Here is a 57,453-nt window from a genome sequence, read left to right on the forward strand (position 1 = left end):
CCTGGCCAAGCGGAGGTCAGGACCTGGCAACACCCTTGAGGTCGCCGACGAAGACCCGGCTGCCGTCGTGATGGAAAGCGACATCACTGACGCCGCACGCCTGGTGGAAGCCCTTGACTTCCTGCCGCGGCCGGGCTGGACATCCGGACATGGGAGAACACTGAGCCCTTCAGCCCTGCAACGATTGACGAGGTTGTCTGAGGAATTGCGCTCCCTTCGAACGTACATCGGTGATGACCTGACTACACTGCTCGGCGAAGTTGAGCGTGCCATGTTGCTGGATATCGAGGTGGCGGCAAAGCCGGGAGTGAGCATTCATCAAGCACGGCGAAACCTGGATGCCTTCCAGGACGCAGCCGCTGGATTCCTGCAGACGTCGCAGCGGATCGACCTCCTGGCGTTCCTCTCCTGGCTGGAAGCTGCGGCCTCCGAAGAGGGTGGCCTGGATATTGCCCCTCTTGAAACCAACCGGGAAGCAGTCCAACTCCTGACCGTCCATGCCTCCAAGGGGCTGGAATGGGACGTCGTCTTTGTCCCCGGGCTCAACGCGGGTTCCTTCCCCAGCAACAGGGACTCAAGGTGGAGCAGCGGTGCAGCTGCCTTGCCATGGCCGTTGCGGGGTGACCGAGCCGATCTGCCGCAGTGGGATCTTGACCAGCAGGACCAAAAGGGTTGGCTGGACGCAGAGAAGGACTTCAAATCGGAAGTTCAACATCATGGCGAAGCCGAGGAACGCAGGCTTGCATACGTCGCCTACACCCGGGCCAAGTTCGTTTTGATGGTATCCAGCTCCGCGTGGAATGGGTCCAGGTCCGGTATGGCAGGGATGTCGTCGTTCCTATCCGAGCTGGCGCCACTCGCGGCAGTGCCCTCCTCGTCCGGGAATGCCCTCGCTGTCGTGGCCGGGCGGAGCGTTGTGGTCCACCCTGAATCAGTAGCCGAAGAATCACTGCCCGATAGCAGTCCGCTCACAGCAACGTTGGAAGTGGCTCAATTTCCTTATGATCCACTCGAAGGCCCGTCCGATCCGCGTACCGGAGCCCGTATCAGGCTCGTTCCCGGCCGCCGGGCCGCCATGGACCGGGCTGCAGCCCAGGTACTTGAATTCATGGAGGGAGCCGCTTCCGAAGCATCACCGGAAGAGTTGACAGGCAACCCGGGGCGCTGGTCACACGAAGCCCAGCTGCTATTGGATCGCCGGCTCCAGGGAAAACTTCATCAGGACGTGCACTTGCCCAGCCATATCTCGGCGTCCCTGTTTGTTGACCTTGGCTCAGATCCTGCAGCTGTGCTGGCCCAACTCCGTCGGCCCGTGCCCCGCGAACCAGGCATTTCGGCCCGAAAGGGCACAGCCTTCCACGCCTGGGTGGAGGAGTACTTCGGAACAACCGGCATGTTGGACATCGACGAAGCACCTGGCTCGGATGCCCATATCGACGAAGCGTACGGCTTGGATCACATGGTTGAAGCGTTCAAGCAATCCGAGTGGGCGCATCGGGCTCCAGCCTTTGTGGAAGTGCCTGTGGAAACGAGGATCGGTGAGGTGGTGGTCCGCGGACGTATCGACGCCGTTTTCCGTGACGCGGACGGGCGCTGGCAACTCATTGACTGGAAGACGGGTCGCCGGCCGGCGGGCAAACAGCTCGCAGCGAGAGCCGTGCAACTGGCTGTCTACCGGCTTGCATGGGCGAGGTTGAAGGGCGTTCCCCTGGAGGAAGTCAGCGCGGCGTTCTATTACGTTGCAGAGGATGCTGTCGTGCGTCCGCATGACTTGGGCAGTGCCGGGGAACTTGAGCAGATCATCAGCAAGGCCCTCAAGAACGAATTATCGGGTGGGGACTCCAGTTAGAAGGAGCGCTGGATAGCTCGCCCGGAACCCCGGTGTGGAAACGCTGGTCTATGAACGTTCGCCAGCATGCAGTGGTGTCACATTGACAACGTTCAAAGCTGCAGTCGACGCGTCATCCTGAGGCCGGGAGGTGGGTTCTTCCGCCAACTTATCGGACCTGGTTTCGGCATCCGAGTCTGATGCTGCTTCCTTGCCAGGCGCGTCCTTGCCAGGCGCTTCCTTGCCAGGCGCTTGGGCGTCAGGCAATCCGGCGTGGGGGACGTCCTTCGAAGACGTGGGAGCTAGGGGCGTCGCTGAAACTGAGGTGCCGGCGTCGGGAATCGCCACAACTGTAACAGCAGGCTGCTGGGTGTGGATGGAGTGATTCGAGGCATCCTGTAGTGCTGCCTTTTCGGCCTCCGCCTCAGCTGCTGCTGCCTGCTCTGCGGCAAGTACGGCCTGGTCATGCCGGGCTTGCTCTTGGATGTCGTCTGCGAGGGACTGCAGCATTGATACTGCCTCCGACGTCATATCCTCGTGCCCAACGGCCATTGCCTTCACCAGGTACTGAGCCAACGCGAATTCAGCCAGCAAAGCGGCCCGTCGAAGCAGATGGGCGTCCGGCGTGTCCCGGCGCGCTTCGGTATACCGGCTTAGCACGGCCTCAACGAACGAGGCTTCGTTGGACGCTACCAGCCAAGCAAAATCATCGGCGGGATCCCCGATGCGAAGGTCGGTCCATCCTGTTAAGGCCGTCACAGTGTCGTCCTGGACCATCAGGTTGTCTTCATGGAGGTCGCCATGAACCACCGAGGGGTTAAATCGCCAGAGGGCGACGTCCTCCAGGGCATGTTCCCAGCGCCGCAGCAAAATGGCAGGAATCTTGCCGGTAGTGGCCGCCTGGTCCAATTCGTTGAGCTTGCGCTGCCGAAACTCGTTGGCCGAGTAACTGGGCAGATCAGCGTTGTTGACCAGTGCCAGGGGGAGGTCGTGGATGGCGGCAAGGGCGTTGCCAATATCACGGGCCAAAGCCGAGCTGCCAGCGGATAGTTCGTCAATGGACAGCGTGAAACCTTGCAGATGGGCGTACACGAACGTTGTGAGGGCGCCCTGCCGGACTGTGCCGGCGACGGTTGGCACATGGAAAGGAAGCTCGGCACGGATGCCGGGCGCGAAGGCCCGCAGGACCATGAATTCCGTTTCGAGGCGGGTACTTGCCTCGGGATGGCGCGGCGAACGGACGCGCCAGCGCTTGCCTTCCGCGTCGAGCAACAACGCCGAATCGAAGTCGGCGTCGTCGTCGGGGGAATAGGCTGTAGCCGTCGGTGCCAGTCCGGGCACCGCCGCGGTTGCTACAGCGGCCAGTTCGAGCGGTGTTCTTCTCACGTCTTCCACGGTAGATTGACTGGCGCCTGTGGCCATGATGCAGTGCGGCGAGTCTTCAGATCCGCATGAAAACAAGGCCGAAGTGGATCATCGGTTCAGTTCAGCGGCCGGCAATGCCAGGATATGCACAAGCGGCCCATCCAAATGTTCTTTGTCGGTGCGAATCAGTACGGTAGATACATGAGTTATGCGGAGTCTCCGGCGCTGGCCAACCACTTGATGGAAACTGTTCTTCCAGTGCGCCCGGCGTTGGTGGACCGAGGCTCCAGTGAGCGCATGAAGCCTGGCATGGTTGAAGACCTCATCGTCTCTGGCAAGGCCAAGGCCATGGTTATTTCCCAACGCAAGGCGCTGGTGAACACGGACGGCCTCTGGTTCGGGGACGCTGGCCCGCTGTGGGCGGCCCTCGGCGAGGCAAAAACTGGCGCCCTGACGGCTATCTACTTGGGTACAACCTTGCGGCCTTCTTCCGTGGCCGAGGGTACTCCTGTTTTGCTGTTTACAGTTGCTGAACCGCCCGTTCCGGGGACAGCCCTGATCCCTTCCGATGCGCAGTGGGCAGGGTTCCGGGAAGTTGCCGGACGTCTCGATGCTACTGACACCGCCCTGTTCATCGAAGCCAGCGCCATCTCCAACTGGCACGCAACACATACCCATTGCCCGCAGTGCGGTACCCCGACCGATATCGAAACCGGGGGCTGGGTGCGCCGGTGTCCCAAGGACAACTCTGAGCACTATCCGCGCACAGACCCGGCGATCATCGTTACTGTAGTTGGCCCTGATGGCCGGCTTCTGCTGGGTGGCGGCGGGCCTGCCGACGCCAGGAACTACTCCACCCTCGCTGGATTTGTTGAACCCGGGGAATCGCTTGAGCAGGCTGTTGTCCGCGAAATTGGCGAGGAAGTAGGTGTCCGCGTTACTGCATGCCAGTATCTCGGTTCGCAGTCGTGGCCCTTCCCTGCCTCGCTCATGTTGGGCTTTACGGCAATAACGAACGACGCCGTTGCCCGCCCCGACGGCGTCGAGGTCACCCGAGCGCGGTGGTTCAGCCGGGAAGAGTTGCAGGAGGCCGTGTTGAGTGGCGAGATCACCATCTCCACGCGCTTGTCGATCGCGCGCTCGTTGATTGAGCATTGGTACGGCGGCGTCATCGAAGACCTCCAGCCGTGACAGGAGGAATTTTCGACGTCGGTGGCTCACTCGAGGAGCGAATCCTCAGCGGCCTGGATGATGAGCAACGTGAAGTAGCCAGCACTCTCACAGGCCCTCTGTGCGTACTTGCAGGTGCGGGCACAGGCAAGACCCGCGCCATCACGCATCGCATCGCCTATGGAGTGCACTCCGGGGTGTATTCGCCTCAGAGGCTGCTGGCCGTGACCTTTACAGCCAGGGCGGCGGCCGAAATGCGCAGCAGGCTTCGGGATCTTGGCGTGGCCAATGTCCAGGCGCGGACTTTCCACGCCGCGGCCCTGAGGCAATTACAGTTCTTCTGGCCTCAGGCGGTCGGCGGCACCCTGCCCAGCCTGCTGGACCACAAGGCGAACATGATCGCGGAGGCCTCACGCAGGCTTCGCCTCAGCACCGATCGCGCGTCCATCAGGGACTTGGCTGCAGAGATTGAGTGGGCAAAAGTCTCTATGCTCACACCTGCCAACTACCTGGAGAATGCACAAGGACGCGGGACTCCGGGTGGTTTCGACCTCACGGCTGTGTCCAGGGTGTTCCAGGCGTACGAGGATATTAAGACTGACCGCAACGTCATTGACTTCGAAGACGTCCTGCTGATTACCGTTGGGATCCTCCAGGAGGATCCCAAAGTGGCAGCCACGGTCAGGGAGCAATACCGCCACTTCGTCGTCGACGAGTACCAGGACGTCTCCCCGCTTCAGCAGCGGCTCCTGGATCTCTGGCTGGGTGGCCGTGACGAATTATGCGTGGTGGGCGATGCCAGCCAGACCATCTACTCCTTTACGGGGGCCTCGCCCAAGCATCTCTTGAATTTCAAGGCACACTATCCAGGTGCCACCGTGGTCAAGCTCATCAGTGACTACAGGTCCACGCCACAGGTCGTTAAGCTGGCCAATGATCTCCTCGGGTCCCGGCGAAGTGGCGGACCGGTTGCCGATGCGGCGTGGGCGCCTCCGCTCAAGCTTGTCGCCCAAAGGCCGGCCGGCCCGGAGCCTCGGTTCATGGAATGTCCGGACGACGAAGCGGAGGCGGCGGTCGTTGCCGGCAGAATCCAGGAGCTACTCAACACGGGAGTCAAGGCGAGCGAGATCGCCATACTGTTCCGCACCAACGGGCAATCCGAAGCTTACGAGCAAGCGTTGGCGTCGGCTGGGATCGGTTACCAGCTTCGCGGCGGAGAGAGGTTCTTCGCGCGCAAGGAGGTCCGGGATGCGATCCTGCAGTTGAGGGCTGCAACCAGGGCCGTGGCGGAAGGCGCTCCGGAGCCCTTGGGCCAGATTGTCCGTGACATCGTTGCTTCGCTTGGCTACAGCGAAGCCGCGCCGCACAGCGGGGGAGCCCTTCGCGAGCGTTGGGAATCGCTGGCTGCCTTGGTGGCCTTGGCTGATGAGTTGTCAGTCACCCGCGGAGAGTCTTTCACATTGGCTGAGTTCGTCAACGAGCTCCAGGAACGTTCGGTTGCCCAGCATGCTCCCACGGTTCAAGGTGTGACCCTTGCCTCCCTTCACTCGGCAAAGGGCCTTGAATGGGATGCCGTGTTCCTGGTGGGCCTCAGCGAAGGACTCATGCCTATCTCCTTCGCGGACACTCCGGAGGACGTCGACGAAGAACGCCGGCTGCTCTACGTCGGGATCACCCGTGCGCGTGAACATCTGAACCTGTCGTGGTCCTCTGCGCGTACTCCCGGTGGCCGTGCCAACCGCAAGCCCTCCCGCTTCCTCGATGGACTCCGGCCGGATTCGGTGGCGTCCGCGAACGCCAGGAGCCGGGCAGGTTCCACGCGCCGCAAAGCTGCGGCACCGGCGTCGTGCAGGGTGTGTGGAAGCATGCTTGCCTCTGGGGCAGAGAGGAAGGTGGGTCGCTGCAACCAATGCCCGCCCACGTACGAGGAACAGACCTTCGACGCCCTGAGGCAATGGCGGCGCGATGAAGCGCAATCTGCCGACGTTCCCGCTTACGTTGTCTTCACTGATGCCACATTAACGGCAATAGCCGAAGCCCGGCCGGCGTCGCTGGAGGAATTGGCTGGACTGGCGGGGGTAGGGCCGTCCAAACTGGAGCGCTACGGAGAAGCCGTCCTCGCCGTCCTCGCAGAAAGCACCAACCTCTGATGCCGCGTTCAACAGCCGGTCAGCCCGACGTTCAGATGCTCACCGACGACGGCGCTCCGGTAGTCGTCAGGCGCTCAGCCCGGAGGCGGCGGACGGTAGCAGCGTTTTGGGAAGACGGTAATGCCGTTGTCGCGATTCCGGCAAGCTTTACCAAATCGCAGGAGCGCGAGTGGGTGCGGCGCATGCTTGCGAAGCTGCAGAGGCAAGGTGAGCGCCGGGCGGGTAAACCAGATCGGCGCAGGCCTGCTACGGACGAGGCACTTGCCCAGCAAGCAGCGCACCTTTCGCGGACCTACCTCGGAGGACGGGCGGTTCCGACGTCGGTCCGCTGGGTGACCAACCAGAACTCACGGTGGGGTTCGGCTACTCCAGCGGATGGAACCATCCGGCTTTCCAACAAGCTTCAGGCAATGCCCCAATGGGTGATCGACTACGTGCTCCTGCACGAGTTGGCGCATTTGCTGGTAGCTGGACACAACGCGCAGTTTTGGCGCTTGCTTGAGGCCTACCCGGAGACACAGCGCGCCAAAGCATTCTTGGAGGGGGTCGCGTTCGCGACGTCCCGTGGGATGAGCGGTGACGCCAACCAAGCCGCCGGAACGGAACCGGAACCGACGGGCTAGAGAGGGCAATGGTCGCCATAATCCATGGCGACCATTGCTGACTTTAGGTGGACGATGAGTATTAAGTGGACGGTGACTTCGGGTCTTCGCTGCCCGAGTCAGGCCCGGTGTCGTCCTGGGAGCCTTCATCCTGGGAGTCTTCGTCCTCCGATGTGGCTTCAGCGGGCTCATCGTAGCCACCGCTCAAGAGCTTCTGCAGAGCATCGTCAACTTCGGTGTCGCTGGCCTCGGCGAGCCTGCGGCGTTCGGAGAAGCCCTTCGGATCGTCGAGGTCTTCCCCGGTGGGCAGCAGGTCAGGGTGGTGCCAGATGGCATCCCTGCCAGCAATACCGCGTTCTTCTTTCAGGGTCGCCCACAGAGTAGCGGCCTCGCGAAGCCTGCGTGGGCGCAGTTCCAGCCCCACAAGCGAAGAGAAAGCATGTTCAGCGGGACCGCCGGTGGCACGGCGACGACGGACAGTTTCGCGCAGGGCGGTAGCCGAGGGCAGTACCTTGTCCGTGGCTTCAGCACTGAGTTCATCTACCCACCCCTCCACCAGGGCAAGCGCCGTTTCGAGCTTCTCAAGAGCGGCGGTCTGCACTGGCGTCCGCTCCGGAGTGAAGACACCCTGGGACAAGGCCTCCTGGATTCCTTCAGGATTGCCGGGATCCAGATCCCGGGCGAGATCCTCGATTCGGGACATGTCAATGTGGATGCCTCGCGCATAGGCTTCAATGGCGCCGAGCAAGTGGCCGCGAAGCCACGGCACCTGCACGAACAACCGGGCGTGGGCTGCCTCGCGGACGGCGAGGAAGAGCCGGACATCATTTTCGGGGAGGCTGAGTCCTTCGCCGAACTTGGCGACGTTGGCCGGGAGCAGAGCCATCTCCAGGTCAGCCAAGGGAACACCAATGTCCGTGGAGCTGACTACCTCGGCCGAGAGTGCGCCAATCGCCTGTCCCAGTTGCATCCCAAAAATGGCGCCGCCCATATTCTGCAGCATGGACGAGGCGCCACCCATCATGGACTTCATTTCCTCGGGCATCTGCTGGGTCAGCGCGTTGGACAAGGCATTGGCGATGCTGTTGGCAACTGGCTCAGTCAGCCGCTTCCACGTTCCAAGGGTTGCTTCAACCCATTCCGCGCGGGACCATGCACGGCCGATAAGTCCAGTAGCGGAAAGATCTGTTACCGGATCCAGCCACAGTTCCGCGAGCCGGAGCGCTTCATCGATGTCCCGGGCCTGCTGGGCGTTCACCGAGGGATCGCTCCCGGAAGCCGCAACGCGTCGAGCGTTCTCATGGGCCAGTTGCCAGTTCACGGGACCCTCGGACGTTGAGCTCATCATGGCCTGGACCTGCGCGAACATTTGTTGCAGGAGCTGGGGATCGTTGGGCAGCCCTGCGGCCTTGGCGAGTTCGGCGGGATCGATGTTGCCCATGCCCTGGCCGCCCATCAGGTTCTGCAGCATTTCCGCCAGCGGGTCCTTGGGCGTCTCATCGTCATCTGACGGGTTGTTGGGATTGGAAGTCATGGTGCCGCCGATCGTCGAACTGGCTGGTGATCACTTTCACCGTACCGCGCGGTGGGAAGGCTGTCTGCCTGTGCGCGGCGTCGTTCGCTGTAGGCAAAGCATCCCCACAACGTCCAACCGCGTAATGTGGATGTTTGGTATGTGCCCGTCGCCGCGGCCAGCGGCAGGAGCCAAAATACCGGTCGCATAGTGCCGGTAAAGAGAGGCCTCAATGCTTACTTCGCCCAGCCCGGAGGGCTCGCTCGACCCGCGTCAAACGCACGACGCCGATTCCTCCCCCGAATCTCCGGAACCTCCCGGCAGCGGCCGGTACATGATCATGGTGGTTTCGGGCCTCTTGGCCCTGGGACTTGGGATCGGGGCGGCTGCTTTGCCGGTTCCCTATGTTGTTGAGTCTGCCGGACCGACCTTTAATACGCTGGGGCAGGATGGCGACAAACCGGTCATCAGCATTTCGGGACATGAGTCCTACCCAGCCAAGGGGAACCTGGACCTGACGACGGTGGTGATGACGGGCGGGCCGAAGACTCCCGCAACTATTTTCGAGGTCTTTCGCGCCTGGTTGGACAAATCGAAAGCCGTTTATCCCGAGGAATTGATCTATCCCAAAGGCACCACAGCGGAGGAGACGGTCCAGCAAGGCGAGATTGCCATGGAGACTTCGCAGGAAAACGCTGTTGCCGCAGCACTGCGGCAATTGGACATCCCTTTTGAACAGAGGCTTAAGGTTGCCGGCCTGTCGGACCCGTCTCCGTCAGCAGGGAAACTTCAGGAAGGAGACCGGCTGACCTCCATTAACGGAAAACCGATCTCCTCCCTCAGCCTGGTCCAGGCTGAACTGGCAGCCGGAAACGGCGCCCCGGTGGCCGTCGTGGTGGACAGGAACGGTTCTGCCGTCACGGAAACGATAACGCCCACCAAGAATCCCGCTGGCCGCTACGTTCTGGGCATTCTCCTGGGCAGCGACTTCACCTTCCCCTTTGACGTGAAAATTTCCTTGGACAATGTGGGGGGTCCGAGCGCCGGAATGATGTTTGCCCTCGGCGTCGTGGACAATCTCACGCCGGGGGACCTCACAGGAGGAAAGCACGTGGCAGGGACCGGAACCATCACGGCTGATGGGGCAGTGGGAGCCATCGGCGGCATTGCACAGAAGATGATCGGAGCGCGTCAGCATGGAGCCACCATGTTCCTGGCTCCGGCGGCGAATTGTGCCGACGTCGTAGGGCATATTCCCGATGGCCTGCAGGTAGTGAAGGTGGAAACGCTGGCCGATGCCACCGCGGCAGTGGAACGACTCGGTTCAGGACAAGACACGGCGGGCCTTCCCACCTGCGCCAACAACTAGACTGGCGGTGGAACTTAGCTCCACCGCCACTCGTGGCATATATGACGGACTCCGCCATCGCCCAGGGGCAGAGATCGTCGAACACACGCACACCGACTTTTAACTGACGACCACCAATGAGGTACAGAGTTTGTCCCGTCCCGCCAGCTCCAACCCGCCCGGAAGATCGCCGCTGAGACGAGGTGCCCTGACTCCGACACTCATCGTCGTTGCAGTGGCCGTCGTTGGATTCATTTTCTTCGCCAATGTGTGGACTGACGTCCTCTGGTACCAACAGCTCGGCTTCTTCGAAGTTTATGTCCGCGAGAACCTCGCCCGGATCGTCACCTTCCTGGTCGGTTTCGCCATGATGTTCGCTGCCGTTTACTTTGCCATCAGGATCGCGTACCACGCCCGGCCGGTCTACGCTCCGGATGCTGAGTCACGTGACAACCTCAACCGCTACCAGGCCCAGCTTGAGCCTGTCCGCAGGGTCGTCATGATCGGCCTGCCTATCCTGTTCGGACTCTTTGCCGGAAGCGCCGCCGCCAGCCAGTGGCAGAAGGTCCTCCTCTTCTTCAACCAGGAACCCTTTGGCCAAACGGATCCATTGTTCAATCTGGACATCAGCTTCTACCTGATGTCGCTTCCGTTCCTTGGCTTTGTTACCGGATTCCTCATCAGCATCGCCGTAGTGGCTGGCATTGCGGGCATCCTCACTCATTACCTGTACGGAAGCATCCGGCTCATGGAGCGTGGTGTCTTCACAAGCCGTGCCGCGCAGATCCACATTGCCGTGACGGGTGCATTCTTCCTGTTGCTGCTTGGCGTGAATTTCTGGCTGGACAGGTACTCAACGGTGCAAAGCTCATCCGGACGGTGGGCGGGTGCACTGTATACGGACGTCAATGCCGTTGTACCCACGAAGGCCATCCTGGCGGTTGCTGCCGGCTTGGTTGCGATCCTCTTTATCATCGCTGCGGTTATCGGCCGCTGGCGCTTGCCAGTAATCGGTACAGCCATGCTGATCATCACCGCCATCCTGGCTGGTGGCGTGTACCCATGGGTTATCCAGCAATTCCAGGTGCGTCCCTCGGAGAACACCCTGGAAAGGGAGTACATCGACCGCAACATTAAGATGACCCGGGCAGCCTACGGCCTGGACAAGATTGATGTCTCGGCCTATAACGCCACAACAACTGCTACAAGCGGAGCTTTGGCAAAGGACGCCCAGACCGCGGCCAACATCCGCCTGCTGGACCCGAATCTCATCTCCTCGGCGTTCGCCCAGCTTGAGCAGTACCGTCCGTACTACCAATTCCCCCAGACGCTGAACGTGGACCGCTACACGGTGGACGGAAAAGTACAGGACACCGTCATCGCTGTTCGCGAGCTGAATCCGGATGGCCTGAGCGCAAACCAGCAGACCTGGGTCAACCGGCACATCGTGTACACACACGGCTACGGTGTGGTCGCAGCGAAGGGCAATAAGTTCACGGTTGATGGCAAGCCGGAATTCCTGCAATCGGGCATTCCGTCCAACGGCGTTCTCGGCAATGACACAACATACGAACCACGCATCTACTTCGGCGAGAATTCTCCCGAATATTCGATCGTTGGCGCTCCGGAAGGTGCCCAGCATCGCGAACAAGACCGCCCAGCGGGACGCGAAGGCGGGGGAGAGACGCAATACACCTTCACCGGCAACGGCGGGCCCGTTGTGGGCAACTGGCTCAACCGGATTCTGTACTCCATCAAATTCCAGTCCTCGGACTTGTTGCTTTCGGATGGCGTGAACGAGAAATCCCAGATTCTCTATGACCGCAATCCCCGCGAACGGGTTGAGAAGCTCGCTCCGTACCTGACCGTGGATGGCAACGCGTATCCGGCCGTCGTCGATGGTCGCGTGAAGTGGATCGTTGACGGTTACACCACCAGCCAGTACTTCCCGTACTCCCAACCGCAGCAGTTGCAGAATGCGACCGTTGATTCGCAGACAAGTGCAGGCCGGACGGTGACGCTGCCTAACAGCTCCGTCAATTACATCCGGAACTCGGTCAAGGCGACTGTTGACGCTTATGACGGTTCGGTCACGCTCTACGCCTGGGATGACCAGGATCCTCTCCTGAAGGCTTGGCAGAAGGTGTTCCCTGCCACTATCAAGCCCTACACAGAGATGTCTGGCGAACTCATGAGTCACGTCCGCTACCCGGAGGACCTTTTCAAGGTCCAACGTGAACTTCTCGGACGCTACCACGTCACCAACCCTGACAACTTCTACCAGAACAACGATGCCTGGAGTGTTCCGAACGACCCCACAGTTTCGGAAGCCGTCAAGCAGCCGCCGTTCTACATGTCTCTGCAGATGCCTGACCAGGACAAGCCTGCGTTCCAACTGACGTCGTCCTTCATTCCGCAAACAGTCAACGGGAACGCAAGGAATATCCTCTATGGCTTCCTGGCGGCGGATTCAGATGCCGGAAATGTCAAGGGGGTTAAAGCGGACAGCTACGGCAAGCTAAGGCTGTTGCAACTTCCAACGGACACCCAGGTCCCTGGCCCAGGCCAGGCGCAGAACAAGTTCAACTCTGATCCCACAGTCTCCCAGGCGCTTAACTTGCTGCGTCAGGGTGCTTCGGATGTTTTGAACGGCAACCTGCTGACCCTGCCCGTGGGTGGCGGACTACTTTATGTTCAGCCCGTCTACCTGAAGTCAACAGGAGAGACGTCTTACCCCACCTTGCAGCGGGTGCTCGTGGCCTTCGGCGACAAGATCGGCTTTGCGGCGACACTGGACGAGGCCCTGGACCAGTTGTTCGGTGGCAACTCCGGTGCCAAGGCAGGCGACTTCCAGAACAATGGCCAGACGCCCGCGACCCCGCCTGGGACCACAACGCCCCCGGCCGGCCCGACTGATGCCAAGGCTGATCTCAAGGCAGCTCTGGACGACGCCAACAAGGCAATCGTGGATGGCCAGGCAGCTCTGGCCAAGGGAGACTTCGCCACCTATGGCCAGCAGCAGACCAGGCTCTCCGAGGCTCTCAAGAGGGCGATCGACGCCGAAACCCGTCTCGGCATAACGCCGGAACCGACAGCGACGCCAAGTGCTACGCCAAGCGCCACACCGTCGCCTTCGCCGAGCAGCTAATGCCCGGTAAATAGTTGACACAGCCTGATTAAGAAGGGCCGTTGACCTCTCCTCCTGGAGGGGCAACGGCCCTTTCGGCTTAAAGGAAACACTTGGGCAGCGGCTTGCTGGAGTCGCGTTGAGCGATATTGGTTGGGGGAGATGCACATCACGTAGTCAGGATTTGGTCTGCCATTCACCTGACGGTAATGTTGTTCTTGCGACGCGGGGTGGAGCAGTTCGGTAGCTCGCTGGGCTCATAACCCAGAGGTCACAGGTTCAAATCCTGTCCCCGCAACTGGAGAAAAGATCCGGATCAGTATTCACTGGTCCGGGTCTTTTGTTTTCCCGTGATGTTTGGGGGCGGCGGCAGATCTTGCGGACTCGACCCAAGGATGCTCCTCCGCAGCTCAAGAGTCGGCACGCATATGCGCCCCTGACAGGCTGGCGGGGTGGCGACAACACTCAAATCCGGGCAGCCGTAGTCCCATTCCGCGGCGCCGTGGAATCTGCGTGTCCCCTGCGGCTCCGGACTGTGCCCGGTTGTCGGGGTCAAGGGGAGGCTCGGAAGGTCGATTGAGCCGCAGACCCTGGTGACGATTTGCCAGCTAGCACTCAGGGCCGTGATCTGCAGCACCTTCCCCTCACTATGGTCATAAGCACCCTTCCGGGTGCGGTAGAGTTGTTCTTGCGACGCGGGGTGGAGCAGTTCGGTAGCTCGCTGGGCTCATAACCCAGAGGTCACAGGTTCAAATCCTGTCCCCGCAACTGGAGAAAAGGTCCGGATCAGTTTTCACTGATCCGGACCTTTTGTTTTGGGCTGCACCAGGCCCCTGGAAGCCCCGGTGCTAGCATCAAATCCGGAATGGCGGAATGCCGGGAATGGATGGGAAGGCCGGATGGTCAAGGAAGACTACAACCAGGGCCTGGATCGACAGGCCCTGCAAAGGAACAGCCCCGTAGCGGTGTACCAGCAGGTTGCAGACGTATTGACTGATCAAGTCAGCCGGTTGGAACCGGGCGCACGGATCCCGACCGAAGAATCATTGATGGACGAGTACGGGATCAGCCGTACTACCGTCCGCAAGGCGATAGAAACCCTCGTTGTGAAGGGGCTGCTTGTTCGCCGGCAGGGCAAGGGAACTTTCGTCATGGCCCAGCGTCCGGTCCGAATGCTGAACCGCTTGGCGCCCTTCATGGAGACGTTCACAGCAGCAGGAATGAAGACTGTCAAAGGCCTGATCGAATACAAGTGGATGGAGAAGGATAGGTCCGTGCCAGCCAAGCTGGTGTCCGATGACAATCTTGTCCTCGTGATCCGTCGTTCCTATTCAAGCGGCGGTTGGCCCTATGCCATTGCTGAAATCTTCATTCCCTCGCACATTGGCCGTCATATCAGCCTCGCGGACGCCGAGCGCAATTCCATCTACCAGGTCATCCAGGACAGGACGTCCAAGCCCCTTCAGCGTGCTGAAATCACCGTCACGATGCACGCCCCGCCGGAGCACCTCGCCGATGCACTGAATGTCCGCGAATTTCCCATGGTCCCGCGCTTGGAAAGGACCACACTGGGAGCACACGGTGAAGTCCTTGAATGCACTGTGACCTATTTCCACCCAAAAGGTTTCGAAATTCGTGCTGAAGTGGCCACGGATGTCAGTCCCAGCCAGGATCCGTTGGAGCCCTCCTCGGTCTAGGCGGGGTTGCCCTCAGAGAACGAAATGGCCGGATCCCCAAGTGGGATCCGGCCATTCCACATGGTCCAGCTAACATCGGTCCAGCTAACATCGGTCCAGCCAACATCGGTTCAGGCAATATCACAGGGCCGCCAAGCCCTCACATCGTCAGAGCTTGTCGAAATCGGTTTCGTCGATGGTTGCACTGCTGGATGCAGGGGCACCGGCCCCGATGGCAGGCTTGCTGCCGCCGGACTTGAGGGCCGCAAGACGCGCCTCAATTTCGGTCTGCTCCCCAAGGTCTTCCAGCTGGTTGAACTGGGCGTCCAAGCTGGATGCAGCAAGCTCCTGCTGGCCCAGGACCTTGGCCTCCTCGCGGCGAATTTTCTCTTCGAAGCGGCCAACCTCACTGGTGGGGTCCATGATGTCGATGCTCTTCAGGGCATCGTGCACCTGCGACTGCGCAGCAGCGGTCTTGGAACGGGCCACGAGTTCATTACGCTTGGCCGTGAGTTGGTTGAGCTTGTTCTTCATTTGGTCAAGCCCGCTCTTGAGCTTGTCCACAACCTCGGTCTGGGACGCAATGCTGGGCTCGGCGGCCCGTGCTTCTGACTCTGCCGTCATTTGGCGCTGGATGGCAACCTTGGCCAGGTTGTCGAATTTCGTGGCATCCTCGGTATCACCGGCAGCACGGTATTCGTCGGCCTTGCGTGAGGCGGCAAGGGCTTTGTTGCCCCAGTCCTGGGCGTTCTTGACGTCTTCGTTGTAGTCGGCCTGCAACATGCGGAGGTTCCCGATGGTCTGAGCCACTGCCGACTCGGCCTCAGCAATGTTGTTCGTGTAGTCGCGGACCATCTGGTCCAGCATCTTCTGCGGGTCCTCAGCCTGGTCCAGCAAAGCGTTGATGTTTGCTTTGGCGAGCTGCGAGATCCGACCGAAAATGGACTGCTTAACCATGGTGTTGCCTTTCGTCCTGCTCAGTGGAAGCCACTGAAATCAGTGATCAGTTGTTGTACCGCTCCTAGACGGGGCATCGACCCCATCTAAACTGTGGGGCTAAAAACTTCCAGAGTCGCCGCCGCCGAAGTCTCCCCCTCCACCGCCGCCCCAGTCGCCGCCGCCGGAGTCGCCGCCGAAGAATCCGCCGCCGCCACCGCCGTCGCTGTTACCGCCGCCCCAACCGCCGCCACCGCTGTTGAAGATGGAGTTGATGAGGATGCCGCCGAGGATTGCGCCTCCAAGACCACCGCCTCCGCCGCCACCCCCGAACATGCCGCCGCGGCCGTAGCCTTGGTCGGCATAGCCGAAGTGGTCGACGTCGGCCTGCGCCAGCTGCGCTGCCTGCGCAGCGAGTGAGTGTGCCTGCTGGGCGTAGGTCAGAGCCGTGACCGGGTCATTGCGCGAGATCGACAAAGCGTAGTCGAGATTGCGCTGGGCCTCAGCGAGCCGGGTGCGGGCCTCTGTCCCAACGCCGCCTCGACGGGCCGTGATGTAATCCGAGGTCGCACTGATCTGGGCCTGTGCCGCCATGATGGTTTGCTGCAAGGATGCTTGTGCGCGGCGGGCCTGTTCCTGCTGGTCCCGGATGCCGGACAATGACTGATCAAGCGCCTGGTGCGCTGTTTCTACGCGGGTCAACGTAGCAATGGGGTCGATCTTGCCACCCTGGATTTCAGCCTTGACCTGGCCCAACGCCGCCTCCACACCAGCCACAGGGCCGGCGAGTTCAGGATGTTCACCCGACTGGATCATGGCCCTGGCCTGCGCGAGGTCCTGGCTGGTCTCCGCAACGGCGCTTTCCAAGGAGGCTCGTGCCTCGTCAAGGCTGCCTGCCGTCTTGGAAATAGCGTCGATCAGGACGTTCGTCTGATGCAGGCTTTCTTCGGCAGCGCGAACCGCTACGGCAGCCAGGCTGTTTTCGCCGGCAGACAGTTTTTCCTGGGCGGTGGTGGCAGCATTCTGCACGAACGCCAGGCGTTCCTTGGCCTGGAGGATGTTGTCGGATACCTGCGTCAACGCGGACTCGGCGTACTTGCTGCGGAGGCCCTCAAGGGATTGCTCCGCGGTGGCGATCCTGGAGTCGGCTTCCCGGGCACCTGCCGTAACCGTGGCCAAGGCCTGCGGAGCCTTCTTCTCGAGTTCGCGAAGGGAGTCGAAGTCCGCCTTCTGGTCACGCAGTGATGCGAGGGCCGCCTCCGAACGTCGAATAATCTCTCCGAGCCATGTCCGCTGTTGTTCCTCGGTGTCCGGGATATGGTCGTCCAGCTGCTGTTGCAGCTTGAACGATTCGGTCATGTGGGCTTTGGCTTCCTGCAGGGCTTTGGTGAAGTTGCCGATCGCCGAATCACCGTATTGGGCCTGTGCGAACCCAAGCTCCTGTTCGCTGGACTTGATGGCGTCATCAGCTTCGATCAGCAACGAGCCGCTCTTCTGACGCAGCTCCGGAATGCTGAGGGCTGCCAGCGGGTCGAGCTCTTCTCCTTGGGGACCGTAGCTGGCGCTGGATGCCTGGCCAACCTTCTTGCGGCGATTGCGCAGGTAGAGATAGGTGGCCGCGCCGCCTGCTGCTACTACGCCGACACCGACAAGGACTCCGACACCACCGTTGCCGCTCGGCACGGTACCGCTTCCACCGCCAGCCGCGTCGCCAATGGCTGCGGCCGTATCAATTGCTGCCTGGGCATAGTCCTTCTTGCCACCAGCCAGGTTGGCAACAACGGCGTTCTGCGCGATGGTGGACTGCTTGGAATAAATGGAACTCCCTGAATTCAGGGCGAAGTTGTATTGACCTGCCGTGGAGATTGCCAGAATGGCGTCGGCCTTGCCCATGCCCTTCTTGGTGGCAACGGCCTTAACCCATTCCGCAGGCGATGAAGGGTTTTCGAAGGAGTTCACCGTAACCACGTACAAGTTGTACTTGTGGTCCTTGAGCGTCTTCTGGATGGCTTCCTGCACTTCACCCTTGCGGCTGCCCAGGACATTTGCATCATCCACGATGTTTTGGCCGGACGGTATGGTCACCGGATCTGCAGCCCAGGCGGCGCCGGCCGGGAGGGCCAACATTCCAGCCACGCCAATCACGGCGAGTACACGTTTCACTATTGACCGCATGTGCAACCCTTCAGCACGTCTGCGACTGGAACAAGGCGAACCAATCGTCACAGAATGCTCAGCGCCCCCACGCATGGTTTGTAAAGCCGCAGGTCGCTGTGGCAATTCCACTTGATTCTATGGTGCACCCCATACCCCGTCCACAGCCTTGAATATGCCACCAGCGAAACACGGGAGAAACGCGCGATGCCTGGGCGTTGAGGGTCTCTGTGTCTGCCGCGTTAGCCCTTCACGCTGGCTCTGCTGCAGCATGGCGGTTGGCTTTCAGGAAGCTCCCAGCGAACGTCCGATTTTGTTCCAGTAAAAAGGGCCATAGTTATGGAAGACAAGGATGAAAGGAAGACCCATGACGGAGAACCCAGCGCAGGGCAACGCACCAGAGAACCGTGATCCGTCCGAGCCGCGGGATCCCGCTGCGAGGCCTGACTCCGCTGCCACCCACCAGCAGCCACAGCAGCCGACACAGCAGCACGCACAGCAGCCTGGTTGGAACTCCGGGCAGGGAACCGGTACCCATGCAACGACTCCGCTGCCGGCCTTTCAGCCACCTGCCCAATCGGCACCTCACACCAACGCAAACCAAGGCCCGCATGCCAACACCCAGCCGCAGTACTACGGCGGTCCGCAGCACCAGGACCCGGGGCACCGTCCCAACTACCCGCAGCACCAGCCGTTCTATGGCGGAGGCACCAATCCTGGGAACCCGAACCTCCACAGCGCTCCGGGTCAGCAGTCCTCCGTCGGCACCAAGCGCAAGCCGGCATTCGGTATTGGAACGCTCATTGCCAGCATTCTTGCCGCTGGCCTGGTAGGTGGCGGTGTGGTGGCAGGCAGCACCGCGCTTTTGGACAACCCGGCACCGGCGGCATCAAGTGGTGGCCAGTCGAGCACGGTAATTGTGAATAACAAGGACGACGTCAACGTCATCACCGCAGCAGCGGCGAAGGCGTCTCCGAGCGTGGTCACCATCAAGGCAACGAGTGGAAACGAGGGCGGAACGGGCTCCGGCATCATTATCGATGACCAAGGCCACATCCTGACCAACACCCACGTCGTCACGCTGGATGGCGCAACATCCAATGCCGCCATCGAGGTCCGTACCAGTGACGGAAAGGTTCTCAAGGCCAAGGTTGTTGGAACTGATCCTCTCTCGGACCTGGCAGTTATCAAGGTGGACGATACTTCCGGTTTGGTGCCGGCTACGCTCGGGGATTCCTCGAAAATCAACGTGGGCGACACCGCCGTCGCGATTGGTTCGCCCCTTGGCCTGACGGGCACGGTGACGGACGGTATCGTCTCCACACTCAACCGCACCATCAGCGTCGCTTCCTCGGCTGCCCCGAAGGAAGGTACTGACAACTCCCAGGGCGGTGACCAGGGCTTCCAGTTTGCACCTCCAGGTGGCGGCCAGAGCCAGCCGAGCGCGAATGAGGGCTCAATCTCGATCAACGTGATCCAGACGGATGCTGCCATCAACCCCGGCAACTCCGGTGGCGCGCTGGTAAACAGCAAGGGCGAGATCATCGGCGTCAACGTTGCTATCGCTTCCGCGGGCAGCGGCACAGCAGATTCCTCCACTGGAAACATCGGCGTTGGCTTCAGCATCCCGATCAACCACGCCAAGCGCGTTGCACAGGAAATCATCGATACCGGTAAGGCTAGCCATGGCCAGTTTGGTGTCTCTGTACGATCGAAGTCGTCCACGGGCAGCGACTCCGGATTCTCCGTTGGCGCAGAGGTTGCTTCGGTGACCACGGGTTCCGCCGCGGCGAAGGCGGGCATCAAGGTTGGCGACGTCGTCACCAAGTTCGGCGACTACCAGGTGACTGACCCCAACCAGTTGACCGCGGCCGTCCGCGAACAGGCCGCCGGCGCGAAGGTGAAGGTAACTATCCAGCGCAACGGCCAGTCGCAGGAAGTAGAAGTTACTTTGGACGCCGCACAGCAATAACAACCCGAAGAGCACTAACAACCCGAAGAGCACTAACAAACCCCAACAGCAGGAAACTGCTGCTGGCACAGCGGACGACGGCGGGCGGCACCTCAGTGGTGTGGCCCGCCGTCGGCGCGTCCACGGCCGGGTGCCGTTGCTGATGAAACAGGCGTTAATGCGCGCAGTGGATTTCTGCGGGCAATATGCTTAGCTAGGGGGAGCCCACGCGCTGGGCAATTCACGGCCACGCTCCTGCGGTTGGCCGTCCACAAGCATGGAAGGCTGCTTCGAAGACAGTGGAAGAGACATTGAAGATTGTCGTTCTGGTCAAGCACGTCCCGGACGCGCAGTTCGACCGGCACATCACCGGACCCGGCAACACGACTGACCGCGATGAGAGCATCTTGTCCGAACTTGACGAGTACGCGCTTGAGGCAGCACTGCAGCTGGCCGAAGAGCGTGGCGGGGCCAAAGCCGGCAACGAGGTCATTGCCCTCAGCATGGGGCCCTCCGGTGCAGTAAACGCAGTCAAGAAGTCGTTGCAGATTGGCGCCTACTCCGGGGTCCACCTCAGCGATGACGCGCTGGCCGGTTCGGACGCCGCCGCGACATCATTGGCGCTTGCGGCCACCATCCGCCATCTCTCCGCCGATGGACGCCCGGTGGACCTGGTCCTGACCGGCATGGCTTCCACGGACGGCGAGACCTCACTCATCCCGGCTCAGCTCGCGGAGCGGTTGTCGCTCCCGCAGCTCACGTTTGCTTCCACCCTCGAGGTTAACGGCGGCACCGTGGTGGCACGCCGGGATGCCGGCTCCCACTCGGAGACCGTTGAAGCGCAGCTTCCTGCACTCGTCTCGGTGACAGACCAGATCAACGAACCCAGGTACCCCAATTTCAAGGGAATCCTGGCAGCCAAGAAGAAGAAGATTGCCTCGTTGTCGCTTGCCGATATCGGCGTCGATCCTTCCGAGGTAGGCCAGTCAGGCTCGTGGACGGTTGTGGAGTCTGCAGCTGCCCGCCCGCCCAGAACCGCAGGGACGATCATCACCGACGAGGGCGACGCCGGCATCAAGCTCGTCGACTTCCTGGCCGCACAGAAGCTGCTCTAAAGGACTCCAATCATGGCAAATGCACTTGTTTTCATTGACAACCCCGGAGCTGCGCTCAAGAAGAGCAGCTTGGAGCTCCTGACCCTTGCGCGGAAGCTGGGGGAGACCGCCGTCGCGTTCAACGGTGAATTGACCGACGACGTCGCGGCCACCTTGGGTGCTTATGGCGTGGCGACGATCTACCAGCCCTCTGTGGCGGATCTGGACGACTACCTGGTTGCGCCGAAGGCCGCGTACCTCGCGGCTGCAGTGGCGGCTTCAGGCGTCACCGCTGTCCTGATCGAAAACTCGCCCGAGGGCAAAGAGATCGCGGGACGACTCGGCATTAAGCTCAACGCCGGAGTCATCACGGACGTCGTTGGTCTGGAGGCGGACGGCACTGCCCACAAGTCGGTCCTCGCGGGTTCGTACAACACCACGGCGAAGGCCACCACTCCGGTGGCAGTCTTTTCCGTAAAAGCGAACATCGTGGAACCAGAGCCGGCAGGCGCAGCGACAGCTCCCGCGACAGCCAAGGTTGAGGTTCCTGCAGATGCTGCAGCGAATGCGGCCCGGATCTCCTCCCGCACTGAGAAGCCCGCCAGTGGCCGGCCCGACCTCAGCGAGGCCCGGATCGTTGTGGCCGGCGGGCGGGGCGTCGATGGCGACTTTGGCCCGTTGGAAGAACTCGCCGATGCCCTTGGCGCTGCGGTTGGTGCTTCGCGGGCAGCAACGGATGCAGGGTGGATTGGCCACGACGCGCAAGTGGGCCAAACCGGTGTGACTGTCTCTCCGCAGCTGTACATTTCGGCAGGCATCTCAGGAGCAATCCAGCAAAAGGCAGGAATGCAGACGTCCAAGGTCATTGTGGCCATCAACAAGGATGCAGAGTCTCCTGTATTTGAGATCGCGGACTTCGGCATCATCGGCGATCTGTTCAAAGTTGTGCCGCAAGCAACAGCTGAGATCAAAAAGCGGAAAGGCTGATCCCTTTGACTTCTGGCGTTTCGTCAGCAAAGAGCCCGTTCAACGCCTCCACGGAGGGTGTTGAGCGGGTGCTTTGTTTTACTGCCCATCCTGACGACATCGACTTCGGAGCTGCAGGAACCATAGCTGCCTGGACTGCTGCCGGCGTACAGGTCACCTACTGCATCATGACTGACGGCGACGCCGGCGGGTTTGATCCCGTTGACCGGGAACGCATTATCGAACTCCGTGCCATAGAACAGCAACGCGCGGCAGAGTTGGTGGGAGTCAACGACATCCGCTACCTGCACGAACACGATGGCTACCTTGAGCCGACACACAACGTCATCAAGCAGGTTGTGAAGCTGATCCGGGAAATCCGCCCGGACATCGTGTTGACCATGCACCCGGAACGGAACTGGGACCGCCTCCAGAAGAGCCACCCCGACCACCTCGCAGCAGGGGAAGCTGTGACCAGGGCGGTTTATCCTGCCGTGGAGAATCCCTTTGCCTATCCTGAATTGGTCGAGGCCGGACTGACGGCCTACAAGCTGCCCTGGCTATGGTTTATCTCAAGTCCAGAGGACCGTGAGAACCATTTCGTGGACGTCACCAAGCATGTTGATGCCAAGCTCGATGCGATCCGCATCCACGCGAGCCAGCACCCGGACATCGAGGGGATGGAGCGTGTGGTCCGTGGCATGTTGATGGCCAACGGTGCGCGTGCAGGGCTCCCTGCCGGCGCAAGTGCTGAGAGTTTCCACGTGGTGTCCGTTAACGGATCCAGTACTATCGCCGGCTTCTGACATTGCCGATATGTAACCCGTGTCATATGCTGGACCTCGGTTAAATCATATTTATTCGAGGAAGGCAGACTTTGATGGCGAAGACTGCACAGCAACCCGTACTGGTGATTATGGGAGTCTCCGGTTCGGGCAAGTCGACTGTAGCCGGCGTACTCGCCGGAAAGCTTGGATGGGATCTCGCCGAAGGCGACGATCTCCATCCGGAAGCCAATGTGGCCAAGATGCACGCGGGCCAGGCCCTCAGCGATGAGGACCGATGGCCTTGGCTTGGCATCATTGCCCAGTGGATCCGTGAGCACACAGATGCCGGTACGCCGGCCATCATCACGTGCTCGGCGTTGAAGAAGAAGTACCGCGACGTACTTAGGGGCGAAGGGGTTGTTTTCGTTTTCCTGCAAGGGAGCAAAGACAAGATCTCGGACCGGCTGGCGTCAAGGCACGGCCACTTCATGCCGCCGTCGCTCCTGGAGTCCCAGTTCGAAGCACTTGAGGAACCCACAGAAGACGAGAACTACATCTCGCTGTGTGTTTCCGCCTCGCCCGCTGAGGAGGCGGACGAAATCATCGAACGGCTCGGCTTGCGTCCCCTGGGCGCCGGTTCCGAAGCGGCAGCGTCATGATCGCGCTGGAAACGGCCACACAGGTGCAGGAGTGGTCCGCGCACGACACCCAGCTTCTTGTGGTGGCAGCGTTGGGTATTGCGCTGATTGTGGTCCTGATCGCCAAGCTGAAATTCCACCCATTCCTGGCGCTGGTGCTGGGCTCGGCGTTTGTCGGCCTCGCCTCAGGCGTGGAACTGGGCAAGGTCATTACCAACTTCGAGGACGGAGTTGGCGGCGTCCTCAAGGAAGTTGGCCTCCTGATTGCCTTGGGCGCAATGCTTGGCAAGTTGCTCGCGGACTCCGGCGGAGCCAATCGGGTAGTGGATACGTTGTTGGCCAAGGCCACCGGCAACAAGATTGTCTGGATGATCACGCTTGTGGCAGTGATCATTGGCCTGCCGATGTTCTTCGAAATCGGTCTTGTGCTCCTGCTTCCCGTGATTGTCCTTGTGACGCAGAGATCCGGGATGAAGCTCATGCGCATCGCGATACCGGCTTTGGCGGGCCTTTCAGTGCTCCATGGCCTGGTGCCCCCGCACCCGGGACCCCTGATTGCCATCAGCGCCGTAAAAGCTGAATTGGGAACAACGCTGGGCCTGGGCATCCTCGTGGCCATTCCCACGGTCATCATTTGTGGACCGCTTTTCTCCCGGCTGGCTGCACGTTGGGTTCCGGTAAACGCTCCCGCCGTGGCGGGTGGAATCGACACCAAGCACCGCGCCGATCTTAGCGACGTCAAGCGCCAGCCCTCGTTCCTGGTGACGCTGCTGACCATCATTTTCCCGGTAGTCCTCATGCTGCTAAAGGCTTTGGGAGACATTATCTGGCCGGACGCGGCCACTGCTCCGATGATCAGGATCTTCTTCGATTTCGTGGGCCAGCCCCTGGTCGCCATGACCTTGGCGGTACTTGCTGCCACTGTGAGCTTCGGCTACGCAGTGGGATTCACTGGCAGCAAGATCACTGCCAAGCTGGGCGACAGCCTCGGCCCCATCGCAGCGATCCTTCTGATAGTTGGAGCCGGCGGTGGTTTCAAGCAGACACTGATTGGTGCTGGAGTGGGCGACGCCGTCAAGAAGTGGGCGGAAGGTGCCAACATGTCCGTCCTTGTGCTCGGCTTTATTGTGGCGGTGGCACTCCGCCTCGCCACGGGCTCCGCCACTGTAGCTACCGTGACTGCTGCGGGCATTGTCGCGCCCCTGGCCAGCAGTTTGACCCCGACCCACGCGGCACTGCTCGCCTTGGCAATCGGTGCAGGCTCGCTGTTCCTCTCGCACGTGAATGATGCTGGTTTCTGGCTGGTCAAGGAGCTCTTCGGCCTGACAGTCGGTCAGACCTTCAAGACCTGGTCCGTGATGGAGACCTTGATCTCCCTGGTTGGCTTCGGCTTCGTGATGCTGTTGTCGCTCGTGTTGTAGCTGCCGGTCAACTGCAGGCAAGAACGACGGCGGCCGCCCCACCTACCTCACGGAAGGTGCGCGGCCGCCGTCGGGCCTTAAAGCGATGACGCCGTCTGGCCGACGTCAGGCGCTCAGCGGAACCACCAACACAGGCGGCTGCGTGGGCGAGCTTGATCCGCCAGTGGGCTCCACCGTTATAGCTACTGAGGAAGCTGTGGACAATCCCTTCACCACCGCCGGCTTGGACAACGTCTCGGCGTCCATAGTGCCCTGCGGCACAGGGGCAGATCCATCCTTCGGCAACGTCCACAACTGGTAGACCTTACCGTCGGGTGCCGGGGCAACGCCGTCCATCAACACCACAAAGGAGTCCTTGGCGGAGGAAGCGGAAATGGTAGCCGTGCCGCCTCCGGGAACCTGGGCCGTCTTCTTCTGGACGTCCTGGGCCTGCAGGACCTGGTTCACGGGATCGTTTTGGCCGGCTATGTACGCGCCTACACCCACGCCACCGACGGCGATGACGGCAGCAGCCGCTGCGCCCACCAGCCAGGCGCGTCCGCGCCCGAGACCGCGGCGTTCTCGGCGCTTGGTCCGGGCGAGTGCCAGTTCGTCGAGGACTGGCTCCGGCTTTGGATCACTGCCCGGCCCTGCAGGGGAATCTGCGGATTCCCGGTTGATCCGGTCCATAATTTTGGCGAAGACGGCAGGGGGCGGCTCTTCCTCAGGGGCGAAACCTGCCACCAGGGTCTCGCGGGCCTGTCTGACCCGCTCCTGGAACGCTGGACCTTCCGGGGCGTCCTTGACGTAATCGTCAATCAGGGCCCGTTCGGATTCAGTAACCGCGTCCAAGGCATAGATTTCCGCGAGTTCGAGGACCCGACCCTCGGCCAAGTCGGTTGCGATGTCATTGGCGAACATTCTGCGGACAAATCCTCCACCTTTGTTTTCGCTCATTTCAGCCCACCCCCAAGCAGGTCTTCAAGCGCAGGAGTCCATCGCGGATGCGGGACTTGATGGTAGGGACCGCGGCACCAAGATGCTCCGCAACTTCCCTGTAAGTGAGCCCACCGTAATAGGCCAGGCGGACCGATTCCCGCTGTGTGTCCGTCAAGGTGCCAAGGCACCGGCTGACGGCCTCGGCCTCAAAGTTCGTCTCGGCTTCCTCGGATACGACGTCGCGATCAAGGTCCTGGCTCGCTGCGCCGTATCGGGCTTCGCGGTCTGTGGCTGCCTGCACGGCACGAACGCGGTCAATGGCACGGCGATGCGCGATGGTCATCACCCAGGCCATGGGGCTGCCGGATGCGCGATCGAACCTGGCGGCGCCCTGCCAGACCTGGACGAAGACTTCCTGGGTGGCGTCTTCGCTCAGCTCGGAGTCAATCAGGACGCGCCTGGCCATGCCAAAGACTCGTCTGGAGGTTAGCCGATAAAACTCAGCGAAGGCGTCCTGATCGCCCGCAGCAATCAATTCAAGCAGGTCAGTGAGCTGCGAGTTCAGGTCTGTCGCCGTGCCAGAAGTCTCGACGACCGGGGGGCCAGGATTGTTGGGGATGTCCATCACTGTCCAGCATAAGTCGTGCGGTTTGAAACCCGCAGCACGAGGGCCCGGCGTTGTGCGCACAGCGGTGCAGCGGGTTGCCGCCACCACCTGGGTCTCCAGCGCGCTCACGTCTGCTCCCTCATTGAATATCAAAGGCAGGAATTGATCCTGCATAGGTTATTCGCAGCTGTGGGCGCCGCGGATGGGCTAGACCTTGGCGCCGGCAAATCCGTTCTGGCGCCACGCCTCGAAAACCGCAATGGACGCGGCGTTTGCCAGGTTCAGTGAACGCAGGGAAGGTCGCATCGGGAGCCGCACCCGGGCAGTGACGTGCGAATCCTTCTTCAGCCAATCCGGGAGGCCCACAGATTCAGGGCCGAACATCAGGACGTCACCCTCACGGTAGTTGATATCCGTGTAGGACGTTTCGCCGTCGGACGTAAACGCAAACACTCGCTCAGGCTGCAGGGCAGCCCAAGCCGCGTTGATGTCCTTATGTACCGTAACGACGGCGAGATCATGGTAGTCCAGGCCCGCCCGGCGCAGCTTGGCATCGGAAAAGTCAAAGCCCAGAGGCTCCACCAGATGGAGTTCGGCGCCGGTGATGGCGGCCAAACGGATGGCGTTGCCCGTATTGCCCGGGATTTCTGGAGTGTGGAAGAGGATGCGGAACACCGTCCCATCCTAGCCAGTCCCGTTCGAGTCAGTCCCATCGGACCGGCCTCATACTGACTCAACCAGTCCCGGAGAAAGCCGATCTCAGTGCATGCCGCGGAGCAAGCGGGCAAGAACTGGAACCACCACGGTGTTGGGTGCTGGTCCTGAACCGAGGAACTGTTTCAACCCGCGGACCAATCCTGCGCCGTTGACCACCTCAACCGCGTTATGGCTGGACTGCCCTTTGCCGTACTGGTCAATGACTGGTTCGTGCAGGTTGCCGTCAGGACTGTGCAGGACCACCCAGCCGGTGACGTTCAACTCGGGGAAGATGTCCTGCATGTGGCGGACGATTTGGGCGAGCTGCGGCGGGGCTACGGACCGGCCGCCGTGGCGCAACGAATTGCCGTCCCACGCGTAGGCGCCCCTGGGCAACAGCATGGAACCAACCAATGCCAGCCGGTAGCCGGAAAGCACTGCGTGGTCGATGTGGTTGTTGTCAGAGGGCGAGCGGAGCCCGTTGATGAGCCTTGCGGCGGGGATGGCAGGCAGGACCTGCCTGCTGATGAGCTGAACCGTACGCATCTCGCGCTGGATGCGGGCTTCGGCTCCAAAAATGCCGCGCTTTCGCGGCAAGCCATGGACCTGCCGGGCAGCTTCTGCCATCGAAATGAGGGGAACCTCAAGAGGGTCATCAAAGGCCGGAACGTAAACGGGCGGATCGCCTGCCGTGTTGCGCGGGGCCTGCGGACGTCTGACCCCCGTACTGGTCGCCGCTCCCGGCGCCGCCGCGCCTGTGTAGTCGCCCGGACGTGGTTGGGAGCGGACGGAGGCGCCGCTGGCATACCTCCGGTCATACTCGGCCCGACGCTTCGGATCAATCAGGGTCTCATAAGCGAGCGTTACACGGCGGAACATTTCGGCTTCGCCGCCGTGATCGGGGTGGGCCTTCCGGGCGGCCTTCCGATATGCCACCTTGATCTCCTTGTCCGTCGCAGTGACGGACACGCGAAGAACCTGATAGTGGGAACTGCTGCCCTCGGCCAAGCACAGGCCCTTCTCTAGGATGGTGGTCCGCTCCAGGGGCGGGGCGGTATGGCCAGTTTATCCAGCCACTATGAGAACGTCGGCAGCGGGCTCCGTGGTTCCCGGCTGGCATAATTCAGCAGGTGAATCCTCCGGCGCCCAAGATCGCCCTTGCCATCAATCCAACAGCATCGTTCGGCCGTCACGGTCTTGCCGGGGACGAAGCCGCGGCCTGCCTTCGCGCCCGGGGTTGTGACGTCGTCGTGCTGGAAGCGGGGAGCTATAACGACCTCCGGACCTTGGTTGATGAGGCCCTGACTTCAGGCATCAGTGCGCTGGTTGTGGTGGGCGGGGACGGCATGGTCCATTTGGGCGTCAACGCGCTCGCCGGATTGGATGTGCCGCTGGGAATTGTTCCTGCTGGAACTGGCAACGATGTTGCCAGGCTGCTGGGCCTGCCACTCACGGACACGAATGCCGCCTGTAATCGCTTGCTGGAGTCAATGGCTGCGGGCGGGCGGAAGATCGACGCCGGACGCGTCACCGCCAGCGGGCGAAGCACCTATTTTGCGGGGGTCCTGTCGGCCGGATTTGATGCTGCTGTCAACGAAAGGGCGAACTCGTGGCGTTGGCCCCGGGGAAAGAGCCGCTACAACCTGGCGATGCTCCGTGAACTCGGTTCGTTCCGGCGTATCGAATACACGGTGACTGCCGACGGCGAGCAGTGGCGCCAACCGGCGTTGCTGATTTCTGTGGCGAACGGCCAATCGATCGGAGGCGGGATGAGGATTACGCCCGATGCTTTGCCCGACGACGGGTGGCTGGATTTGTTTGTGGTCAAGCCATTGTCGCGGCTGCGTTTCCTGGCAGTGTTTCCCAAGGTCTTCGCGGGCAAACACCTTGGCCATCCGGCCGTGGAGATCCGCCGGGTACGGAAAGTGCGCCTGGAGGCAGAAGGTGTAGTGGCCTACGCCGACGGCGAGCGCGTGGGCAGATTGCCTGTGGAGGTCGAGGTTGTACCCCGTGGTCTCCGCGTCCTTGCCTAGCTGAACCGCTGCTGCAGGCAGTTAGACTCGATGGCGGCAGAAGCGGCTCCCAGCAAAAAGACTCGCCGCCAAAAGAGAGGATCGCCGATGGTACGGAGGGTTGCGCGAAGTCAGGCCCCGGCGATGGCGGGCGCCAAGCCTGGTTGGGCTGCCATTGCTGTTTTGGGTGCGCTGGCTGCTTTGGGTGCGCTGCTTGCCGGATGCAGTGTGAACGTGCCTGATCCCTCAGCACCGAAGCCTTCACCTTCCGAGTCGACGCTGTCCACCCCAACCATCACGCCCGGACATGATGCTGAGGCTCTCGCCGCGAAGGACCTGCCTTTGAGTGCGGGAGGAACATTGGCGCCTGGAGATCCGGTATTAGTGTCCAGCCGCCTTGAAGAGGTGCAGGGATGGTCCGTTGTGCACTCCGGCTTGCAAGGTGAAACCCGGTACGCGAAGACTGATGGGTGCGTGGTGGTTGTCCGGGTCAGCGTTAATCAGAGGCCATTGGTGGTGCCGGGCGATGACGCCGCGTCCACGAAGGAACTGTTCCGCTACTTGGATCCTGGAATTGTTGTGGAGAAGTTAAGGCCAGCCTCATTGCGTTGGGGCACCTCATTGGGCTGGGGCCAGGATTCCGGCGAGCCGGAGCGCCACGTGGAATTGTTGGCCTTGGAATCAGCTCCGGCTTCCGGCGGCACCGCTGCCCTGGTACTCGCCAGACTTTTCAGCAGCCCGGCTTCCTCTGTGTATGTATCAGTTGCATGTCCCGATAGTGGGACCCTGGCCAAGGCCAGGGCTGAGGTCCAGTCCCAGTTGGCCGTGGTCCCACCAGAGTGAGTTTGTTTCTTTGACGCTTTGCTATTTCTTGAACACGGTGGCAAGACGGTTCAACGCGAGTGCTCCCACCAGCAGGCCGAAGTCCCTCAGTGCGACGTCGAAGAACGAGCCAAGCACCAGTAGGTTGACGATGATGCCGAGCAGCCAGGCGGCGACAATGAGGGATCCCCAGCGCGGCCGCAGGGCGACGAGGATGCCGGCGATAATTTCGATGACTCCCACGCCGTACATGAAGGTCTGGGCTGAAACAGGTACCACGGCGGTGGCTGCGGGCGCCAAGTAGACCGTCCAGTCCACCAAGAGGTTGGTGAATTTGTCGAGCCCGAAAATGATCGGGGCAATCGTGAAGATCGTCCTCAGGAGGACAAAGGCCTGCCGGGAAGGGTCCCGGAGGTCGCTGCGGCTGGACTTGGGGCTCATGTGGGTGGTTGCGGCTTCCATGACGCATTCCTTTCTAAAAATAGGTATCTTGATTTTAGATCTCCTTCTCAGATTAAGCAACGAATCTTGTTTTTAGAGATATTCTGGCTGTATGACCACTGCACGCCACTCTTGGCTCCAAAGGATTTCGGCGATCGCCTCTTTGGACGACGACAACCGGAGGGTGTTGTTCGCCTACGTGCGCGGCTCTGCTGATGCCGTAGGGCGGGACGAAGCGGCCCGTGCCCTCGGTATTCCCCGAAGCACGGCCTCCTTCCATTTGGATCGGTTGGTCAAGGACGGCGTCCTGCAAGTGGAGTTCAGAAAGTCCTCCGACAAAGCCGGGCCCGGTTCCGGCCGGCCTGCCAAGCTCTACCGCCCGGCCATGGACGAGGTTGTGGCCTCAGTCCCTGAGCGCCAGTACGATCTCGCTGGGGATCTGATGGCTACAGCGATCACGCGTTCCCTCAAAGGCGAGCTGCCCGTGCGGGACGCTTTGATGGATGTTGCCGACCGCAAGGGCCAGGAAGCGGGCCGGCCCGGCGATTTCCTGGGTGCCCTGGCGGACCTTGGCTATGAGCCAACCGCTGATGACGCCGGAGGATACCGCCTGCTTAACTGCCCTTTCCATCGGCTTTCGCAGGATCATGAGGAGGTGGTCTGCGCCATGAATGGCGCATTCCTTAAGGGCGCGGCCACCGCATCCGGTCTTAGTGCTGACAACGTCCTTCCGGAACCTGGTTCTGGTCATTGTTGTGCCCGGATTAGCAGCCTGGAACCGGGCTCCAAGACCTGACCCCAAAACTGGACACTGACGCCGTCGATGGAATTACGCCGCCGGTAGAATTACAACGTGCCTGTATACCTCGATCACGCCGCCACCACACCTATGTCGGCCCAAGCCCTTGCCGTCATGACGCGCGAGCTGGCGCGAACCGGCAACCCGTCCTCCCTCCATGGAGCCGGGCGTCGGGCAAGGCGCGCCGTTGAAGATGCACGCGAAACGCTGGCGGCGGCCGCTGGCGCCCACCCGTCCGAGGTAATTTTCACCTCGGGTGGGACTGAGGCCGACAACCTGGCCGTCAAGGGCCTTTTCTGGGCCCGCCATGACGAAAACCCACGCCGGACCCGAATCCTGTGCTCCGCCGTCGAACATCATGCGGTCATGGACACGGTGGAGTGGCTTGAGCGTCATGAGGGGGCCGAAGCCGTGTGGCTGCCTGTCAATGCAGACGGTGCGGTGCAGCTCGATGCTGTGCAGCGCGAACTGGAGCGCGACCCCGACTCCGTTGCGCTTGTCACGGTGATGTGGGCCAACAACGAGGTGGGCACCATCCAGCCGGTTGCAGAGATAGTCGAACTGGCCAGCCGATACGGCATTCCCGTGCACTCGGATGCTGTCCAGGCATTCGGTTCCGTTCCGGTCGACTTCCGCTCGTCCGGGCTCGCCGCGATGTCAGTGTCAGGGCATAAACTCGGCGGACCCGTCGGAGTCGGCGCGTTGTTCCTTGGGCGAGCGATCAAGTTGACTCCGGTTCAACACGGCGGCGGGCAGGAGCGCGATGTGCGCTCGGGAACATTGGATACGCCGGCCATTGCCGCCTTCGCGGCGGCTGCGGAGGCCGCTACGGCTAATCTGGCCACGGAGGCCGAGCGAATCAGCAGGCTGCGGGACCGACTCATTGCCGGGGTTCGGGAGGCTGTGCCGGACGCGGTGCTCCGTGGGGCACCCGGGGACGGTCGGCTGCACGGCAACGCCCACTTTACTTTTCCCGGTTGCGAGGGAGATTCTCTGCTGTTCCTTCTGGACCTCGCAGGTGTTGAGTCATCTACGGGTTCGGCCTGTACGGCAGGGGTGCCCCGCCCTTCCCACGTCCTCCTGGCCATGGGGCTGGATGAAGATACTGCCCGTGGTGCTCAACGCTTCACCTTGGGGCACAGCTCAACAGATGCCGATGTTGAGGCACTGCTCAACGCCCTGCCCGAAGCTTGTTTGCGGGCTCGCCAAGCAGGCATGGCCGGTCATGAATCCAGCATCCAGACAGCGGCAACGGTAGCGCGACGGGGCACCACGGAGTTTTAGCCAGGAAATCAGTCGCCAGGCAAAAGCTCCTCAAGGGGAACATCGGGATTTGTCAGGCGGGTTACGTCTACGGGCACCCGGCCAGAAATCAGCGACTTGATCGGCTTCTGCACGCGGCGCATATTCACGCTCATGCCGGCCACCACTTCGCCCTGCTCCTTCTGGCCATCGCGCATCCAGAACGCGATGAAACTGCCGTCATCGAGCGAGCCGCGAATTACAGGCTCTACGCCGGAGGTCAGAGTGGGGAAACCCGAGTATTCCATGCTGAGCGTGAACTGGTCCGTATAGAAATAGGGGACAACATCCAGGGCGGCATTTTGGCCCAGCATCGTCTTGGCGGCCACTTTGCCGCCGTTAAGTGCGTTTGCCCAGTGCTCACTGCGATGATGCTCTCCGGTGAAGGGATGCAGGGCGTTGGCAACGTCACCTGCTGCAAGGATGTCCGGGGCGCTTGAGCGAAGTGCGGAATCCACCAGGACTCCGTTGTCCAGGCGTAGCCCTGCTGTCTCAGCCAACGATGTGTCAGGCACTACCCCAACCGCAATGATGACGATATCTGCGGGCAGGACTTCGCCCGTGTTGGTTCGCACCGCGGAGGCCTGGCCGTCCTTCCCCTCTATGGCAGCAGCGCTCGCAGGCAGCCTGAAGCTCACGCCGTTCTCTTCGTGGAGTGCCCGGAAGTAGTTGCCCAGTTCGGGGCCGATGGCGGCACTGAGGGGGATTTCTTCCAAACCGAGCAGGACCACATCATTGCCGTAGCTGCGGGCAGCCGCGGCCAGCTCCATGCCGATCCATCCGGAACCCACCATGACAACACGCTTGCCGCCGTCCCTGAGCAGGGATTGCAGGCGCAGGCTGTCCTCAAAGGTCCTGAAAGTCATCACGCCCTCCAACTCGGCGCCGGGCAGCGGAATCTGCCGCGGTTGCGCTCCAGTGGCTATCAGCAGTTTGGCGTAGTCAAGGGTTCCGCCGTTCCTTAGGGTTACGGTCCGGTTTCCCGCATCGATGCCCACTGCGGGGTTGCCCAGCAGGAGTTCGACGTCGTTTTCTTCGTACCAGCCGGCCGGCATCACCGGGACGCTATCTTCGTCGGCCTTGCCCAGAAGGAACTCCTTGGACAGAGGTGGCCGAAGGTAAGGGATCCGTTCCTCGGATGCCAGGAGGGTAATGGGTCCAGTAAAGCCTTCTGAGCGAAGGGTTTTTGCTGTGGTTGCACCGGCCAGCCCGCCGCCGGCGATGACCATTCGTTCATGTGTCATTTCAGCCCATCTTTGTGTTGGCATTTTCTAAAACAACTTACTTTGACTTTAGATTTGGTCCTATGGACAGTCAAGGGATTTAGCACGGACATTGGTGCGGGAGCTAGAATAGTTGGGCGTGCCGGCTCGCCTCAGCCGGAATCAATATCCAAAACTCCCTAAAACACAGAAAGCCAGCATGCGAGTACTTGCAGCAATGAGCGGCGGAGTCGACTCCGCCGTGGCAGCCGCCCGCGCCGTCGAGGCCGGACACGACGTCGTCGGAGTCCACCTTGCGTTGTCGCGCATGCCTGGCACCCTTCGCACCGGAAGCCGGGGCTGCTGCACCATTGAAGACTCCCGTGATGCGTGGCGGGCCTGCGACGTCCTGGGGATTCCTTACTACGTGTGGGACTTCTCCGAACGCTTCAAGGAAGATGTCGTTCAGGACTTCATTGACGAATATGCTGCCGGGCGCACGCCGAACCCGTGCATGCGTTGCAATGAGCGCATTAAGTTTGCTGCCTTGCTGGAAAAGGCCATTGCCCTGGGCTTTGACGCTGTCTGCACCGGGCACTACGCCAAGGTAATCGAAGATGCGGACGGCAACCGCGAACTGCATCGTGCGGCCGACTGGGCCAAGGACCAAAGCTATGTCCTGGGCGTCCTGACTCATGAGCAGCTCAAGCACTCCATGTTCCCGCTGGCGGACACCCCCTCCAAGGCCGAAGTAAGGGCCGAGGCCGAGAGGCGTGGTTTGTCGGTGGCCAACAAGCCGGATAGCCACGATATTTGCTTCATCTCCGACGGAGATACGCGTGGCTGGCTGGCCGAGAAAATCGAAATGACAACTGGCGACATCGTGGACGAAACTGGCACGAAGGTAGGCGAGCACCCGGGTGCCAACGCCTTCACCGTGGGCCAGCGCCGGGGACTGAAGCTGGGCACCCCGGCCTCCGATGGCAAGCCCCGGTTCGTCCTGGAAATCCGGCCTAAGGAAAACAAGGTTGTTGTGGGGCCGGAAGCGCTCCTTGCCATCGATGAAATCCGTGGAATCAAGGTGTCCTGGGCTGGTTTGCCCATCTCCGAGGTTGGGACTGGTGCGGAATTCGAGTGCCACGCCCAGGTGCGGGCCCATGGTGACCCTGTGCCGGCCCGTGCACACATTGAGCCGGTTGCCGATGACGAGGGTATTGAGCGGGCCGAACTGGTGGTCACCCTGACCGAACCGCTGCGGGGAGTGGCACCTGGCCAGACCGTTGTGCTGTATCAGGGCGCCCGGGTACTGGGACAGGCAACCATCGACGCCGCTCGTTCCCTGCAGAGGGCAATTCTCTAGCCGTTACCGCATTATTGCCTCCGGGTTTGAGGGCCCCCATACTGGCCTAAGCAGCGCACCGCTGCGGTATGTTGGGGTCCGCACTCGGGATGGCGATGACTGTGGCATTTCCAAAGAAGAGCCCTGGAGACATCAAAGCCGGGCAGATGGTCTCCGTGATAGTGCTTGCAGAGGGGCCGATAGGCAGCGGCGGGGCGCCACCGCTGACAGCCCAAGTGCGGATACCCGTAGAGCGGCTCCGGCGTGGTCCCACTGGGCACCGCTACGCGATCCACATTCGGAAGTGGCGTGGAACCAATGTCTCGCCAGTTACCCTGACGCGCCAAGGCGACCCTTGGCAACTGATTTCAGAACCTCCGCCCACGGACCTTCGCGAACTCCTGGACGATACTCGCTTCCTTGCCCAGCACGTCTACGGCGTGGCCATGAGCACCCTGGATATCTTCGAATCCACGCTCGGCCGGCGGATGCCCTGGAACCCGGAGGGGCGGGTGGTCCTGAAGGCAAGGGATCGCGTCACGGCCATCGATACCGGATATGAGCGCGGTACCAACACCATCCGCTTCGGTTCAGTGGACCGCATGGGCTACAAAGTACCCACTGCGCTGTACAGGGACATCGTTGCCCACGAAGTCACCCATGCGATCCTTGACGGCTTCCGGCCAGCATGGGCAGACCAGCTGGCCACCATGGAGCAACTTGCCATGCACGAGGCACTGGCAGACCTGGTGGCCATATTGTCGGTGTTTTCTTCCCGTGAGGTGGTCTTCCGGGAACTTGAAGCTGCAGGGGAAGGCTTTGAGGCAGGGCAGATCGTGGACGACGCGATCCTGATAAGATCCCTCTTTGACTTTGCGAGGGACCTTTTCGCCCGTGGTCCCTTGAGGGAACCATTTGTTGGCTCCGTTCCTGAGGGCTGGCAAACCATGCTGGACCCGCACGCCCGCGGGGCTGTGGTGGTTGGGGCAGTACTCCGGGCCGTCCAGCGGTTGTGGTCGGAAAGAAATGCCCGTTTTGGGGACAATCAAAGCCTGCAGCAGAAAGCTGAATCCGGTTCAATTGTGGCCATGAGGGTCCTGCGCATGGTGATCAGGGGCCTTTCCTACATGCCACCCGTGGACGTTACCTGGCGGGACCTCTTGCGTGGCATCATTGCCGCGGATCTGGACATGGTCCCGGAAGACACCTACGGCTATCGGGATGCCCTCCAAACGGAATTCTCGGCCATTGGGATCCGCCGGGTGTCGCTGAACAACATCAGCGGGGTGGATAACTACCAAGGGCTTCGCTATCCGATCCGGCTTTCGGCACTGGGGTCCGATCCCCAGGAAGTCCAACGCTTCGTGTGGGAAAACCCGAGGCTCCTGGACGCGGCCCGGCTGGAGCGGCGTACTCCGCTGAGCTCCACCAGGGTGCGTACGTCCGAACGCGTATCACCGGACGGCTTCATCATCTCCGAAATCGGGGCATCATTCATTCAAACGGTGCGGATGAGCCGTAAGGAGGCCTACGTCCGCCTTGGCCTGAAGACGCGGCGGGAATTCGTGGACGTCCGTGGAGGAGGAGTCCTCAGATTCGACGCCGGTGGGCGGCTTGTGTATGCCGCCCTTAAACCGGTGATGGACCGGGAGCGGCAAGGAATGCTGTTTGGTTCCGATCAACAGCACGACGCCGAGGAAGCCGCGTCTTCCGGTGTCAGGGACAAGTTCCACGGCACGGGGGAATAGGGGCGCGGAATAAGGTCGCGGGAACAGCTGGTGCCCCTGAGGTGACACGAGCGAAAGTTAGCTGCCCCACGCAGCCTTGCGTGCCGCCGTCGTGCCTTCCAATTGGGCGACTTGATCAAAACCGCCGCCTTTGAGCCCTTTGCTCACCAGCTTCAGTACTTCCGCCCGTCCTGCTGTGCCGTTGCCCTGCAGGGTCTTCACAAAGTGATAGGTGAAGGCTCCGTTGTAGCGGCCCTCGATCAGGGCGTCCGCAGCCGTCTGATCCGATCGGCAGGCTGCCATCAGCACGGGCTTGGATAACTTTGCTGATTTCACAAGGTCGCGAAGGGTGCGGGAGTCACTGGACTCGTTTGCGACCACAGCCCGGGGCGTTGGGGCAGGCAGGAAACGCGGGCGTCGGCCCGGCAAGAGGTCCAGGGACTTCAGTCCAGTGCCACTGTGGCAAGTGTCCAGGACGACGTCCATGAGGACGCCCTCCGGCAGCCGCCCGAAGAGCGTTGCCAACTCGTCGTCACTGATCACCGTCTCCGGGTCCCATGAGTCGCCGGCATTGTTGATGTCGTAGCAGGCGAAGGCCTCGTCCAGCCGATCCATCTCATCGCCGCTGGTATCAGGTATCTGCGTGCCATGGCTGGAGAAGGTGAAGACGATGTGGTCGGACTTTCCGTCCACCGCGCTATCGACCAACTTGTTGAGTTCAGCCATCACGGACTTTTTGTTGGCCTTGGCATCTCTCAGGACCTTGATGCTGGAGGAGGCGAACCCATACTGCGCCTCAAGGAGGGCGGCCAGGTCTTCAGCGTCATTAACACAACCGTGAAGCCAGCTCGATTCGGGTAAATACTTGAACTTGTTGATCCCCACACAGAGGGCTGCCTTGCTCATGTTCCTGTCCTTAGGACTGGTACTTGCACCCATTACCGCGGCGGCCCCCTGAACCGCCGCCTGGATGCTGTCCACGGCCGCATTCCGCCTGTCCGTGATCAGCGCTTATCAACTCGGAATAAAGATATTCCGGCGATCCTTCAGTGGCAATCCTTTGGCGTCCCCCGGAAAACCTACTCGTAGGTAAATATTGTGTCTCGAATCATAAAATCAAGGACCCGGCGGCGCTGAAGTCTGATTGAATCGTGGAATCAAGAGTGCGCCCCGTCACAAATATCCCACGGCGGTGCGCCTAATCCATCGAACAGAAGGTTCACAGATGGCACTGAAGAAGAAGGCCCTGCATGGCGTTATCGCGCTGGCGGGCGTTTCCGCCCTCGCTTTGACTGCATGCACGGGCCCCTCCGGCGGCGGTTCCTCGTCCGCCCCGGCTGCCGCCGGCCCGATCGCCTACGGCACCACAGATAAAGTCACGTCATTGGACCCGGCCGGATCCTATGACAATGGTTCGTTCATGGTGATGAACCAGATCTACTCGTTCCTGTTGAACTCCAAGCCAGGGGGTGCTGAACCGGTCCCGGACCTTGCGGAATCGTCCTCGTTCACGGCACCTTCGGAATACACGGTCAAACTCAAGTCGGGCCTGAAATGGGCCAATGGACACACGCTGGACTCCAAGGACGTCAAGTTCTCGTTCGACCGACAGGTTGCGATCAACGACCCCGCCGGGCCGGCGTCCCTGCTGACCAACATCGCGAGTGTCAGCACTCCTGATGCCACCACGGTGGTCTTCAAGCTGAAGAACGCAAATGACCAGACCTTCAGCCAGATTCTCAGCAGTCCTGCCGCGCCCATTGTTGACGACGAAGTCTTCCCTGCGGACAAGGTTCTTCCGGACGACGAGATCATCAAGGCAAAAGCTTTCTACGGCCAATACACGATCGATAGCTACAAGAAGAACGAACTTGTCAGCTTCAAGGCCTTCGGCGACTACAAGGGTGTCCTTGGCAAGCCAGCAAACGACGAAGCGACCATCAAGTACTACGCCAGCCCCACCAACCTCAAGTTGGACATCCAGCAGGGCAACATCGACGTCGCCTTCCGCAGCCTCAGTGCCACGGATGTCGATGACCTGCGCAAAGACTCCAAAGTCAAGGTGTTGACGGGCCCGGGCGGCGAGATCCGCTACATCACCTTCAACTTCGACACCATGCCTTTTGGCACCAAGGCAGCCGGCGCTGACACCGCCAAGGCGCTCGCCGTCCGGCAAGCCGTAGCCAACCTCGTGGACCGGCAAGCCATTGCTGACCAGGTCTACAAGGGCACCTACCTCCCGCTGTACTCCAACGTGCCCAGCGGATTCCTCGGCGCCAACGAATCGTTCAAGGATGCCTATGGAGATAACGGAAAGCCGAGCCTGGACAAGGCAAAGAAGGTGCTGGCGGACGCCGGAATTACCGAACCCGTTGCCTTGAACCTGCAGTACAACCCGGACCACTATGGGGGATCTTCAGGTGACGAGTACGCCATGATCAAGGAGCAGCTGGAGAAGTCCGGCCTCTTCAAGGTCAATCTGCAGTCTACGGAATGGGTTACTTACAGCAAGGCGAGCCGTGCTGACGAGTATCCCGTTTTCCAGTTTGGATGGTTCCCCGACTTCAGCGACGCCGACAACTACCTCACTCCGTTCTTCCCGGAGGGCGGCTTCCTGAAGAACCACTACAACAACCCCACTGTGAACGACTTGATCGCGAAGCAGCTGACCGAGGCTGACAAGACCAAGCGGGAAGCAGACATTAAAGATGTCCAGAACGCATTGGCCAAAGACATCTCAACCCTGCCCCTGCTGCAGGGCGCTCAAGTCGCGGTGGCCGGAAGTAGCGTGAACGGCGTCGATAAGACGCTGGACGCATCCTTCAAGTTCCGCCTCGGAACAGTTTCCAAGTAACCACACCACTGTGATGGAAAGGGGCGGGACACTGATCCGGTGTCCCGCCTCCTTTGCTGACCACCCTCGTGGCCGGCATGCATGAGCCAATCCCGCGCAATCCACGGGCAGGAAATACAGGTAACAATGACAACAGTTATAGAGGTACCCGAGGCGGAGCCCGGGATAGTAGCTCCCAGGAGCAAGTCCAAGGCCGGGGGAGGCCTTGGAAAGTACATCGTGATCCGGTTCTTCCTGATCATCCCCACCGTCTTCATTCTGGTGACGTTGGTCTTCTTCCTGATGAGGGTCATTGGAGACCCCATCACTGCTGCCCAGGGCGGACGCCTCCCACCGGATGTCCTGGCACAGCGAATCCACGATGCCGGCTATGACCGCCCGGTTCTGATCCAGTACTTCGAATACCTTGGCCAACTCATCACCGGCAACTTTGGCACGACGATCACCGACCGCCGACCCGTCGTGGAGGTACTCACCACCTTTGGGGCCGCAACACTTGAACTTTCGATCAACGCCCTGATCGTGGCGCTCGCAGTCGGCATCCCGTTCGGACTCATCGCAGCCCAACACCGCGACAAGAGCTCCGACGCCGTGCTTCGGTTCTTCGCGATTCTTTGCTACGCCACACCCGTGTTTTTCTCGGGCCTGCTTCTCAAGCTGACCTTTTCAGTGTGGCTCGGATGGTTCCCGGTAGCAGGACGCGCCTCCACACGCACGGAATTGAGCATGAGCAGCCTGGGAGCTCCATCAGGCATCTACTGGTTGGACGCGCTCCGCAGCGGCAACTTTGCTGCCCTTGGAGACGTTGCGTCCCACGCTGTCCTGCCAGCCGTAGCCCTGGGTTTGCTGACCGCCGGGGTTTTCCTGCGGCTGGTACGGACCAACGTCATTGGCACGCTGGGAAAGGACTACATTGAGGCTGGCCGGTCCCGGGGCGTCAGTGAGTTCCGGCTGGTTACCAAACACGCTTACAAACCGGCACTGATCCCCATCATCACTGTCATGGGCCTGCAAATTGCGCTCATGCTCGGCGGCGCCATCCTGACCGAGACAACCTTCGAGTGGAAGGGGCTGGGGTACCAGCTGGTGCAATACCTCAATGCCCGTGACTTTGTGGCTGTCCAAGGCATTGTCGTGCTGCTGGCCATCATCGTCGCCGTGACCAACTTCATCGTGGACATCATTGCCGCGCTCATCGATCCCCGAGTGAGGTACTGACCATGAGCACTCCTTCACTGACTGCTCCCAAGCAGCCCCTCTTCTCCCGGCTTCCGGTGGTGTCCCACCTCAGGAAAAGCGTTGGCCTCCAACGCGGCATGCTGGTCGTGGGCGTTGTCCTCAGTGGATTGTTCCTGCTGACAAGCATTTTCGCCCCGCTTCTGGCCCCCTACGGCTACTCCCAACTCAGCGATGCGTCCGGATCCTTCCCCACCCAAGAGGCGCCGGGTGGCAAGCACCTGCTTGGTACCACTGTGGGCGGCTATGACGTCCTGTCCCGCGTCCTGTGGGGATCCCAGACGGCCGTGACCGTCATCATCGTGTCCGTGGCAATGTCACTTTTCCTCGGCGTCGCCCTGGGCCTGCTCAGCGGCTACTTCGGCGGCTGGTTGGACAGGATCCTTGTAGTAGTGGCGGACGCCATCTATGCGTTCCCCACCCTGCTTTTGGCAATCGTCATCTCGATTGTGATCAGCCGTGGCCAGTCCAGTTTCTGGGGCGGTATTTTCTCTTGTGCCTTCTCCATCACCGTGGTGTTCGTGCCACAGTATTTCCGGGTCATCCGCGCTGAAACCATTCGGCTCAAGGCAGAGCCTTTCGTCGAGTCGGCCAAGGTCCTGGGTGCGTCCAGCCTCCGTATCATCGGACGGCACATCTTCAAAAACGCAACGCGCACCTTGCCCCTGATGTTCACCCTCAATGCCTCCGAGGCGATCCTTACGCTTGCCGGCCTTGGCTTCCTGGGTTTCGGCATCGAGCCAACGTCCGCTGCAGAATGGGGCTTTGACCTGAATAAGGCGCTGGCCGATACGTCCTCCGGTATCTGGTGGACCGGCGTCTTCCCTGGCATTGCAATCGTCCTGACGGTCCTGGGATTGACGCTGGTTGGCGAAAGCATCAACGACCTCAACGATCCCCGGATCCGTGGACGCAAGCGCGCAGGGACAACGAAATCCCCGGCAACTCCAACATCTTCAGAGGCAGGTAAGCCATGACCACCAACCTCGGAAACATTTCCGATGCCGGGGCCACCGGTGAACCGGTCCTCACCATTGACCGGCTCAAAGTCACCTTCGCCACAGACAGCGGGGATGTCTATGCGGTGAAGGATGTCAGCCTGGACGTCAAAGCCGGGGAAGTAGTGGCGATCGTGGGGGAGTCCGGCTCCGGGAAGACCGTGACGGCCAAGACCATCCTTGGCCTGCTTCCGGAAACTGCCATCAGCTCCGGCGCGGTGGTGATCAATGGCAACAACGTGATCAGCGTCAGCAAATCCGCACTACGAAAGATCCGTGGCCGCGACGTAGCCATGGTCTTCCAAGAGCCATCCACTGCTTTGAATCCCGTGTTCACCGTTGGCTGGCAGATTGCCGAGGGGATCCGTGCCCACGCCAAGGACGGCCACCGTGTGTCTTCCAAGGAGGCCAAGGAACGGGCCACGGAAGCGCTGCGAAAGGTGGGCATTCCGGACCCCGAGACCCGCGTCAACTACTACCCACACCAGTTTTCCGGCGGGCAGAAGCAGCGCGTGGTGATTGCCGCCGCGTTGGCTTTGAACCCGGGCCTGATTGTGGCCGATGAGCCAACGACTGCCCTGGACGTCACAGTGCAGGCGGAAATCCTGCAGCTACTCCGGGACTTGCGGGACAACTACGGCACATCCATCGTGTTGATCACCCACAACATGGGCGTCGTGGCCGACCTCGCAGACCGCGTGGTGGTCATGTACCAGGGCGACGTGGTGGAAGAAGCGCCCTCAAGGGTGCTGTTCGCGGAACCGAAGCAGGACTACACGAAAAAGCTCCTCGCCGCGGTCCCGCACCTGGGCCGGAACTCAGCCTCTGAAGGCGCCCGCGGTCGGTTGCATCAGGATGGCAAGGTCCTCGTCGAAGCGAAGAACCTCACCATTGAGTACCCGGGCCGGTTTGGCCGTCATGGCTTCAAAGCCGTGGACAACGTCAGCTTCACGGTCTCGGAGAACGAGGTTTTTGGCTTGGTGGGCGAGTCCGGTTCCGGAAAGTCCACCATTGGCCGGGCAATCGCAGGCCTGAACCGGACAACGGGCGGCAGCCTGAAAGTCCTCGGCTACGAGATGCTGGACTTCAAGGAGCGCACCTTCCGTCCGCTGCGGAAGGAGATCGGCTTTGTTTTCCAGGACCCGGCCGCTTCCTTCAACCCTCATCTCACCATCGGCGAGTGCGTGGCCGAGCCGCTGATTATCCACACGAAGCCCAGCGCGGCTGAGGCGCGGAAAAAGGTAGGCGAGCTGCTTGAGTCAGTCCAGTTGCCGGCGTCGTACGCGCAACGCTACCCGCACGAGCTGTCCGGTGGACAACGGCAGCGGGCCTCGCTTGCGAGATCCTTGGCGCTCAATCCGCGTCTGCTGATTGCCGACGAACCAACCTCTGCGCTGGACGTCTCAGTGCAGGCCAAGGTGCTGGACTTGTTCAAGGACATCCAGGAGCAGTTCGGCTTCGCGGCGCTCTTCATCAGCCACGACCTCGCAGTGGTGGACATGCTCTCGCACTGGGTTGGCGTGCTGTACAAGGGCCAGTTGGTGGAGCAGGGCATCGGGAACCATGTGATGGGCTCGCCCCAGCATGATTACACCAAACGGCTGATCGCCTCCTTGCCGGTTCCGGACCCTGATGAACAAGCACGACGCCGGGAGGCCCACCGGGCGCTGTTGGGCGGCTAGGTCCCAGAAACCCGGCGGCTGCGAAGTCCGTGAAGCTGCATCGAAGGTCCGTTCTCCACGCTGGGGAGCGGACCTTCGATGCCTCCATCGCGGACGGCGCTTCCTGACCTATTCCGAGACGATGGCGATGTTGAACATCTTTCCCTTTGGCTGCTGCATGAAGATCCTTAGCCACAAGGGCAGCCACATTTCCATGCCGCGGGCAGCATCAAGTCCACCAAGGTCCCTTATGTGCTCGGGTGCCCAACCAAACTCCTGCAGCAGGCCTGACACTGTGGATTTGGCATCCGCGTCGTTTCCGGCCATAAACATGTCATGTGGGCCCGGAAGGCGCCCTGGATCCACCATCACGGGGGCACTGACTGTGTTAAGGGATTTCACTACCCGCACCTCGGGGTAGGTCCGTTGAATGGTCTCGGCGATGCTGTCCGTGTTGCAGATAGTGAGAGATGGCGGGAAGCCGCTGGATCCATCAAGCGCATTTGCCACATCCAACAGGATTTTGCCGTTGATGTTGGCCTCGCCGGCTTCGGCGAGGACGGCCAGGCTGACCGTACCGGGTGTGGCGTTGATGATCAGCTCGGACTGGGCGCACGCTTCCGCGAAAGAGCCGGCATGGGCGCGTGGACCAGCCTGCTGCGCCCACTCCTCGCCCTTGGGATTGCCTGATTCACGGGAACCCATCATGACCTCGTGGCCCAGCAACACCAACTTGCCAGCGAGGGCGTGGCCCACCATTCCTGTTCCCAGAACAGCGATTTTCATGGAAGCTCCCTTGGTCGACGTGCAGTGATGCTGCCATTCTGCACCGATTTGCGCGACGGGAACACGGTTCTACCGGCGCCGGCAGGTAACACCCGCAACGCTACCGCCCCACACCATAGACTGGGGATCATGACCGAGCAGAACAATGCCCTCCCCGAAGACGACGATTCCTTCAACCCGTCAGCGAGTTCCCTCGCGGGCCAGGTGGATCGCGGCGTCATGGATGAGCTGCTCTCCATCCGGTCCAGCATCGACAACATTGATGCCACACTCGTTTTCCTGCTCGCGGAACGCTTCAAGGCCACCCAGAAAGTAGGGATCCTGAAGGCCACGCACAAGCTTCCCGCGGGCGACCCCGGACGGGAAGCAGCCCAGATCGCCCGGCTTCGCCGCCTGGCCGAGGACGCGCATCTTGACCCCGCATTTGCCGAGAAGTTCCTGAATTTCATCATCAGTGAAGTGATCCGCCATCACGAGGCCATCGCAGAGGATCACCAGATCTCCAGCCGGCAGGCCTGAAAGTATGTCGGGAGAAGTGCAGCGGGTCAGCGCTACGGCGCTGGGCCCATGGCCCGGGATTGACCCTGCCGAGTCCATGCGAATCATTCGGGGCGAATTGGGCGACCCCCACCTTCCGTTCCTGCCCGAACTGCCGGACCGTGGTGTCGGATCCGACGCCGTTGGACGTACAGCTTCGCTGCTGGTGGACTTGGCCGTGGACGTTCAACCCCACGGATGGAGATTGGTGGACCGGGGAGGAAAGGACGCCCAGCGGGCACGATCCGCGCTTGCCACCGACATCAACATCCTGGCCGACATCGCTGGAACAGAGGAAGTTTCAGCCACCGGGATCAAGATCCAGCTGATGGGTCCCATGAGCCTCGCAGCCGGTTTGTACCTCCACAACGGCGAGAGAGCCCTTCTCGATTTTGGGGCGCGCCGTGACATTGCAGAGTCACTGGCAGCTGGAGTCGCAGAACACTTTCAGCGGATCTTGGGAGCTGTCCCAGGAGCGGGCGTCGTGGTCCAGTTGGACGAGCCGGACATTGCCGCAGTTATGGGCGGAACCATCCCGACGGCGAGTGGTTACCGCACTCTGCGCTCCATCCCCGGTGAGGAAGTGGCGGGAGCCTGGCGGTTGGTGATCGACGCGCTCAGGGCAGCGGGAGCCGTCGAAATCGTGGTGTCCGTACCGGAGATCGAGGCACCAATCGATCGCATACTCGAAGCGGGCGCCGATGGCATTGCCGTGCCGCTGAAAGCCTTGACAACCCGCCAATGGGAGCACCTTGCCGGGGCAGTGGAAGATGGCAAACGTGTGTGGGCCGGTGCTATGCCCACAATGGGCGCTGATGCCATGCTCCCGCGGACTGCGGACGTCGTGGAAAGCATTTGGCGGCCTTGGAGCCAACTGGGCCTCCCGGCGTCGGCCTTGTCGGCATTGCGCTTAACGCCAGCAACGGGACTCGCGCATCTGAAGCCGTCCACAGCCAAGGAAGTGCTCACCCGGCTCACCCAAGTGGCGGACGGCCTGGACCAACTGGCGCAAGGCTGATCGGCGAGGGGGTTAGATTCTCTTTTCCCAGCGATCCGGTTCCGCGTAGCGGGGGAGCGATGTGCCAGGGGCAGCCCCGGGTAGGTAGGGCGCCAACCGGTAATCGAAGCGGCCCGCATAGACAAGCACTACGCCGATCTGGGGTTGGATGACCTTGACCTGGATCCGGTGCTTGCCCTCGTTCTCGTCCCACCATTGCTCCGCGAAGGCCTTCGCGTCGAGCGCCGCCGGCAATGGAATGCGTAGTGGACCCAGGAAGAGCCGGCTCGCTTTCGACACTCCGCGTAGCCTGCCGATGGGCGTGACGCTGACATCGAGGTCGGTGACGAGGCGGCGGTAACGACCAACATGGTCCACTAAGCGGGTCGGCGAGGGCGTGTCGGAGCTGGTATGCGGCGTCGTGATAGCGCTCGTGGTGTCGTGGAACAACCGCGTCCCGGATGGGAAGTAGATTTCACGCCGTGCCGTGAGGGCTTGCCGGCCAAAGGGATCCACGTGGGCGTGGTTTTCAATGCGGAACGGAATGCCTTCACCGTATTCAGGGAAGAAGGCCTCTTCGCTTCCCGTCAAGGCCAGCAAAGGACGCAGCCATTTTTGCTGGCACCCCACGACGTCAAAGACCCCTTCGCCGATTCCATATGAACCGGAGCCTGCCGCGAGGGAGAAGTACTCCTGGAGTTCGGGGGCCAGCTTGGTGAAATCATTGCCCAAGGCCAACCGGTAGATAGGTTCGTTCATTGGAATCCTTCCTAGAGCCGTCCGGCCGCTTTTAGCCGGATGTAGGTGTCAGCCAGCAGGGGAGGGACCTCAGAGGGTTCGGCGTCCACCACTTCAGCGCCGAGTTGCCGCAGTTGTTCTGTGACGGCAGCGCGTTCCAGGAGTGCGCGTTCCGCGGCGGCGGCACGGAAAACCTGGCTGGCGGTGGAACGTCCGGCTTTCATGGCTGCCAGCAAGGGGTCCCGGACAGATGCGACCACCACTACGTGCTGGCGGACCAGTTGGGCCACCATGGGGAGAAGGCCTTCCTCGGGGGCGCCGCCGTCGAGGGCTGTCAAAAGCACCACAAGAGAGCGGTGTGCCGAGACAGCCCGCACCTGGCCTGGGATCTGCTGCCAGTCCAGTTCGATGAGCTCGGCCTCCAACGTCGCCATGGCTTGAACGAGTTGGGCCAGGAGATTGCCTTTCGAAGCGGATTCGACTCTCGCGCGGAGCATCCGGTCGTAGGCGAGGAAGTCAACCCGATCCCCGCCCCGTTCCGCCAGAACCGCGAGCAGCAGCGCAGCCTCAATCCAAGTATCGAGCCTCGGCTCGTCGTCAATCCTGGCCGCTGCGGTTCGCGATGTGTCCAGAACGATCACAACCCGCCTGTCCCGTTCCGGACGCCAGGTACGCACCACCACAGATGTGCGACGTGCGGTTGCACGCCAGTCAATGGATCGGACGTCATCCCCACGAACGTAGTCCCGCAGGGAATCGAACTCCGTTCCCGCGCCCCGGATCTGCACAGCGGCCCTGCCATCAAGTTCGCGCAGCTTGCGTAGTTTCGATGGCAGATGCCGCTTGGAATGGAAGGGCGGGAGCACTCGAAGCCGCCCGGGAAGTGCCCTTGTTCGCTGCCGGGCAGCCAGCCGCAAGGGCCCATAGGAGCGGATCGTCACGTGTGGGCTCTCAAGATCCCCGCGGCGCCGTGGCACCAGGGACACCGTCATGCGGCGACGTTCGCCAGGTGGAACGTCCAGCGGCTGGGCTGGGTTAAGGGCTCCAGCGGAAGGTTGCCAACCATCCCGGACCATCGCCCGCAGCTTCCTGCCGCCCAGGTTGGTTACCGTAAGGACGGAATCAACGTGACTCTCCAAAGTGACGTTGCCCGGTTGCTGACGTACCAAGCCCAGTTTGGCTGGGGAAGCCGCCAGGACAAGGTCAAGGGTCAGGAACAGCAGCAGTCCGATAGCGACGAACAGCACCGTGCTCCACGCGGGAAACAGCAGCAACGGAACCAGCCCGGCAACTGCCAGCAACACAAAACGACCCGTGATGGCCATCAGGGCAACCTTGCCATTGCTGTCATTTGCATCATCTGCATCACCGGCAGAATCAACGAGGCACCGGAACGGACGCGAGGATGCTGCCCAGGACGTCGTCAACGTGGATGCCATCCATCTGGGCCTCAGGACGCAGGCCTACCCGGTGCCTGAGGCAAGGCAACGATAACGCTTTGACGTCGTCCGGCGTCACGAAGGGCCGCCCGGACAACCAGGCCCATGCCTTTGACGTGTTCAAAAGAGCAGTAGCGCCTCGAGGGGAGACGCCCAGTTGGAAGGAAGGGGCTGATCTGGTGGCCCGGACTACGTCCACAATGTAGGCCAGGATTTCCGGGGCGACGGCCACTTGAGCCACAGCCGCGCGGGCATTGGAAAGCTCGACGGCGCCAGCCACCGGCCGCACGCCGGCTGCGGCGAGGTTTCGGGGATCGAAGCCGCCCGCGTGCCGGCGGATCACTTCGATTTCCTCGGCCCTGCCCGGCAAAGGCATGGTCAGTTTGAGGAGGAATCTGTCCAATTGGGCCTCGGGCAGGGGGTAGGTTCCTTCGTATTCGACGGGATTCTGGGTGGCTGCCACGATGAAGGGTGCCGGCAGCGGCCTGGACACGCCGTCTACGGAAACCTGGCGTTCCTCCATTGCTTCCAGGAGCGAGGCCTGCGTCTTGGGTGGCGTTCGGTTTATTTCATCGGCCAGCAGGATGTTCGTGAAAACAGGCCCTTCCCGGAAAGTGAATTCCGATGAATGCGAGTCATACACCAAGGAACCCGTGACGTCTCCGGGCATGAGATCCGGGGTGAACTGTACGCGCTTGGTTTCCAGGCTCAGGGCAGTTGACAACGCCCGGACCAACAGGGTCTTGGCGACTCCGGGCACACCTTCCAGCAGGACATGGCCGTCGCAGAGAAGGGCGATGAGCATCCCGGTCACTGTGGGATCCTGCCCCACCACGGCCTTCCCAACCTCGGTCCGGACGTTCAACAGGGACTGCCGGGCAGGATCCTCCACCCCCTGATGGGCCGCCCCTCCGGAGTATTGGTAGTTGCTGTCCGTATAGCTGTTCGGCTGGTTGCTCATCGGGCCGTCGCCTCCTGTTCGATTCGTTCGATCTGTTGTGCCCACTGCACCAGTTGTCCTTCTGTCTGCGGCTTGGAATCAATTAACGACCACCGGATCGCCGGTGCTTGCCGTCCAAGGCGCCGGGCCACGGCGTCGACGATGACTTCCGCGGTGGCGTCGGTCCCCAGATTGAAATGCTTGGCCAACCGGGCGAGGGTTCCTGCCCGCAAATTGTCGGCCGCGCGTTCAACGGCACGTGAATCCTGATAGAGACGTGCACGGCCTTCGGCCGTTTCGGCTGCCTTTACCACCACGGGAAGCGGTTCAAAGACCAACGGTCCCAAGCGTCGTCCGCGCCAGAGAATGGCAAGGATAGCTACGACACCCAGCCATGGGCCCGCAAACGCCAGCCATGCAGGTGCAAGTTCGTTCAGCGTCGGGGCGGATCTATCGGACGCTACATCCATGAGGCCTGGTGTGTACCAGACCAAGTCGGGCGCGCCTCCCAAGGCCCGGATGGCCAATGCTGCGTTGCCTTCGGCAGCGACGTGTTGGTTTTCCAGCAACTCAGTGCTCCCCAGCACCACCACGCGCCCATCCGCCGAGGCCACATAAAGACCAGGTCCATCGCTGCGGGTGGCGTAGCAAATTACGGGACCCAGGTAGACGGGTCCTTGTGCTGCAACGGCTCCCGCCCGCTCTGCGTCTTCCTGGCCGCAGCCAGGTTCAAGGATTTTCGTTGCTTCGGGAACCACTCCGCCGGGACGGATGCCCGGCTCAAGGCCGTTCAGCGTGCGTAGTCGTGGTGCGACCACCACTAACCGGTCGGCATCGGACCTGAGATCTTCCAACTGCGACCTGTCCAGGAAACCGCGGGGGTCATAGAGCAGCACGGTGGTATGGGTGTCGTCGGAAATGGCTGTCAAGGTGTCTTCGAGGGTATCGGTGGGAGTTATGGCAACACCGTGGCGCCCCAGTATTTCGGCCAACGCCATGGCCCCGTCGGGAGCGGGATTACGGGTAGACAAGGCCCGGGAGTCGTTGGGCGCCGAGAACCGCTCCACTGCCAGGAACGTCACGAACGCGGCAAACACTACGCCCAGCGCAATCCAAACCAGGTGCTTTCGGAACCAACTCCACATGGCGCTGGTCCGCCGTGGAGGAGGAGTTCCTTCCTGCAAAGCTTCAGGCACCTGTTCCTGGAGGGTCATCGCGGCACCGCGAATCCCTGTTGGTACTGGCCGCTGAAGTCAGGTGTCAGGGCCAGGAGGTCTGTATCCAGCTTGCGCAGCTCGTCATAATCCGAGCGTGTCGCGGCCTGTTCTCCGTAGCGGACCGCATCAAACAGGCGGGCGGCATCAACAAGCCGGAGCTGGGCGGGAGCGAAGGCCTGGCCCAAGTGATTAGCGGCTTCATCGGCCGTCCGTCCAGCCCGCGCTTCAATAACATCGCGCTCCTCCGCGGAGCGCACCAAGGCCCGGAACTGATCGACGACGGCGGACGGCCAGTCGCCGTCGTCGGACGCGGCCAAAGCGCGCTTCCGATATGTGGCAGCGTCCACAACCGCGTCCTTGCCGTAAATGCCGGCAACGGAGGTTTTTCGCGTTGCATTCAGCCTGGGACGGACTACGAAGATAGCCACCACAATGAGTACCACAGCCAAGGCAATGATGAGGGGAACAGCGATGTTGCTGTCCGGGGAAGTTCCGTCCCCGTCCAGGGAGCTGAGCCAGTCCAGGAAATCGCGCCAAAGCTGGTCCAGCCAACTGGGCCGGGCTTGGGCATACTGCGCCTTGGATAGTTCCTCCGCGGCCCAACGACGTGCTTCGTCCCGGTCCGGACTCACCGGCGGCTCAGTGCCGGCCAAAGCGGGAATGACATGGAGTAAGGCTTGACTCATGCCTGCGGCCGGCGCCCGGGAGGAGTGCCTGGCCATTCTCCGCCGCCAGGAGGCCATGCGCTGCCCTGGAACTGTGGGGCAGGACCACCGGGAATTCCCTCCGGATCTGCACCACTTTCCATCAGGCGCATCAACTCCACGTCCAGCCCATCCCGACGCATTCGAAGATCCATATAGATGAGCGCGGACACCGAGGTTTGGAAAGCGAAGGTCACAGACCCTACCAAAGCCCCAATTGCCATCGAGATCACAGTCGTGAGGACCAGGGTGGAGGCCACTGTCCCGGCGTCGGGGTGGGGGGAGACTACGGAGCCTATCGCGGTAGCAGCGAGAGAAGCTGGAATCTGCACTATCTGGGCGATGATTCCCACCATGACGCTCACCAGCAGCGTTATGCCGAAGATGCGCCACCAATTGCTCTTGGTCAACTGCCAGGATCGCAGGAGTCCGTCATAGACGCCGATCCGCTCCACGACGATGGCGGCGGGGGCGAACATGAGCTTCAGTCCAATCCAGACAAAGACGACGATGGCCCCGAAGCCCAAGGGAAAGACAATCAACAAGGCAGCCGGTCCCAAGGCCGTGAACAACAGCACGGCAATCCCGACGACGGCAGCTGCGGCCAGCAGTCCACCGAAAGTGAGCACGGCTGCTACTCCCAGGAGAGGCAGGATCCGCCCGACAGCCAGCTTCCACATTTGACCGAAGCCCGTCCGCCGGTTGAGGACAGAACGGGAAACCGGAATGACCATGACGCCCTGAAGAACGGCGCCGAGAAAGCCGATCAACACGGAGACTCCCACCGAACCCGCCATGACGGCCACGAACGGGCCGAAGAACCCAGCCGCGTCCCCGCTGAAATCCGTCGCTTCCAACGAATCCATAAGCTCGTACATGGCGACGGTGACAACACCCAGGAGGGCAGCGGCAACGGCCTGGACGATCAGGGCTGAACCAAACATGGAGGCGGCATTCCGGCGTATGGTCTGGAAGGAGCCATCAAGCAGCTCCCCGAATTGCAGGGGCCTCAAGGGAATGACACCTGGCTTGGGTGGGGCAACGTACATTGGTTGGCCATAGGGCGGACCGCCGGGCGCTCCATAGTATGGACCGCCGGGCCCAGCCGCAGGCCATCCGCCCGCTGGTCCTGGTCCTGGTCCTGGTCCGGGCGGAGGGTAGCCCGGCCAATTGTTGGCGCCACCCTGTGGGTGTGACCATGTGGGTGGCCCACCCCACTGGGGCTGGTTGCCCCAGGCAGGCTGACCGCCCGGATATGGCTGCTGGCCGTGCTCTGGCTGTGACACGATTTCCTCCCCAAGAGACCCGGCCGCCGACATGCGACGTCCCCCACATTGGACCTTCGCCCCAAGCCTATAGTCCCGGTGTCCTCCCTCATAGCTTGAAGCCCTCACTGTCCTGGCCAGCGGAACTACGTCGAGCCAAGCGCGGACGTGCAGTACGGTGGAAGTGCCTTGGGGGACGCCATGCCGTGCGGCCGCCCAACAGGACAAAGGCTGGGCGATAAGGGAATATATAACTATGAAGGCACGCATTCTGGTAGTTGACGACGACGAAGCGCTCGCAGAGATGATTGGTATTGTCCTGCGCAATGATGGCTTCGAGCCGGTATTCTGCGCAGACGGCGGCCAGGCTCTTGAAGTGTTCCGTTCGTCCAAGCCCGATTTGGTCCTCTTGGATCTCATGCTTCCGGGTTCGGATGGCATCGAAGTTTGTCGGCAGATTCGTGGAGAATCGGACGTTCCCATCGTCATGCTCACCGCAAAATCGGACACCTCGGATGTTGTCCGCGGCCTTGAATCCGGTGCTGACGATTACGTGCCCAAGCCTTTTAAACCCGCTGAACTCGTGGCCCGAGTCCGTGCACGCCTTCGGCCGGGCGAACAAAAGGCGCCTGAAACCTTGCGGATTGCTGATGTAACCATCGACGTCGCCGGGCACCTGGTCACCCGCGGTGGAGAGCGAATCTCGCTTACACCGTTGGAGTTCGACCTCCTGGTAGCACTGGCCCGCAAGCCGTGGCAGGTCTTCACGCGCGAACTTTTGCTTGAACAGGTATGGGGATACCGCCATGCCGCGGACACCCGGCTGGTCAATGTCCACGTTCAGCGTTTGCGCTCCAAGATTGAACGGGATCCGGAAGCGCCCGAAGTTGTATTGACGGTGCGTGGTGTCGGGTATAAAGCAGGTTCCTGAGTCTCCCACCGGCAAGACCGGCACCACGCGAGCCCAGGAGCAGACCGCAGCCCAGGAACAGACCGCAGAGACTTCGGCGTCCGGGAATTCACCCTCCGCTCCCAGCGATCCAGTAAGAAGGAATCTTCCCTGGCTGATGTGGCGCGCCAGGATATGGACGCGACGTGGCCTGATTCTGGTTCTGAGGGTTTCCCGACTCGTCTCGATCGGTGTCCGGCAGATACGGCCGGGTCTTCGCTTCCTCTGGCGTTCTTTGCTGAGGCGGTGGCGCCGGTCTTTGGAGTTCAGGACCGTGCTGACGACTCTCCTGCTTGCCGTGACGTCTTTTGCGATCGTCGGAGCTTACCTTTCCAACCAGATCGCGAATAACCTGTTCCAGGAAAGGCTGGCCCAGGCGGAGTCGGAATCCCGCTACAACGTCAAACAGGTTCAGGACACCTTCGACGGCGCACAGGTTACTGATCAATCAAGCGTCATCACGTTGGTTTATGACACATTAACCGCCGTAGAGGGCCGGGGCTCTGTGATCCAGCGGCGCTACGTCTTTGAAGCAGTGCCGGAACAGACCAAACCCCGTAACCGCTGGGTTGAGTCGCGCGCCTCGGACCAGCTCACGGTCCGCGTCATCCCGCCGGAATTGCGAAAGGCTGTCCAGGAAGGCGGGAAGCAACAATTCTGGGCCTCCATGCAATTCCCGGTCGGAAACGAGGACCGCCCGGGTATTGCTGTCGGAAACAAAGTGACCTTCAACGGCACTGCCTATGAGCTGTATTTGATCTATGACCTGAACACTGCCCAGAAGACCCTGGACGAAATCCAGAACGTGCTGTGGGCAGGTGGCGCGGCGCTGGTGCTCATGATCGGTGCCATCGCCTGGTACGTCACCCGCAACGTCGTCAGCCCTGTGAGCCACGCTGCCGTGGTGTCGGAAAAGCTGGCGGCAGGCCAACTCCAAGAGCGCATGGTGGTCAAAGGCGAGGATGAGGTAGCCAGGCTTGGTGCGTCGTTCAACCATATGGCCGCCAGCCTGCAGGAGCAGATCACGCAGTTGGCCACGTTGTCCCAAATGCAGCAAAGATTCGTCTCGGATGTTTCGCACGAACTTCGCACCCCCTTGACCACCGTTCGCATGGCTGCCGAGGTCCTTTACGATGCCCGTGAAGACTTTGATCCTATGAACAAACGCTCGGCCGAACTCCTCTATCACCAGGTGGAGCGGTTCCAGTCCTTGTTGTCGGATTTGCTGGAGATTTCGCGCTTCGATGCTGGGGCCGCCGTCTTGGACGCTGAACCCCAGGACATCTTCCAGGTGATTTCGCACGTCATGGAGGGTGCAGCACCCGTAGCCGCCGAATACGGCTCTGAGGTCCGCCTGAACGCCCGTCAGAAGAGCATCATTGTCGAAATGGACTCGCGCAGGATTGACCGGATCCTGAGGAACCTGCTTCTCAACGCCCTTGAGCACGGCGAAGGAAAGCCGATCCACATTTCCGTGGCAGCAAACCATGACGCCGTGGCCGTGGCCGTGCGTGACCACGGTATTGGAATGAGCCAAGCGGAAGCTGCCAGGGTTTTCGACCGCTTCTGGCGGGCTGACCCGGCACGTGCCCGTACCACTGGTGGCAGCGGACTGGGCTTGTCCATCGCCGCTGAGGACACCAAGCTGCACAACGGCTGGCTTCAGGCATGGGGCCGCAAAGGGGCGGGCTCAAACTTCAGGTTGACCTTGCCGCTCAAGCAGGGCGGAACCATCCTCAAGTCGCCACTTCAGCTGGAACCTGCCGACATCGAATTGCCCGGAGCCGGCAGCGAACGCCAGATGCTTGTCCTGGGTACGGGTTTTGGCGCCACAGAGGGCAAGTCCGACGTCGGAACGCCTCCTTTGGGTGACAAGGGAAAGGGCGATGCATCATGAGCGTCCTTGGCACCGCACGCAGACGGGCTGCCGTTGCCGTGCTGGCGGCGCTCATGGTCTTGCTGGCTTCATGCGCCCAGATTCCCCGCTCCGGCCCAGTGGGAAAAAGCCAGGATGAGGGAGCAGGAAACCCCAACGCCCCTGTTTTCTTCCCCGCAGCACCGCGGGCGGGCTCCACACCTGAAGCCGTCATTGAGGATTTCTATATGGCCGGCAGCGGCTATGAGGACGACTATCCCGTAGCACGGCAATATCTGACCCAGGCCCAGGCCGTTACGTGGAAACCGGACAAGCGGGCCGTCGTGTTCCGCGGGGCGCACGTGGTCAAGACGGCCGTGGAGAATGAATACCTCTACGAGGTCGATCTTGCCTACACGGTGGATGCGGACGGAATAGCCACGCAGTTCCCACCTGGGACCAAGGAGACCATCCCCGTCTCGCTGGAGAAAGTGGAAGGGGAGTGGCGGATCTCCAAAGTTCCGGATGGTACTGCGATTCCGGAAGAGACGTTCAAAGTCATTTACGGCGCCTTCCCCATCTACTTCTATGACCCGACGTTCACGTATGCGGTGCCGGACTACCGATGGTTCATCAAGAAGAAGACTGTTAAATCCATGACCAGCGCCCTTCTTGCCGGGCCTGCGCCCTACTTGCGTGGGGCAGTGGTGAGCGCCTTTCCCTCTGGAATGAAGTTGGCCCGGGAATCTGTCCCGGTAGTTTCCGGAGCAGCCCAGGTGGATTTGTCAGCCAAGGAACTGTTCGACGCATCGGCAGAAGACCGCCAACGCATGCAGAACCAGCTGGCACTAACGTTCAGGGGGCAACCGGACGTCATTAATGTCCAGCTTCGCGCCGACCAGGACCTGGTCCGAGTCGAGGACAACGGGACAGTTCTACCGCCGGTTGTGGACAAGAATGTGCCTGCCCGCCAGATTGCGGTCAATAACGGCGACTTGGTCCGCTACGAGAACAATCGTGTTTCACCATTGCCTGACATCCAGTCGGTTGCAGGCCTTGGGCCCCATTCACCCGCCGAATCGCCTGTATCCCAAACCGTTGCCTTCCTCAACGGCGACAAAACCACCTTGTACTCCATCGAGCCGGGTCAACCGGCCCGCCAGTTGACCACCCGAAGCACGCTGACCGGGCCATCGTTCAGTCCTCATGATTGGGTTTGGACGGCGGGACCAGGCGCCAGCGGGAATACTGAGGTTGTGGCTTTCAAACCCACGGGCGTTGCCCCCGGAATGGCCATACCCACGGCGACCATATCTCCCACGTGGCTGTCTGGACGGACTGTCAAGGATTTTCGGATCTCGCGCGAAGGTACCCGGGCCCTGGTGATATCCGAGGCGAACGGTAAATCAGTGGTTCAGGTGACGGGCATCGTCCGGAATGCAGACGGCGCGCCGAAGGATCTCACGGCTCCTGTCACTCTTTTCACCTCCACCTCGCCTGACCAGGGAGTGTGGGTCAACGGATCCACGGTTGCCGTCATGGCCAGTTCGGCGACGGCTACAGTGGTTCCGGAGTTGCTCTCCCTTACCTCGGGGGAGCCGCAGCAACTGGCACCCTGGGACGGCCTCATGAGCCTGAGCGCAGGGAACGGGTCAGAACAGATCTACGGCCAGTCCGCAGCGGGAATTTTCCAACGTGTCGGAAATGGTTGGGAGCTTCAGCTCAAGGGCCCAACGGAGCCGGCCTTCCCCGGCTAAGCCGGAGCGCCCTGGAGGCGCTGCCGCAACAAGACGGTGGTTGTTCACATAGCGGGTTCCAGGGCTGTCACCGGAACAAAAAGTGCTCAAGGCTACCAGCATGATCGTTTCCTTGAACAACCTTCCATCTGCCGTCAATTGTCCTGGATCTGCTCAACGTATCCGACGCCGGCTTGACCCGGATGTTGGTGCCCCGGACTCCTCAGGACCCCGGCGACGCGGAAAAGACAGGCGCTTGCTTGGGCGCCTGATCGCGAACCTGCAAGGGGCGTTGATGGAGTTGCTTGCACTACTGGTTCCCGCTGATTGCGTCTGCTGTGGTGTGGAAGATACCGTCCTGTGCAGGCATTGTGCCAAGCGGGTGCGTCAGCTTTGCAGGAAGCCCTTCAGGGCCGAACAGGAATCGCCTGCGCTGGTTGATGTGGATGGCACCGTAAAGCTGGGCGTGGTGGCCGCGGGGCCCTACAGGGATGAACTTTCGCAGTCCCTGTTGTCCTTCAAGAGCTTCGGCCAGAGGCGACTGGCTGAGGTGTTGGCGCCCTGCCTCGGAAACGCAGTTCGGCTGGCCACTGGTGACCGGCCAGGCTTCTGCATTGTTCCTGTTCCCAGCAGCGCGAAGGCCTTCCGAAGCCGGGGTTTCAGCCCCATACACGTTCTGCTCCGCTGCATGAAGAGACGAGGGATGTTGTCCCGGTGTCCGGGTTTTGATGCACTTGAGAAGACCGGGAGTCTCCTGGAAAACAGGGGGCTGGCCGCAACGTGCAAAGACCTGATCGGAAATGGCGTCAGGGCCATCCTTGGCGCGGAGGGGAGGGATGGTTCCACAGGCCAAAAAGGACTCGGCAGGGGTGAGCGGGCCAGGCGTGTCCGGGGTTCCATGAGGGTTCGGCCCCGCTACAGGGAACAGATCCGTGGGCAAAGGTGCCTGATTGTGGACGATGTTCTCACC

At 61.4% G+C, this 57,453-nt stretch carries 48 protein-coding genes and 2 tRNA genes (2 of these 50 only partly in view); 31 read left to right on the forward strand and 19 right to left on the reverse strand.

What is annotated here, in order from left to right:
• Window positions 1-1,849, forward strand: partial view of an ATP-dependent helicase gene (locus AB4Z15_RS13405; protein ID WP_442017666.1) — the 3' portion only. 1,682 nt of this gene lie to the left of the window's left edge; the window shows 1,849 of its 3,531 coding nt (coding positions 1,683-3,531); its start codon lies beyond the left edge, outside the window; the stop codon is at window positions 1,847-1,849.
• A gap of 48 nt (window positions 1,850-1,897) precedes the next feature.
• Here AB4Z15_RS13405 and AB4Z15_RS13410 read toward each other — a convergent pair whose 3' ends face one another.
• Window positions 1,898-3,214, reverse strand: coding sequence for a macrolide 2'-phosphotransferase (locus AB4Z15_RS13410; protein ID WP_442017667.1), 1,317 nt, complete (start codon window positions 3,212-3,214; stop codon window positions 1,898-1,900).
• 180 nt (window positions 3,215-3,394) lie between these two features.
• On the opposite strand from AB4Z15_RS13410, the gene nudC reads away from it, so the two are divergent.
• From nudC to AB4Z15_RS13425, 3 genes are read left to right on the forward strand one after another with little or no spacing between them, the layout of a single operon-like run.
• Complete coding sequence (gene nudC, locus AB4Z15_RS13415) at window positions 3,395-4,384, forward strand: NAD(+) diphosphatase (protein WP_442003733.1); 990 nt, start codon at window positions 3,395-3,397, stop codon at window positions 4,382-4,384.
• Complete coding sequence (locus AB4Z15_RS13420) at window positions 4,381-6,513, forward strand: ATP-dependent DNA helicase UvrD2 (RefSeq protein WP_442017668.1); 2,133 nt, start codon at window positions 4,381-4,383, stop codon at window positions 6,511-6,513. The genes nudC and AB4Z15_RS13420 overlap by 4 nt, the downstream gene beginning before the upstream one ends.
• Window positions 6,513-7,136: a M48 metallopeptidase family protein gene (locus AB4Z15_RS13425; protein ID WP_442017669.1), complete on the forward strand. Its 624-nt coding sequence runs from the start codon at window positions 6,513-6,515 to the stop codon at window positions 7,134-7,136. The genes AB4Z15_RS13420 and AB4Z15_RS13425 overlap by 1 nt, the downstream gene beginning before the upstream one ends.
• Window positions 7,137-7,197: 61 nt before the next feature.
• Here the strand turns inward: AB4Z15_RS13425 and AB4Z15_RS13430 are convergent, their stop codons facing one another.
• Window positions 7,198-8,649: a zinc-dependent metalloprotease gene (locus AB4Z15_RS13430; RefSeq protein ID WP_442017670.1), complete on the reverse strand. Its 1,452-nt coding sequence runs from the start codon at window positions 8,647-8,649 to the stop codon at window positions 7,198-7,200.
• A gap of 211 nt (window positions 8,650-8,860) precedes the next feature.
• On the opposite strand from AB4Z15_RS13430, the gene AB4Z15_RS13435 reads away from it, so the two are divergent.
• From AB4Z15_RS13435 to AB4Z15_RS13455, 5 genes are all read left to right on the forward strand, one after another.
• Window positions 8,861-9,997: a YlbL family protein gene (locus tag AB4Z15_RS13435; RefSeq protein WP_442017671.1), complete on the forward strand. Its 1,137-nt coding sequence runs from the start codon at window positions 8,861-8,863 to the stop codon at window positions 9,995-9,997.
• Between the two features lie 130 nt (window positions 9,998-10,127).
• Window positions 10,128-13,124 carry a UPF0182 family membrane protein gene (locus AB4Z15_RS13440; protein WP_442017672.1) on the forward strand — a complete coding sequence of 999 codons (2,997 nt, stop codon included), beginning with the start codon at window positions 10,128-10,130 and terminating at the stop codon, window positions 13,122-13,124.
• A gap of 203 nt (window positions 13,125-13,327) precedes the next feature.
• A tRNA-Met gene (locus AB4Z15_RS13445) sits at window positions 13,328-13,401 on the forward strand.
• 396 nt (window positions 13,402-13,797) lie between these two features.
• Window positions 13,798-13,871: transfer RNA gene (locus tag AB4Z15_RS13450), tRNA-Met, on the forward strand.
• A gap of 131 nt (window positions 13,872-14,002) precedes the next feature.
• Window positions 14,003-14,800, forward strand: a complete 798-nt coding sequence (locus tag AB4Z15_RS13455; RefSeq protein ID WP_442017673.1) for a GntR family transcriptional regulator — start codon at window positions 14,003-14,005, stop codon at window positions 14,798-14,800.
• 147 nt (window positions 14,801-14,947) lie between these two features.
• Here the strand turns inward: AB4Z15_RS13455 and AB4Z15_RS13460 are convergent, their stop codons facing one another.
• Together AB4Z15_RS13460 and AB4Z15_RS13465 are read right to left on the reverse strand one after the other, a co-directional pair.
• Entirely contained in the window at window positions 14,948-15,736 is a 789-nt protein-coding gene (locus AB4Z15_RS13460; protein ID WP_442003740.1) for a PspA/IM30 family protein, read from the reverse strand.
• A gap of 99 nt (window positions 15,737-15,835) precedes the next feature.
• The gene (locus AB4Z15_RS13465; protein WP_442017674.1) at window positions 15,836-17,890 is read right to left on the reverse strand and encodes a TPM domain-containing protein; all 2,055 of its coding nucleotides are present in this window, start codon (window positions 17,888-17,890) and stop codon (window positions 15,836-15,838) included.
• 346 nt (window positions 17,891-18,236) lie between these two features.
• Between AB4Z15_RS13465 and AB4Z15_RS13470 the strand changes: the two genes are divergently transcribed.
• The 6 genes from AB4Z15_RS13470 to AB4Z15_RS13495 all read left to right on the forward strand — a co-directional run bounded on the left by AB4Z15_RS13470 (window position 18,237) and on the right by AB4Z15_RS13495 (window position 24,706).
• Entirely contained in the window at window positions 18,237-19,841 is a 1,605-nt protein-coding gene (locus AB4Z15_RS13470) for a trypsin-like peptidase domain-containing protein (protein WP_442017675.1), read from the forward strand.
• Window positions 19,842-20,131: 290 nt separating this feature from the next.
• A complete protein-coding gene (locus tag AB4Z15_RS13475; RefSeq protein ID WP_442003743.1) occupies window positions 20,132-20,935 on the forward strand; it encodes an electron transfer flavoprotein subunit beta/FixA family protein in 804 nt (267 codons plus the stop codon).
• A gap of 12 nt (window positions 20,936-20,947) precedes the next feature.
• Window positions 20,948-21,901, forward strand: coding sequence for an electron transfer flavoprotein subunit alpha/FixB family protein (locus AB4Z15_RS13480; RefSeq protein ID WP_442017676.1), 954 nt, complete (start codon window positions 20,948-20,950; stop codon window positions 21,899-21,901).
• A 5-nt stretch (window positions 21,902-21,906) separates the two neighbouring features.
• On the forward strand, window positions 21,907-22,686 hold the full coding sequence (locus tag AB4Z15_RS13485; RefSeq protein ID WP_442017677.1) for a PIG-L deacetylase family protein: 780 nt from the start codon (window positions 21,907-21,909) through the stop codon (window positions 22,684-22,686).
• A 74-nt stretch (window positions 22,687-22,760) separates the two neighbouring features.
• Complete coding sequence (locus tag AB4Z15_RS13490) at window positions 22,761-23,306, forward strand: gluconokinase (RefSeq protein ID WP_442003746.1); 546 nt, start codon at window positions 22,761-22,763, stop codon at window positions 23,304-23,306.
• On the forward strand, window positions 23,303-24,706 hold the full coding sequence (locus tag AB4Z15_RS13495) for a GntT/GntP/DsdX family permease (protein ID WP_442017678.1): 1,404 nt from the start codon (window positions 23,303-23,305) through the stop codon (window positions 24,704-24,706). Before AB4Z15_RS13490 ends, AB4Z15_RS13495 begins: the two co-directional genes overlap by 4 nt.
• Before the next feature lie 105 nt (window positions 24,707-24,811).
• On the opposite strand, the gene AB4Z15_RS13500 is transcribed toward AB4Z15_RS13495, so the two are convergent.
• The 4 genes from AB4Z15_RS13500 to AB4Z15_RS13515 all read right to left on the reverse strand — a co-directional run bounded on the left by AB4Z15_RS13500 (window position 24,812) and on the right by AB4Z15_RS13515 (window position 27,935).
• Entirely contained in the window at window positions 24,812-25,642 is an 831-nt protein-coding gene (locus AB4Z15_RS13500) for an anti-sigma factor (RefSeq protein ID WP_442017679.1), read from the reverse strand.
• Between the two features lies 1 nt (window position 25,643).
• Window positions 25,644-26,360, reverse strand: coding sequence for an ECF RNA polymerase sigma factor SigK (sigK, locus tag AB4Z15_RS13505; RefSeq protein ID WP_442017680.1), 717 nt, complete (start codon window positions 26,358-26,360; stop codon window positions 25,644-25,646).
• A gap of 78 nt (window positions 26,361-26,438) precedes the next feature.
• Window positions 26,439-26,906, reverse strand: coding sequence for a tRNA (cytidine(34)-2'-O)-methyltransferase (locus AB4Z15_RS13510; RefSeq protein WP_216924056.1), 468 nt, complete (start codon window positions 26,904-26,906; stop codon window positions 26,439-26,441).
• 84 nt (window positions 26,907-26,990) lie between these two features.
• Window positions 26,991-27,935, reverse strand: a complete 945-nt coding sequence (locus AB4Z15_RS13515) for a J domain-containing protein (RefSeq protein WP_442017681.1) — start codon at window positions 27,933-27,935, stop codon at window positions 26,991-26,993.
• Between the two features lie 122 nt (window positions 27,936-28,057).
• Between AB4Z15_RS13515 and AB4Z15_RS13520 the strand changes: the two genes are divergently transcribed.
• Complete coding sequence (locus AB4Z15_RS13520; RefSeq protein WP_442017682.1) at window positions 28,058-28,960, forward strand: diacylglycerol/lipid kinase family protein; 903 nt, start codon at window positions 28,058-28,060, stop codon at window positions 28,958-28,960.
• A 123-nt stretch (window positions 28,961-29,083) separates the two neighbouring features.
• The gene (locus AB4Z15_RS13525; RefSeq protein ID WP_442017683.1) at window positions 29,084-29,782 is read left to right on the forward strand and encodes a hypothetical protein; all 699 of its coding nucleotides are present in this window, start codon (window positions 29,084-29,086) and stop codon (window positions 29,780-29,782) included.
• 21 nt (window positions 29,783-29,803) lie between these two features.
• Here the strand turns inward: AB4Z15_RS13525 and AB4Z15_RS13530 are convergent, their stop codons facing one another.
• Entirely contained in the window at window positions 29,804-30,223 is a 420-nt protein-coding gene (locus AB4Z15_RS13530; protein ID WP_442017684.1) for a hypothetical protein, read from the reverse strand.
• A gap of 91 nt (window positions 30,224-30,314) precedes the next feature.
• Here AB4Z15_RS13530 and AB4Z15_RS13535 point away from each other — a divergent pair, with 91 nt between their 5' ends.
• The gene (locus AB4Z15_RS13535) at window positions 30,315-30,998 is read left to right on the forward strand and encodes a helix-turn-helix transcriptional regulator (RefSeq protein WP_442017685.1); all 684 of its coding nucleotides are present in this window, start codon (window positions 30,315-30,317) and stop codon (window positions 30,996-30,998) included.
• Window positions 30,999-31,055: 57 nt separating this feature from the next.
• Window positions 31,056-32,285, forward strand: a complete 1,230-nt coding sequence (locus tag AB4Z15_RS13540) for a cysteine desulfurase family protein (protein WP_442017686.1) — start codon at window positions 31,056-31,058, stop codon at window positions 32,283-32,285.
• A gap of 8 nt (window positions 32,286-32,293) precedes the next feature.
• On the opposite strand, the gene AB4Z15_RS13545 is transcribed toward AB4Z15_RS13540, so the two are convergent.
• A complete protein-coding gene (locus AB4Z15_RS13545; RefSeq protein WP_442017687.1) occupies window positions 32,294-33,547 on the reverse strand; it encodes an NAD(P)/FAD-dependent oxidoreductase in 1,254 nt (417 codons plus the stop codon).
• Window positions 33,548-33,743: 196 nt separating this feature from the next.
• Between AB4Z15_RS13545 and mnmA the strand changes: the two genes are divergently transcribed.
• Together mnmA and AB4Z15_RS13555 are read left to right on the forward strand one after the other, a co-directional pair.
• Window positions 33,744-34,865 (forward strand): tRNA 2-thiouridine(34) synthase MnmA, encoded by a 1,122-nt coding sequence (mnmA, locus tag AB4Z15_RS13550; RefSeq protein ID WP_442017718.1) that lies wholly within the window; start codon window positions 33,744-33,746, stop codon window positions 34,863-34,865.
• 101 nt (window positions 34,866-34,966) lie between these two features.
• Window positions 34,967-36,592: a hypothetical protein gene (locus tag AB4Z15_RS13555; RefSeq protein ID WP_442017688.1), complete on the forward strand. Its 1,626-nt coding sequence runs from the start codon at window positions 34,967-34,969 to the stop codon at window positions 36,590-36,592.
• Window positions 36,593-36,649: 57 nt separating this feature from the next.
• Here the strand turns inward: AB4Z15_RS13555 and AB4Z15_RS13560 are convergent, their stop codons facing one another.
• Window positions 36,650-37,477: a caspase family protein gene (locus tag AB4Z15_RS13560; RefSeq protein ID WP_442003758.1), complete on the reverse strand. Its 828-nt coding sequence runs from the start codon at window positions 37,475-37,477 to the stop codon at window positions 36,650-36,652.
• 319 nt (window positions 37,478-37,796) lie between these two features.
• Here AB4Z15_RS13560 and AB4Z15_RS13565 point away from each other — a divergent pair, with 319 nt between their 5' ends.
• The 4 genes from AB4Z15_RS13565 to AB4Z15_RS13580 all read left to right on the forward strand — a co-directional run bounded on the left by AB4Z15_RS13565 (window position 37,797) and on the right by AB4Z15_RS13580 (window position 43,341).
• Window positions 37,797-39,425, forward strand: a complete 1,629-nt coding sequence (locus AB4Z15_RS13565; protein WP_442003759.1) for an ABC transporter substrate-binding protein — start codon at window positions 37,797-37,799, stop codon at window positions 39,423-39,425.
• Window positions 39,426-39,551: 126 nt separating this feature from the next.
• On the forward strand, window positions 39,552-40,643 hold the full coding sequence (locus AB4Z15_RS13570) for an ABC transporter permease (protein ID WP_442017689.1): 1,092 nt from the start codon (window positions 39,552-39,554) through the stop codon (window positions 40,641-40,643).
• A 2-nt stretch (window positions 40,644-40,645) separates the two neighbouring features.
• On the forward strand, window positions 40,646-41,638 hold the full coding sequence (locus AB4Z15_RS13575; protein ID WP_442017690.1) for an ABC transporter permease: 993 nt from the start codon (window positions 40,646-40,648) through the stop codon (window positions 41,636-41,638).
• The gene (locus tag AB4Z15_RS13580) at window positions 41,635-43,341 is read left to right on the forward strand and encodes an ABC transporter ATP-binding protein (RefSeq protein WP_442017691.1); all 1,707 of its coding nucleotides are present in this window, start codon (window positions 41,635-41,637) and stop codon (window positions 43,339-43,341) included. Before AB4Z15_RS13575 ends, AB4Z15_RS13580 begins: the two co-directional genes overlap by 4 nt.
• Window positions 43,342-43,449: 108 nt before the next feature.
• On the opposite strand, the gene AB4Z15_RS13585 is transcribed toward AB4Z15_RS13580, so the two are convergent.
• Window positions 43,450-44,106, reverse strand: coding sequence for an NADPH-dependent F420 reductase (locus AB4Z15_RS13585; RefSeq protein ID WP_442017692.1), 657 nt, complete (start codon window positions 44,104-44,106; stop codon window positions 43,450-43,452).
• A 129-nt stretch (window positions 44,107-44,235) separates the two neighbouring features.
• Here AB4Z15_RS13585 and AB4Z15_RS13590 point away from each other — a divergent pair, with 129 nt between their 5' ends.
• Window positions 44,236-44,625, forward strand: coding sequence for a chorismate mutase (locus AB4Z15_RS13590; RefSeq protein WP_442017693.1), 390 nt, complete (start codon window positions 44,236-44,238; stop codon window positions 44,623-44,625).
• A 4-nt stretch (window positions 44,626-44,629) separates the two neighbouring features.
• On the forward strand, window positions 44,630-45,661 hold the full coding sequence (locus AB4Z15_RS13595) for a hypothetical protein (protein ID WP_442017694.1): 1,032 nt from the start codon (window positions 44,630-44,632) through the stop codon (window positions 45,659-45,661).
• A 12-nt stretch (window positions 45,662-45,673) separates the two neighbouring features.
• Here the strand turns inward: AB4Z15_RS13595 and AB4Z15_RS13600 are convergent, their stop codons facing one another.
• The 6 genes from AB4Z15_RS13600 to AB4Z15_RS13625 are packed head-to-tail and all read right to left on the reverse strand — an operon-like array spanning window position 45,674 to window position 51,727.
• Window positions 45,674-46,399 (reverse strand): DUF4166 domain-containing protein, encoded by a 726-nt coding sequence (locus AB4Z15_RS13600; RefSeq protein ID WP_442017695.1) that lies wholly within the window; start codon window positions 46,397-46,399, stop codon window positions 45,674-45,676.
• An 11-nt stretch (window positions 46,400-46,410) separates the two neighbouring features.
• On the reverse strand, window positions 46,411-47,703 hold the full coding sequence (locus AB4Z15_RS13605; RefSeq protein ID WP_442017719.1) for a DUF58 domain-containing protein: 1,293 nt from the start codon (window positions 47,701-47,703) through the stop codon (window positions 46,411-46,413).
• A gap of 52 nt (window positions 47,704-47,755) precedes the next feature.
• Entirely contained in the window at window positions 47,756-48,778 is a 1,023-nt protein-coding gene (locus tag AB4Z15_RS13610) for an AAA family ATPase (RefSeq protein ID WP_442017696.1), read from the reverse strand.
• Entirely contained in the window at window positions 48,775-49,971 is a 1,197-nt protein-coding gene (locus tag AB4Z15_RS13615; protein ID WP_442017697.1) for a DUF4350 domain-containing protein, read from the reverse strand. The genes AB4Z15_RS13610 and AB4Z15_RS13615 overlap by 4 nt, the downstream gene beginning before the upstream one ends.
• Window positions 49,968-50,660, reverse strand: a complete 693-nt coding sequence (locus tag AB4Z15_RS13620) for a DUF4129 domain-containing protein (protein ID WP_442017698.1) — start codon at window positions 50,658-50,660, stop codon at window positions 49,968-49,970. The genes AB4Z15_RS13615 and AB4Z15_RS13620 overlap by 4 nt, the downstream gene beginning before the upstream one ends.
• On the reverse strand, window positions 50,657-51,727 hold the full coding sequence (locus AB4Z15_RS13625; RefSeq protein ID WP_442017699.1) for a glycerophosphoryl diester phosphodiesterase membrane domain-containing protein: 1,071 nt from the start codon (window positions 51,725-51,727) through the stop codon (window positions 50,657-50,659). Before AB4Z15_RS13625 ends, AB4Z15_RS13620 begins: the two co-directional genes overlap by 4 nt.
• Window positions 51,728-52,199: 472 nt before the next feature.
• Between AB4Z15_RS13625 and mtrA the strand changes: the two genes are divergently transcribed.
• The 3 genes from mtrA to AB4Z15_RS13640 all read left to right on the forward strand — a co-directional run bounded on the left by mtrA (window position 52,200) and on the right by AB4Z15_RS13640 (window position 56,504).
• Window positions 52,200-52,874: an MtrAB system response regulator MtrA gene (gene mtrA / locus AB4Z15_RS13630; RefSeq protein WP_144649950.1), complete on the forward strand. Its 675-nt coding sequence runs from the start codon at window positions 52,200-52,202 to the stop codon at window positions 52,872-52,874.
• A gap of 136 nt (window positions 52,875-53,010) precedes the next feature.
• The gene (gene mtrB, locus AB4Z15_RS13635; protein ID WP_442017720.1) at window positions 53,011-54,789 is read left to right on the forward strand and encodes an MtrAB system histidine kinase MtrB; all 1,779 of its coding nucleotides are present in this window, start codon (window positions 53,011-53,013) and stop codon (window positions 54,787-54,789) included.
• The gene (locus AB4Z15_RS13640; protein ID WP_442017700.1) at window positions 54,786-56,504 is read left to right on the forward strand and encodes an LpqB family beta-propeller domain-containing protein; all 1,719 of its coding nucleotides are present in this window, start codon (window positions 54,786-54,788) and stop codon (window positions 56,502-56,504) included. Before mtrB ends, AB4Z15_RS13640 begins: the two co-directional genes overlap by 4 nt.
• A 289-nt stretch (window positions 56,505-56,793) precedes the next feature.
• Here the strand turns inward: AB4Z15_RS13640 and AB4Z15_RS13645 are convergent, their stop codons facing one another.
• Window positions 56,794-57,156, reverse strand: coding sequence for a hypothetical protein (locus tag AB4Z15_RS13645; RefSeq protein ID WP_442017701.1), 363 nt, complete (start codon window positions 57,154-57,156; stop codon window positions 56,794-56,796).
• A 225-nt stretch (window positions 57,157-57,381) separates the two neighbouring features.
• Between AB4Z15_RS13645 and AB4Z15_RS13650 the strand changes: the two genes are divergently transcribed.
• Window positions 57,382-57,453, forward strand: the 5' end (the start) of a protein-coding gene (locus tag AB4Z15_RS13650; RefSeq protein WP_442003978.1) for a phosphoribosyltransferase family protein. The gene runs 177 nt beyond the window's last position; only the first 72 of its 249 coding nucleotides appear in the window; its start codon is at window positions 57,382-57,384; its stop codon lies off the right edge, out of view.

Source organism: Paenarthrobacter sp. 2TAF44 (assembly GCF_052114885.1).
Taxonomy (GTDB): Bacteria; Actinomycetota; Actinomycetes; order Actinomycetales; family Micrococcaceae; genus Arthrobacter.

What these genes read in the sequence shown, in the direction of transcription:
- nudC (WP_442003733.1), top strand. Translation starts at nt 3,395, where the DNA reads ATGAGTTATGCGGAGTCTCCGGCGCTGGCCAACCACTTGATGGAAACT.
- AB4Z15_RS13425 (WP_442017669.1), top strand. Translation starts at nt 6,513, where the DNA reads ATGCCGCGTTCAACAGCCGGTCAGCCCGACGTTCAGATGCTCACCGAC.
- AB4Z15_RS13430 (WP_442017670.1), bottom strand. Translation starts at nt 8,649, where the DNA reads ATGACTTCCAATCCCAACAACCCGTCAGATGACGATGAGACGCCCAAG.
- AB4Z15_RS13435 (WP_442017671.1), top strand. Translation starts at nt 8,861, where the DNA reads ATGCTTACTTCGCCCAGCCCGGAGGGCTCGCTCGACCCGCGTCAAACG.
- AB4Z15_RS13455 (WP_442017673.1), top strand. Translation starts at nt 14,003, where the DNA reads ATGGTCAAGGAAGACTACAACCAGGGCCTGGATCGACAGGCCCTGCAA.
- AB4Z15_RS13460 (WP_442003740.1), bottom strand. Translation starts at nt 15,736, where the DNA reads ATGGTTAAGCAGTCCATTTTCGGTCGGATCTCGCAGCTCGCCAAAGCA.
- AB4Z15_RS13465 (WP_442017674.1), bottom strand. Translation starts at nt 17,890, where the DNA reads ATGCGGTCAATAGTGAAACGTGTACTCGCCGTGATTGGCGTGGCTGGA.
- AB4Z15_RS13470 (WP_442017675.1), top strand. Translation starts at nt 18,237, where the DNA reads ATGACGGAGAACCCAGCGCAGGGCAACGCACCAGAGAACCGTGATCCG.
- AB4Z15_RS13480 (WP_442017676.1), top strand. Translation starts at nt 20,948, where the DNA reads ATGGCAAATGCACTTGTTTTCATTGACAACCCCGGAGCTGCGCTCAAG.
- AB4Z15_RS13490 (WP_442003746.1), top strand. Translation starts at nt 22,761, where the DNA reads ATGGCGAAGACTGCACAGCAACCCGTACTGGTGATTATGGGAGTCTCC.
- AB4Z15_RS13495 (WP_442017678.1), top strand. Translation starts at nt 23,303, where the DNA reads ATGATCGCGCTGGAAACGGCCACACAGGTGCAGGAGTGGTCCGCGCAC.
- AB4Z15_RS13500 (WP_442017679.1), bottom strand. Translation starts at nt 25,642, where the DNA reads ATGAGCGAAAACAAAGGTGGAGGATTTGTCCGCAGAATGTTCGCCAAT.
- AB4Z15_RS13525 (WP_442017683.1), top strand. Translation starts at nt 29,084, where the DNA reads ATGGCGGGCGCCAAGCCTGGTTGGGCTGCCATTGCTGTTTTGGGTGCG.
- AB4Z15_RS13530 (WP_442017684.1), bottom strand. Translation starts at nt 30,223, where the DNA reads ATGGAAGCCGCAACCACCCACATGAGCCCCAAGTCCAGCCGCAGCGAC.
- AB4Z15_RS13535 (WP_442017685.1), top strand. Translation starts at nt 30,315, where the DNA reads ATGACCACTGCACGCCACTCTTGGCTCCAAAGGATTTCGGCGATCGCC.
- AB4Z15_RS13545 (WP_442017687.1), bottom strand. Translation starts at nt 33,547, where the DNA reads ATGACACATGAACGAATGGTCATCGCCGGCGGCGGGCTGGCCGGTGCA.
- mnmA (WP_442017718.1), top strand. Translation starts at nt 33,744, where the DNA reads ATGAGCGGCGGAGTCGACTCCGCCGTGGCAGCCGCCCGCGCCGTCGAG.
- AB4Z15_RS13560 (WP_442003758.1), bottom strand. Translation starts at nt 37,477, where the DNA reads ATGAGCAAGGCAGCCCTCTGTGTGGGGATCAACAAGTTCAAGTATTTA.
- AB4Z15_RS13565 (WP_442003759.1), top strand. Translation starts at nt 37,797, where the DNA reads ATGGCACTGAAGAAGAAGGCCCTGCATGGCGTTATCGCGCTGGCGGGC.
- AB4Z15_RS13570 (WP_442017689.1), top strand. Translation starts at nt 39,552, where the DNA reads ATGACAACAGTTATAGAGGTACCCGAGGCGGAGCCCGGGATAGTAGCT.
- AB4Z15_RS13575 (WP_442017690.1), top strand. Translation starts at nt 40,646, where the DNA reads ATGAGCACTCCTTCACTGACTGCTCCCAAGCAGCCCCTCTTCTCCCGG.
- AB4Z15_RS13580 (WP_442017691.1), top strand. Translation starts at nt 41,635, where the DNA reads ATGACCACCAACCTCGGAAACATTTCCGATGCCGGGGCCACCGGTGAA.
- AB4Z15_RS13585 (WP_442017692.1), bottom strand. Translation starts at nt 44,106, where the DNA reads ATGAAAATCGCTGTTCTGGGAACAGGAATGGTGGGCCACGCCCTCGCT.
- AB4Z15_RS13590 (WP_442017693.1), top strand. Translation starts at nt 44,236, where the DNA reads ATGACCGAGCAGAACAATGCCCTCCCCGAAGACGACGATTCCTTCAAC.
- AB4Z15_RS13595 (WP_442017694.1), top strand. Translation starts at nt 44,630, where the DNA reads ATGTCGGGAGAAGTGCAGCGGGTCAGCGCTACGGCGCTGGGCCCATGG.
- AB4Z15_RS13600 (WP_442017695.1), bottom strand. Translation starts at nt 46,399, where the DNA reads ATGAACGAACCTATCTACCGGTTGGCCTTGGGCAATGATTTCACCAAG.
- AB4Z15_RS13605 (WP_442017719.1), bottom strand. Translation starts at nt 47,703, where the DNA reads ATGGCCATCACGGGTCGTTTTGTGTTGCTGGCAGTTGCCGGGCTGGTT.
- AB4Z15_RS13610 (WP_442017696.1), bottom strand. Translation starts at nt 48,778, where the DNA reads ATGAGCAACCAGCCGAACAGCTATACGGACAGCAACTACCAATACTCC.
- AB4Z15_RS13615 (WP_442017697.1), bottom strand. Translation starts at nt 49,971, where the DNA reads ATGACCCTCCAGGAACAGGTGCCTGAAGCTTTGCAGGAAGGAACTCCT.
- AB4Z15_RS13620 (WP_442017698.1), bottom strand. Translation starts at nt 50,660, where the DNA reads ATGAGTCAAGCCTTACTCCATGTCATTCCCGCTTTGGCCGGCACTGAG.
- AB4Z15_RS13625 (WP_442017699.1), bottom strand. Translation starts at nt 51,727, where the DNA reads ATGTACGTTGCCCCACCCAAGCCAGGTGTCATTCCCTTGAGGCCCCTG.
- mtrA (WP_144649950.1), top strand. Translation starts at nt 52,200, where the DNA reads ATGAAGGCACGCATTCTGGTAGTTGACGACGACGAAGCGCTCGCAGAG.
- mtrB (WP_442017720.1), top strand. Translation starts at nt 53,011, where the DNA reads ATGTGGCGCGCCAGGATATGGACGCGACGTGGCCTGATTCTGGTTCTG.
- AB4Z15_RS13640 (WP_442017700.1), top strand. Translation starts at nt 54,786, where the DNA reads ATGAGCGTCCTTGGCACCGCACGCAGACGGGCTGCCGTTGCCGTGCTG.